We start from the raw sequence: 55835 nt of genomic DNA on the forward strand, positions 1-55835 counted from the left end.
GGCCTGCCGCCAGCGTTCAATCTGAGCCATGATCAAACTCTTCAATTTAAGATTTTGTTCGGCTCAATGAATACTGACTTCAAAACTGATATTTATGAAAACATAAACATGTAATTTTAAAGCTATTATCGTTCCAACAGAACGATAATGAATTGACTGTGCCAAGTCCTCTAATGTTTCCAAAAGAAGTCTCGTTTGGTCACTTCGTTTCATTGAAACCTAATTTGAAACCCCTCTTTATTTAGAGAAATTTCTAATTGGATTATCATCAACGAGTGCCCACACAGATTGATAGGTCTATATTTTTAAAGAGCTTCTCTTCTGCGTGATTTGTATCACTCGGAAGAGGCGGCCATTCTAGCGATTTAAGTTTTAGTGTCAACCACTTTTTTCAAACTTTTTTTCAAGCAACTTGCTTGGCTAGTTAACCGTATCGACTTCGCTTGAACCCTTGTGAGCTCTTGCCCTGTCGACGAGGAGGCATTATAGAGATCGCGCTCACATTGGCAAGCGTTATTTTGAAAAAATTGCAAAAACAACGTCTAAATGTCGTTTTTTCGCTCAAAGCTTTATTTATCCAACTTTACCCCAAATAAGCAAACATCATACTCACAGAGTTATCCACAATTGCTATTTTTTAGACAAAAGAAAAGGCCGCATTGCGACCTTTCTTCTTATATATAAGAGAGCAGATTAGATACCGGAACCATCTTGCTCATTACCATCATCTTCATGAAGTCCACATTCACGCTTTAAACCAAAGAAACGAGTTTCTTCTTCACTCATTCCTGGTTCCCATTTTTTCGTGGTATGGGTATCACCAACGGACAGATAACCTTCATCTCTTAGCGGGTGATACGGCAGACCATGTTCTTCTAGGTAGTAATGAACATCTTTATTAGTCCAGTCGATTACGGGTAGGAACTTAAACACACCATTTTGGATAGACAAGATCGGCAAGTTGGTACGTGACTTAGATTGCTCTCGGCGTAGGCCAGAGAACCAAGTTCCAACTTCTAGTTCATCCAACGCGCGACGCATTGGTTCGACTTTGTTTATCTTGTTGTATTTCTCTATTCCCTCTATACCTTGCTCCCACAGATTTCCGTAACGTGCTTCTTGCCAGTTTGGACTCTCTACTGCTCGATAAACTTTGAGATTTAAAGTCAACTGTTCACTTAACTGATCGATAAAGCGATACGTTTCGGGAAATAGATAGCCTGTATCGGTTAAGATGACTGGGATATCTGGGGACTGTTGAGTCACAAGGTGTAGCATCACAGCCGCTTGAACACCAAAACTTGAAGAGACCGCAAACTGACCTTCGAGGTTTTCTAATGCCCAAGCAACTCTTTGCTCAGCGGTTAGCTTCTCTAGCTCACCATTAATTTGTGCAAGACGGAGTATTTGCTCCGTCTTAGTTAATGAGAGCAGTTCTGCTAACTTCGGTTTGGAAGCGACAGAATCAAGCATATAAGTCCCTCTTAGACACTTTAACTTCTTGGATGATGCCTGCGCGTATAGCAAAGTCACCAAACCCTTCACCCTCTTCGCGTTCTTTCGCCCAACGACCAACTAGCAGATCAATTTCTTCTAGTATCTGTTTATCTGTGATGTTCTCTTTATACATCTTCGGAATACGCGTACCCGCTCGGTTACCACCAAGGTGCAGGTTGTAACGACCTGGCGCTTTACCAACCAATCCGATTTCAGCCAACATTGCGCGTCCACAGCCATTCGGACAACCAGTGACTCGCAATATAATATTGTCATCTTCTGGTAAGCCGTGTTTTTCTAGGATGCCTTCTACGTCTGTAACAAACTGCGGAAGGAAACGCTCTGCTTCAGCCATCGCTAATGGACATGTTGGGAATGCCACACACGCCATTGAGTTTTTGCGCTGCTCACTCACGCTGTCATCGATCAAACCATGTTCACGGGCGATCTTTTCAATTTTTGCTTTCTGGCTTTTCGCTACACCAGCAACAATCAAGTTTTGGTTTGCTGTCATGCGGAAATCGCCTTTGTGAATTTTGGCAATTTCAGCAACACCTGTTTTAAGCGGTTTGCCTGGGTAATCAAGCAGACGACCATTTTCGATAAATAGAGCTAAGTGGTGTTTACCGTCTATACCTTCAACCCATCCAATGCGGTCACCACGATCAGTAAACTCGTATGGACGGCTATCTGAGAACGTCACGCCAGCTCGCTTTTCGACTTCCGCTTTAAAGACATCAATACCGACACGATCGAGTGTGTACTTAGTTTTTGCATTTTTACGATTTGAGCGGTTCCCCCAATCACGCTGAGTGGTGACTACTGCCGCAGCGACATCTAGCGTCTTTTCTAGAGGGATAAACCCAAAGTCATCTGCGCGGCGAGCATAGGTAGATGTATCGCCGTGCGTCATAGCAAGGCCACCGCCAACTAATACGTTGAAGCCAATTAATTTTCCATTTTCACCAATCGCGACGAAGTTAAGGTCATTCGCATGTACGTCGACATCATTTTGTGGCGGAATGACAACCGTTGTTTTGAACTTACGAGGAAGATACGTCTTACCTAAAATTGGTTCGTCATCTTCTGTTGTTTCCACTTTCTCGCCATCCAACCAGATCTCAGCGTACGCTTTGGTTTTTGGTAGCAAGTGCTCGCTGATCTTCTTCGCCCATTCATAAGCTTCTTGATGTAACTCAGACTCAATTGGGTTGGTGGTACATAGGACGTTACGGTTTACGTCACCAGCCGTCGCTATTGAGTCAATCCCAATGCTGTTTAAGGTTTGGTGCATGAGCTTGATATTTGGCTTTAGTACACCGTGAAACTGAAACGTTTGACGTGTCGTTAGACGAATACTGCCATAAAGCGAATGTTCGGTAGCAAACTTATCAATCGCAAGCCACTGTTTTGGTGTAATGATGCCACCTGGCATGCGCGCGCGTAGCATTACATTATGCAGTGGTTCGAGTTTTTGCTTAGCACGTTCATTTCGAATGTCGCGGTCATCTTGCTGGTACATTCCGTGGAAACGAATCAGCTGAAAGTTATCTGCTGTAAATCCACCAGTAATACGGTCCTGTAAATCTTGCTCGATTGTGCCACGTAAGAAATTACTTTGAGTTTTGAGGCGTTCGTTATCCGAAAGAGGTCCTAGAACTTCACCCAATACTTCCTGCTTATTACTCATTAGTACACATCCCTTTGGTAACGTTTTGCTTTACGTAAGTCGTTAATAAATTCTTCTGCATCATCACGAGACATCTTGCCTTGTTGCTCAGCAACAATTACCAATGCTTCGTGCACATCTTTTGCCATTCGAGTTGCGTCACCACAAACATAGATATAGGCACCATCTTGAATCCACTGCCAAACCTGCTCAGCATTTTCTAGGATGCGGTGTTGGACGTAGACCTTCTCTACTTGGTCACGGCTAAAAGCAACATCTAGACGATTAAGTAATCCAGATTTGAGGTACTTCTGCCACTCCACTTGATAGAGGAAGTCTTGAGTAAAGGTGCGGTCACCGAAGAATAACCAGTTCTTGCCTTCAGCATCGCGGTTATCTCGCTCTTGAATAAAGCTACGGAAAGGCGCAATACCAGTACCAGGACCAATCATAATGACGGGAGTGTTGTCATCTTGAGGCAATTTGAAGTTATTGTTGTTTTCAACAAACACTTTAACCTCCCCGCCCTCTTCCAGTCGCTGTGACAAGAAGCTTGAGGCACCGCCGTAGCGCTTATCGTCACCTTTATCATATTCAACAAGGCCAACGGTTAGATGAACTTCTTGGTCTACTTCTGCCTGACTCGAAGCGATTGAGTATAGGCGAGGGGTCAAACGACGCAGCAAACCAATCAGTTGATCTGCGGTTAACTTGGTTTTCTTTTCATCAAGCACATCAACGACCTGGGTATTGGTTGCGTATTCACGCAATTGGTCTTTATCTTGAGCCAGTTTTTGTAGTTTTTTACTACCGGACAGTTCGGCGTACTTCGCGACCAGTTGTGGGTTAGATGCAGTGATCTCATATTTAGCCACCAGCGCACTATGAATTGACAGGCTTTCACCATCCACTTCAACGCTTTCCACCCCAGATAAACCCACTTTTGCTAAGATTGCGTTAGCGAGCTCAGAGCTGTTTTCAAACCATACCCCAAGCGCATCACCCGGTTGATATGTTAAGCCCGAGCCGTCCAAGTCGATTTCGATATGACGAACATCTTTCCCTGAATCACGGCCTGTAATTTTTTGGCTAGTCAGCAAAGTGGCGGTATAAGGTTTTTGCTTACTGTACTGAGAGTGTCCAGCAGCCTGAGCCACTGGAAGCTGGACTATATCCGCTTCTTGCCCAGAAGAGAGATCTTCTTTCACTGTCTCCAGCGCTTTAGCACGCCATTCAGACGCGGACGCTTCATAGTCAACATCACAATCAATTCGATCAATGAAAGCCGTCGCGCCTTGCTTCGCAAGGTAAGCGTCAAAATCTTTACCAGTTTGGCAGAAGAACTCATAGCTAGAGTCACCCAGACCAATCACACCATATTTCAGGTTCGCTAATTTAGGTGCTTTCTTAGACTGCAAAAACTCATGCAATTCAATCGCATTGTCCGGCGCTTCACCTTCACCATTCGTTGAAGCCACAATAATTACATGTGTTTCTTTGGCTAGGTTCTTACCTTTATAGTCACTGGCATCGAATAGCTCTGCTTCAATACCCAAGGCTTTTGCTTCTTGCTCTAGTGCTTCTGCAACACCTTTAGCATTGCCGGTTTGTGAAGCAAAAATAATTGATAGTTTGCCAGCAGGCTTTGCCGCTACAGCAGCAACGGCTTGGTTGATTGGTGCGGCAGCAGACACGGTCTGTGTTTGGGCCAATCCCCAGAAATATCCACTCACCCATGCCAACTGCTGAGAAGACAAGTCTGCAACGGTCTGTTGTAGCGAGTTCAGCTGTTGATCATTCAGAGGAGCTGCGATCGATGGTAGTTCTTGTGGCGTGTTTCCTTGAGAGGACACGTTCTTGTTTAAAGACATGGTCTCGACATCCCTATTCATTGCGTGATGATAGATTAACCACTCTCTTTAATAACAAGAAAGAATAGAAGTGAATGTTTTATAACTTTTTGAATTAAAGAATAGGGAGACAACAATCATCAAATGCTATTTTGCCTCTACGCGAACCTGCTTGAAACCTACCGCCATTGCTGACTTTGACGCTAGATCGAGGTCCATATAATGACACTCTTCACCGTGAGAGTCGGTCAAAAGAACAAAGCCACCACGAGCATGGCGAAATTCCACAATCCAGCTTCCTTCTTGTGCTGAAGGCTCGATAATGGCTTCTACTAGCTGATTCTCACGATATAGATTTCGAAGTTCAGTGATAGTCATGAGGTTCCTTTCTCTGGCGAAAATTCCTTATTAAGCATGGCCAATGACAGAAAAAGTGCTAAACGAAATGAACGGATATAATCAATAGATATAAAAAAACGCCGCTTTAGATAGCGACGTTTTAAAAAATAGACTCAGATGTTTAGAAAGAAAACTCTGCGCCAGCAAAGAAGCCATTAGCAAAAATAAACGGGTCGCCCTTAGTATTCGGGAACTCTTCCGACTCCAAATCAATCACGCGGTAACCGCCACGGAAAGCCAATGTATTCTCACCAACAGGTAAGCGGTACTGTACACCTGCCATCAAGTCGGTACTCTTAATACCGCTACTATCACCAAAGTTCATTTCACCGATGACATCGAAATTGGTGTTAGGCACCGTGATTTCTGCATAACCGTACCAAGCCCAAATGGTTTTATCAAACGTTGTGCTAGCGCTATTTTCAGGGTTGATATATTTAGTATTACCTAGGTCACTGAACGTCATACCCGCATCGAAATGCATTAAATCATGCTCCATAACACGGTAGTACAAAGTTAAATCCAGTTTATCAAAAGCCATGTAATCAGCATCAACGCTCGTGTAGCGCAGACGTGCATCAGGCACATATTTGATACCGTGTTCAACCGCTACATAAACACTTGGTGTTGTATCACCATCTCGAGTGACCTCGTTCACTTTAGTGTCTGTTAGCCACGCTTCAGCGCCAAACTTAGTTGTTAGAGAGGACTCAGCGAAAGCTGACGCAGAAACGACTGCCGCGATGGCGAATGCACTGGCGGTTTTAAAACCCATGGGATTAGTTCTCCAAGTATTCACTTCAGACAGCCCCGAATCGAGCTGCACATGGCTAGATAAGTATGATTTTCGTCAAATTCTAACATAGACATACCTCTAGCCAGTAAATATTTCTCAGTAGAGTCCTGTTATCGAGGCTGAACCACATAGTTCTTGAAGAACCAAACGCCAATAGCAATCACAATCAACCATGGAATGAGCTTGATCACTGCGCCAACCATTCCTAGAAGCACCATGACTACCAGAGAAAAAGCAACTCCGACAAACACGGTAACCATAGTCACTCCAGTGACCAGTAATGTTGCTACAAATACCAAAATAAAGATTAGCTCAAACATATCAATCTCCTTTGTTGTTACTAACCTCTATTTCAGGATGCGTGCCAACCTTAACCAACACGCTAAGACATTGAAAATATAGAAAATAAAAAAGAGCGCTATTAAATAGCACTCTTTTCTTCGATAGATAATGGTAATTTTCACCAACCCCGTTGGTAATTTTTACACATTCAACTCTTTTGGAATTTTCGCTAGTGCCGCTTCGACCACTTCTATGCCCGATCCTGGCTTATGAGCGTTTTCACTAATATGGCGGCGCCATTGACGAGCTCCCGGCATGTTCTGGAACAAACCCAACATATGACGAGTAATATGACCTAAGTACGCCCCATTCGAAAGCTGCTGTTCAATGTATGGATACATTTCTTCCACAACCTGAGTACGCTTTTTAATTGGCTTATCTAATCCAAAGATCTGTTGATCGACCTCAGCTAAGATATAGGGATTCTGATATGCTTCGCGCCCTACCATCACACCATCAAGATGCTGCAAGTGCTCTTTAGTCTCTTGCAGAGTTTTAACGCCACCATTCACAGCGATCACTAAATGAGAGAAGTCTTTCTTTAGTTGATATGCGCGTGGGTAGTCCAGTGGTGGGATCTCTCGGTTCTCTTTTGGACTAAGACCAGAAAGCCAAGCTTTACGGGCATGGATAGTAAATTGCTCACAACCGCCTTTCTCTGAGACGATAGAAACAAAGTCTGTCAGGAATTCATACGAATCTTGATCATCAATACCAATACGGGTCTTTACTGTTACAGGTACATCAACTACATCACGCATAGCTGCAACACAGTCTGCCACCAACTGAGGCTCGCCCATTAGACAAGCACCAAAGCGGCCATTCTGTACACGGTCAGATGGGCAGCCAACGTTTAAGTTAATCTCATCGTAGCCACGCTCTGCCGCCAGTTTAGCGCAAGTAGCCAAGTCCTTAGGATTTGAACCGCCTAATTGCAGGGCAACTGGATGCTCTTCCTGGTTATATGCTAGGAAGTCACCTTTACCATGAATAATTGCCCCCGTGGTGACCATCTCTGTATAAAGCAGAGTCTCGTTAGTCAACAAGCGGTGGAAGTAACGGCAGTGTCGATCCGTCCAATCGAGCATAGGTGCAATGGAAAAGCGGTTAGCCGCGTATTTACTAGTGTTATCAGGTTTCATAAGGTGAGTCTCGCTATACAGTGAGCATCGTGGTCAAAACAGAATCCGCGATTATACACACAGAAGAGAAAACATTCAGGAAAAATGAGGGAATACTAAGGAATGACAATAAGCGGTTAAGTTCTCTATTGATAGATCATGTGCTTGTCTATCTACACCAGTTAAAGTGCATAAGAGCATGCCACCATGACGTAGTGATTGGATCAACACTGTGTCGAAATAAAAAAGGCCAACCCTTCGGTTAGCCAACATTTTTATAGTGTAAGACTGGGATACTCCAAGATCAATTCGTTGTCAGTGAACGTACAAACCGAGAAATAGTTAAAATACTGCACAAGCTCTCTACGGTCTGATTCAGTCATCGCTTCTTTCAATGCCACACTGGTTCGGTGTAACCCGTGTAGCCTATCGTTACTGATTTCAGCATGAATGCTATCGACCAACGTCCTTAAGTTTGATCTATCCATAAGTCTCAACCTAGCCTCTGTTGATGAATCAAAGCTGATATAAATATGTGAAACCATCACCATATTGTCAATGCACTCAATAAAAAAATAATACTAAAGAGGTGGCGTGTTAATTTCTATCATCAATGGACTGCAATCTGGGCAGCAAATTGGTTTGTCGCGAAACCAGCTCTCTGAGCTGACTAAGGCACTGGAAGAATTTGATTTTGAGCGCGGTTTACAGATCTTGGACACAAGCCGGCAATGAGAAGTGAGTAAAATGCTGTAATTTGTATCGTTTTTATTGTAGATAATGTAACTTATGCCATTAAAGTCAGGCTACTACTATTCATCCTTCGAATAAGTAACCTGCTGACATAGCGAATTGATATTACCTACAGAGCGACGATAAACCGCAAGAAATGGTATATTATTAAAAATGTCCATTGGTAACGGTGATAAGTTTGGACCAGCAGTTAGTAAAGCAAATAGAAGATATATGTGCAGCCAGAGGCGTAAGGCTTACCGCCCAACGCAAAAGAGTGTTTGAGCTGATTTGCTCAAGTCCAAAGGCTGCAAGTGCTTATGAGCTTTTAGACGAGTTAAAAGTAAGTGAACCCCAGGCCAAACCACCTACTGTGTATCGAGCCTTGGACTTTTTGCTCGAACAGGGATTCATCCACCGTGTTGAATCAACCAACAGCTATATTCAATGCTGCTCCTGCAATGCCCATAAGCATCACTCGCATCTTTTGATTTGCGACAGATGCAGCAACGTTATTGAACTGCAAGATGATAGTTTGGTAGCCTTGCTAAAGAAGAATGCGGAAGTACATGGTTTTTCCATCAACAATCACGTTATTGAATCACATGGTATTTGTCAGTCATGTGCCTCTGACAAAGCGAAATAAGATATAGAAGAAGATTATGCGCGCTGAATTTGTAAACCCGTTTTTAGCTTCATTGATGAATGTTTTGAAAACGATGGCTTCACTGGAATTGAAGCCACAGAAACCTCGTGTCAAAAAAGATGAAATTGCACGTGGAGATGTTTCAGGTTTAATCGGGATGGTAGGTCCGCAAAGCCGCGGTTCTATGTCGATTACTTTCGATGAAAACCTCGCTCTTGAAATTATGCAGAATATGCTTGGTGAACGCCCTAATGGGCTGAACGATGAAGTGACAGACATGGTGGGTGAAATCACTAACATGGTAACGGGTGGTGCAAAACGTATCCTAGCCGAAAGTGGTTTTGATTTTGATATGGCGACGCCTGTCGTTGTCTCTGGTAAAGGCCACACCATCCGTCACAAGTGCGAAGGTTCTATCATTATCATGCCGTTCACTTCTCAATGGGGTAACGCATTTATTGAGATCTGTTTTGAATAACCCTTAACAGATAAACAAATAAAAAACGCTTCTCTAGAGAAGCGTTTTTTATTTATGCAATCACCTTACGGGCTTTCAATACTTGTAAGCAGTCATCAACCAGCTCATCAATTGACTTCTCACCTGCCCGAAGATCAATTTCTGGATTGAGTGGTGCTTCATACTCAGAATCGATACCAGTAAAATTAGTAATCTCCCCTGCACGCGCTTTTTTATACAGACCTTTAGGATCCCTTTGTTCACACACTTCCAATGAAGTATTGACGAACACTTCTAAAAACTCGTCCTCTGGCAGCATTTCACGTACCAACTGCCTCTCTGCACGATGAGGAGAGATAAAAGCGGACAAGACGATCAAACCAGCATCCGCCATCAGCTTAGCCAATTCACCGATGCGACGGATGTTTTCACGGCGATCTTGCTCAGAGAACCCGAGATCACTACACAAACCATGACGAACATTGTCTCCATCTAACAAGTAAGTGTGATGCCCCAATTCAGCCAAACGCGTTTCTAGAGCACCGGCGACGGTCGATTTACCTGCGCCAGACAAGCCAGTAAACCAAAGCACAACGGGTTGCTGTCTTTTGAGTTTGGCGCGAAATTCTTTGTCAATCGAGTGATGATGCCAAACAACATTTTCGTCTTTAGTCGGTGTTTCCGTAGTCATAATTGAGTCCTTTTAAAACGGAAAGAAGAGTGGAATCAGCGTTAACACCAACACGGAGTAAACAATCGATAAAGGAATTCCCACTCGAACATAATCAGTAATTTTGTAATTTCCTACGCTATAAACCAAAAGGTTAGTTTGATAACCGTAGGGTGAAATGAAGCTCGCACTTGCACCAAACAACACCGCCATAATAAATGGCATAGGATCGACCCCGTAGCCCAAAGCCATACTGTAACCAATTGGAAATGCTAATGCGGCCGCAGCATTGTTAGTAACAAGTTCAGTTAAAATAAGAGTAAGCAAGTAAGTCGCAACCAAAGCACCAAAGACTCCCCACCCATTGAATCCTTCAATAAACATCTGACCCAAACTGACCGATAAACCGGATGACAACATCAGTTGTGCGATTGACAGCGCCGAACCAACGATCACAACAATATCGATGGGAAAGCGTCTACGCAATTCGGCAAGTTGGATGACGCCAGAAAAGAGCGCCGCTAAAAGAAAGACGGACAAACCTTTTATCAATGGAAACAAGTCAAGCAAAGCTAAGGATATGACACCAGCAAAACCCAATAACACACAAGTCGATTTATTCGTGTCTAGACGAGCACTTGAACCAAGTGCATTGATCAACACAAACTCTTTGCGATGGGCTTGTCTCTCTTGTTCAAAACGCTTACCAGGAACAAGTACTAAGGTATCCCCTGCATTTAGAGTGATATTCCCCAAGCCACCTTGCAAACGCTCGTGGCCACGACGAATAGCTACCACTACTGCATCAAATCGATCTCTAAAATGACTCGATTTCAGCGTCTTATTACAGAAACTGGCCGAAGAGCTGACAACGACTTCAACAAACCCTTGTCCATTAAGATGGTGTTGACCAAATAGGGTTAAACCTTGAATCTCCTGTAAAGTGGCGACACTTTCGATATCACCACAAAACAACAATCGATCACGAGCTTGAAGGACAAAATCAGGTTCGACCGAAGGCATAGTCTGACCATCACGAACCACTTCAGCCAAGAACAACTTACGTAACGCACGTAGGTTGTTTTCACTGATGCTCCGTCCTACTAACGGCGAACCAGGCTCGACACGCGCTTCTAAGAAATAAGGCAGCTCATCCTGTGTATGATCTTCATAATCAGGCAGAAAGTAACTCATGGGGATCAAGATCATCAAGCCACCAAGCAGCACAGACAAACCGATCAACGTGGGGGCAAAAAAACCTAAACTCGGCAAACCGGCATCTTCAACAAAGCTATTGATGATCAAGTTTGTGGATGTACCGATCAAAGTGAGCGTACCACCCAAAATCGCCGCATAAGAGAGAGGGATCAACAGTTTAGATGGGGCATGCTGCTGATTGCGCTTAATGGCACCAATCAGAGATACTACCACCGCGGTGTTATTGGTAAATGAAGAGAGTAACGCGGTTGAAATTCCAAGTTTTGCAACCACAGTGGCTAGACGACCATTAGACAATGAACGACTGACCCAACTCACCAAACGCGTTTTCTCCAATGCTGCTGAAGCCAAAATCAGCAGCACCAAAGTAAGTAGAGAAGAGTTAGTAAAATTCGTGGCAACATCACCGAGCTCAATCATTCCGCCAAGAAAAGCAATGAATGCTGCACCTGCGAAGATATAACTCGGTTTAATCCGCGTAGCCAACAGGCAGGTTACTATGCCTAATAATATTGCTAACACAAATCCTTGTTGCCACATATTACTTCCCTACCAGTAAGACGGTTACTTAAGTAACTGACTGATATCTTTTGATTCCCAGTGTGGGAAATGCTTGCGGATTAACGCGTTAAGTTCGATCTCAAATGCAGAGAAATCACCGACTTTCGTTTCCACCTGAGTCAAGCTTTCACGTACCAAGCCAGCACCAACTGTCACATTGGTTAAGCGGTCAATAATGATAAACCCACCAGTATCTTGGCATGAGGTGTAGCTATCGAGTGCCACTGACTCAGTCAGCGTCCATTCACACAAACCGATACCGTTGAGTGGTAATTCAACCGCACTATGGGTTGAAAGGTTATTGATGTCATACTGATGACGAATGGACTCAACACGACCCACTGTTTTCTTGCCAGCAATCTTGATGTCATACTCACGCCCCGGCTGAAGCGGTTGCTCTGTCATCCAAACCACATCAGCTAGGAGATGGTTACTCGATTCAATCTGTGCCTTTTCTAGAACAATCAGATCACCACGGCTAACATCAATTTCGTCTTCCAAAGTGAGCGTCACTGCCAGTCCAGCTTGTGCCTGCTCTAGGTCGCCATCAAAAGTTACAATACGAGCAACTTTCGATGTTTTGCCTGAAGGTAACGCCTTAACCTCATCACCAACGTTGATAGAACCTGACGCAATCGTGCCAGAGAAACCACGGAAATCTAGGTTTGGTCGATTCACGTACTGGACTGGGAAACGGAACTCACCAACGGCCTTGTCACGATCAACGTTTACCGTTTCAAGGATCTCAAGCAAAGATGGACCTTCGAACCAACTCAAGTTCTCACTTGCATCTACAACATTGTCACCCTCTAAAGCCGACAGCGGTAAAATCTGAATATCGATTTCACCCTGTAGATTTTTAGAAAACTCCAAATATTCGTCGCGGATCTGTTCAAATCGTTGCTGTGAGTAGTCGACAAGATCCATTTTGTTCACGGCAACAACAAAGTGTTTTAAACCCAATAGATTTGAGATAAACGAATGACGACGAGTTTGATCCAACACACCTTTACGAGCGTCAATTAAGATCACCGCCAGATCACACGTTGATGCCCCTGTTGCCATATTGCGTGTGTACTGTTCATGCCCCGGGGTGTCGGCAATGATGAACTTACGTTTTTGAGTAGAGAAGTAACGGTACGCGACATCAATCGTGATCCCCTGCTCTCGCTCTGCCTGTAATCCATCGACCAACAACGCTAGGTCAGGACGCTCGCCAGTTGTGCCCACACGTTGACTGTCGTTATGTACGGCCGCTAACTGATCTTCATAGATCTGCTTTGAGTCATGCAGTAATCGGCCGATTAAAGTACTTTTGCCATCATCTACTGATCCACAGGTAAGGAATCTAAGCAGTGATTTGTATTGATGCTGTGTAAGGTAACCTTCGATACCTAGCTCTTCTAATTGAGCTTCTACTACGCTGTTCATGTTTCTTTCCTTAGATCCTAAATTAGAAGTAGCCTTGACGTTTTTTCAATTCCATCGATCCAGACTGATCGTGGTCGATCGCGCGGCCTTGACGTTCACTCGATGTTGCCACCAACATCTCTTCGATAATGCCAGTTAACGTATTCGCATCTGACTCAATCGCCCCCGTAAGCGGGTAGCAGCCAAGAGTACGGAAACGTACGCTCTTCTCTTCAATCACTTCTCCCGGCTCTAACTTCATACGATCATCATCCACCATGATCAGCATGCCATCACGCTCAACAACCGGACGCTTTTCTGCTAGATACAGCGGAACAATGTCGATGTTCTCCAAGTAGATGTATTGCCAGATATCCAGTTCAGTCCAGTTCGATAGCGGGAAGACACGAATGCTTTCACCTTTGTTGATCTGACCGTTGTAAGTACGCCATAACTCTGGACGTTGATTCTTTGGATCCCAAGTGTGGTTCTTATCGCGGAACGAATAGACACGCTCTTTAGCACGTGATTTCTCTTCATCTCGACGAGCCCCACCAAAAGCCGCATCAAAACCATATTTATTCAGAGCCTGTTTCAGGCCTTGTGTTTTCATAATATCGGTATGCTTAGATGAGCCGTGCGTAAACGGACTACATCCCATCGCTAAACCTTCAGGGTTCTTATGCACCAAAAGCTCAAAACCATACTTTTCAGCCGTACGATCACGAAACTCAATCATCTCTTTAAATTTCCAGTCGGTATCCACGTGCAGCAGCGGGAACGGGATCTTTCCTGGGTAGAAAGCTTTGCGAGCGAGATGCAACATTACCGACGAATCTTTACCGATCGAGTACATCATCACTGGGTTATCAAACTCAGCCGCCACTTCACGGATAATATGAATACTCTCCGCTTCGAGTTGCTTGAGGTGGGTTAAACGTTCTTGGTCCATGTTAGTGCTTCCTTTACGGCTCAATACGAGCTTCTGACTAATCAAATAATGAGTTATGCGAATTGGCGCTGTTGTACGCTAGGCTGTGGAGTGAACCACGCCAGCTTGTCTGACAGTGACACCACTTCACCAATGACGATGAGAGACGGCGATTGCGCGTCTTTTGCAAGTTCAGCCAGTTGAGATAGCTGACCTTTGAATATTCTTTGGGTTGACTGAGTCCCACGCTCAATAATGGCGATTGGAGTCTCAGGGCTACGGCCGTGCTCAATCAACTGATGTTCGATATATTCAGACTTCATTAAGCCCATATAGATCACCAGCGTTTGGTTGCCGCGAGCCAACGTAGACCAGTCCATCTGGTCACTTTCTGCTTTCAAATGCCCGGTTATAAACATAGCTGATTGAGCGTAATCTCTATGGGTTAACGGTATGCCCGCATAAGCTGTCGCACCCGCTGCGGCGGTAATACCAGGAACAACATGAAAAGAAACTCCAGCGTCCGCCAATACTTCAAGCTCTTCACCACCGCGGCCAAAAATAAACGGATCACCGCCCTTGATGCGAGCGACACGGTGACCTTGTTTAGCAAAGTCCACCAATAGCTGATTGGTTTTTTCTTGAGGGACACTATGGTGGCCAGCGCGCTTACCAACACACACCGTAATCGTGTCACTAGGAAGGAGAGACATAATGTCTTCAGAAACAAGATAGTCGTATAGCACGACATCCGCTTGCTGTAAGAAACGCATTGCCTTCAGCGTTAGCAACTCTACGTCACCAGGGCCTGCACCGATAAGTGCCACTTCACCTTTACCGAGCACGCTGCGACCAAAAGTATTTAAATCCATCTGATTGCTACGCTGTGCACGTTGAGCGTTCAAAGGGAATTGAGAAACGGTTTCCTTGCGAGCCATAATGTCATCCTTCAATGTCTATGGAAGCATTATGTATCTGTATCTTTATTACCTGAAATTCTAAAATTTCATTTTTTATATCAATTTCTGATAAGAACGATAAACCGTACTATAGTCCCTTTATCGAATTTTGAGAGATTCTTTGCATAACACCAATACATAACTGCTCTAGATCACAATTAATTACCTAGTGAAACAATTGTTTCACTTCATTTTGTTAAATTAGACGGGTCTTATTTAACGCTATCGGAGCTTAAAAAATGAAAGCAGCAGTGAACCCCCTGTCTCTTGCAGTACTTGGTGGTATGTTGGCCATGGCTGGTCCAGTAATGGCAGATACGATCAAACTTCGTATTGTCGAAACGACTGATATTCACACTAACGTCATGGACTATGACTACTACAAAGACAAGCCATCGCAACAGATTGGTCTTACTCGCACTGCTACTCTGGTTAAACAAGCTCGTGCCGAAGTAGAAAACAGTGTACTTGTTGATAATGGTGACCTAATTCAAGGCAGCCCTATGGGAGACTATATGGCAGCGAAAGGCATTGAAAAAGGCGAGGTACACCCAGTATACAAAGCGATGAACCAGTTGAATTACGATGTGGGTAACATTGGTAATCATGAGTTTAACTACGGTTTAGAGTTCCTTGCAGAAACTATCAACGACGCTGATTTCCCTTATGTCAGCGCAAACGTATTCGACAAGAAAACTGGCGAGCATTACTTCAAACCATACATCATTAAATCTCATACATTTAAAGACGTTGATGGCGTAGAACACCAAATCAAAGTGGGTTACATCGGCTTTGTTCCACCGCAAATCATGGTGTGGGATAAGAAAAACCTAGAAGGCAAAGTCTTCGCTAAAGACATCAAAGAAACGGCTGATAAGCTAGTGCCTCAAATGAAAGCTGAAGGTGCCGACGTCATCGTTGCGATTCCGCACTCTGGCGTATCTTCAGACCCACATAAAGTAGGTGCAGAAAACTCTACGTACTACCTTTCTCAAGTAGATGGTATCGACGCGATTGCTTTTGGTCACTCTCATGCTGTATTCCCAGGAAAAGGCTTCGATAACATTCCAGGTATTGATAACACAAACGGTACCATCAATGGTGTAGCAGCAGTTATGCCAGGTCGCTGGGGTAGCCACGTTGGTGTCATTGATCTTGAACTGAAAGAAAAAGACGGTAAATGGACGGTTGTAAAAGGCCAAACTGAAGCTCGTCCGATCTACGACAAGAAAACAAAAACTTCACTTGCAGAAGCAGATGCTGAGATGGTTAAAGCGCTTGAAGCTGACCACAAAGGGACTCGCGATTTCGTTAACCAGCCAATCGGTAAAGCTAACGACGTGATGTACAGCTTCTTAGCATTAGTACAAGACGATCCAACAGTACAAATTGTTAACCTTGCACAAAAAGATTACGTTGAGCGCTTTATCCAAGGCGATCCTGACCTAGCAGACATTCCTGTTCTTTCTGCTGCTGCACCATTTAAAGCTGGCGGTCGTAAAAATGATCCGGGTAACTTCACTGAAGTAGAATCTGGTCAGTTGACTTTCCGTAACGCAGCAGACCTTTACCTATACCCGAACACTCTCGTGGCGATGAAAGTAACCGGCACTGAAGTGAAAGAGTGGTTAGAGTGTACTGCGGGTCAGTTTAAGCAAATTGATGTCAACAGCACTGAGCCACAAAGTCTGATTGACTGGGATGGCTTCCGTACCTACAACTTCGATGTTATTGATGGCCTGAACTATCAAATTGATGTCACTAAGCCGGCGAAATATGACGGCGACTGCAAGGTGATCAACGAAGGTGCTGAACGTATTGTTAATCTTACTTATCAAGGTAAGCCAATCGATATGAAGCAAGACTTCATCATCGCGACAAACAACTACCGTGCATACAGCAATAAGTTCCCTGGCACAGGCTCTGATTTTGTCGCGTTTGACTCACCAGATGAAAACCGTTCAGTAATCGCGGCTTACATTACTCGCGTAAGCAACGAAAAAGGTGAATTCACGCCAAGCGCAGACAACAACTGGTCATTTGCACCAATTAAGTCAGATAAGAAACTGGACATCCGTTTTGAGACTTCACCAAGTGATAAGGCGGCGAAGTTCATCGAAGAAAAAGGCCAGTATCCAATGAAACGCATCGGCACTGATGATGTAGGTTTCGCGGTTTATCAAATCGACCTTCAGAAATAACCCTCTTTTCCATTGAAACAAAGCCGCACTGTTCGTTGCGGCTTTTTTTTCATCACAGGTCAATGGTAGCGAGTTGGGGAAGTGCGCTAGAATCTCTACCTATCCCATTCAAAGATAAACACGCCATGTTTGAAAACTTTCGACAGCAATTGACCCACAATGGATTTACCAACCAAGAAGTTGATCAACTGACTCTGTCAGCACGACAACTTGAGCTGCCGACCCGTCATATCCTGCTACATCAAGGGCAGGTGGCAGAAGAGATCTATTTTCTCGTATCAGGTATCTGTCATTCATGTTACTTGACGGAAAAAGGCAAAGAGTTCAGCAAAGAGTTCTATTGGGAAAATGACTGGCTTATCGGCTTTGAAAGCCTAATCAAACAGCAGGCCTCACCTTATCTGCTCGAATCTCTTACGCCCTGCACCATGATTTCTCTCCCTATTGCCGCCCTCCGTCAGTGGCGAGATGAAAAACACAGCATTTACCTAAAGCTGCTCGAAACTCAGTTAATGTATAAAGAAAACAAAGAACGATTTATGCTGCTCTACAGCCCGGAGGAACGCTACCAACTTTTCTGCCAGCATTACCCCGAATTGCTTGAACGGCTCAATGACTATCAAGTCGCTGCTTACCTAGGCATCACACCAATCAGCTTGAGTCGTATCAAAAATCGCCACCAAAATTAACAATTGTTAATGTCGCCAAGCGATTGAGTTGCTACATTCGCCTTAACAGATATCAACAAGGCAAAACACCTATGGTCACTTGGCTACTAACTCCCTTTTCACAGCTGACAACCACTCAGCTTTATCAACTACTTAAACTCAGAGTGGATGTATTTGTCGTTGAGCAAACATGCCCATACCCCGAGCTGGATGACAAAGATCATCAAGAGGGTGTACATCATCTACTTGGTTATAAAGATGGGCTGTTGGTTGCGTGCGCTCGGTTGATACCGAAGGGGTTAAGCTATCCAAGTGTCAGCATTGGACGCGTTGCTACCTTAGCAAGCCATAGAGGTGGCGGGCTTGGCCATCAGTTACTCAAGCAAGCATTGGCTGGGTGTGAATCTTTGTGGCCAGGAGAGAAAATAGAGATTGGTGCACAAGAGCATCTGGCTGACTTTTATCAGCAACATGGCTTTGTCCAAACCTCAGATATGTATCTTGAAGACGATATCCCACATATTGATATGAAGTTGGACAAATAGACGTGGCAGCTTCAGCGACCTATGTCGCGATCCTCCTGCTTATCGTAGGCAACTTAGCGGCATCTTTGTCTGATGTCGCAGTAAAATTACTGGATGGTGATGTGTCTACCTTCCAGTATGTTTTCGTTCGCCAACTGCTTTCAACTTTAGTGATCTTTCCCTTTTGGTGGCAACAAAAGCCAACTCAGAAAAAGCTCTATAGCCCAGGTTTCAACTTATTCCGTGCACAACTGATATTGATTGGCAGTGGATGCATGGTCATTGCCATCACTCACCTGACCCTAGCGACGGCAAACGCAGTCTTTTATGCCGCCCCTTTATTGATGCTACCGCTAGCTGTATTGCTTCTAGGAGAGAAAATCGCTTGGACGCGTGCGGCCGCATCACTGTTCGGTTTTGTCGGCGTATTAGTGGTTCTCAGGCCTTCAGAATTTCATTGGGCAGCGACGTTTGCCTTAGGAACAACGTTAACTCTGGCACTCTTCAACGTCACTGCGCGTAAATTACCGGCGGAACAGACCATCATCAGCACGTTATTTTGGACATCGTTGCTATCTCTGCCTCTCTCATCGGTATTAGCCTTGATTTACTGGGCGCCGATAACCTATCAGCAAATCATGCTGATTTTGGCAAGTGCTGGATTAATTTTGAGTTACAACGGGTTGGCGGTCATGGCTTATCGACGAGCGCCAGCAAGCCAGATTTCTGTAGCAGAAAATTCAGGGTTAGTGTTCGTCGTTATTATTGGCGTGGTTTATTTTGACGAAGTGCCAGACTGGCTGACAGTAATAGGGATAACCATGATTATGCTACCCCTTGTCCCGTGGCAAACACTGATAAAAAGCGGAAGGATGAGTTACTTACTGCGACCAAAACCACCGTCAGAAAGACGGAAGAACATAACAGACTGATTGTTCTTTTCGAGTTGAAGGATATCCAATTGCCCATTCTCCGCTAACTTAAAGCGGACAAGCTGCCCTTGCTTAATTTGGCTTAGAGGTTTGTCCGCACCTTCAACTTTTACTAAAGCGTTGAGATCCGCCATTGCTAAACCATTGCTGCGAAACACTTGCGCCAATGTATCACCACTCTTAACCTGATACTCCTTCCAAGTGTCAGAAGCCAGTGATTGCTGCTGTCTGCTTTGTTGCTCGCTCAAACTACGTGTATCAATGTCAATCTCGACTCGTTGGACTGGCGAGGTTTGTGATTCAGTACCACCCGTCGAATCGGGTAACGGAATCACCAATAAAACCAGCAAGACAGGCACTAAGATTATTAAACCACGTTGGTGAAGTTTAGGAAGCAGGTTCCAGCGTTGTAGGACTGCACCCTTTAGTTTGAGCCAATCAATAGCACTAAACTTTTTCTTCACTAGATCAACGTAATCAACTTGCTGCTGTTTTTTCTTTTTTCTGCGATTCATCGCACCTTGTCTCCAAACGGGTTTCGCTCTAAGTATAAAAAACCAAGCCCCCATGAGTATAGGAATTTTCGCTCAACAAAGTAATCGCTGGGTCAAAACTTGCTATCAAGTCATAGAAAGTCGATCTTAATCTCACATTCCCCTACTCGACAGACTATATGGGAACGACCGTTTCATCATAGCGCCATTGCTGGTATCCTTTACTGCTTTATACACCATACAAAGAGAGACATCATGTCTGAAGTTAAATTTGACACTGTAGAGCAAAAAGCTAGCTACGGTATCGGTCTGCAGATGGGTCAGCAACTTGCTGGTTCTGGTCTAGAAGGTCTAAACGTTGACGCCATCGCTGCCGGTATCGCTACAGCACTAGTTGGTGAGCAACCAGCTATCGAAATCGACGAGATCAACAACGCTCTTCAAGAGCTACACACTCGTGTTGAAGCTGCACGCCAAGAAGCAGCAAAAGCAGCTGCTGCGGACGGCGAAGCGTTCCTAAAAGATAACGCTCTACGTCCAGAAGTAACGGTTCTTGAATCTGGTCTTCAATACGAAGTGATCACTGAAGGTACTGGTGAAATCCCAACTTCAGACAAGCAAGTTCGCGTTCACTACCACGGTGAACTAACTGACGGTACCGTTTTCGACAGCTCAGTATCTCGCGGTCAACCAGCTGAGTTCCCAGTGACTGGCGTTATCAAGGGTTGGGTTGAAGCACTACAACTGATGCCTGTTGGTTCTAAGTGGAAACTATACATCCCACAAGATCTTGCATACGGTGAACGTGGCGCTGGCGCTGCAATTCCACCATTTGCAGCTCTAGTATTTGAAGTAGAACTACTAGATATCCTTTAATTTCTCAGCAAATTAAAGCGAACAAAACGGCGGCCATTGTGTCGCCGTTTTTTATGTATGATACTTATTCGACAGATCTATCAATGATCTCGTTTTATTAAGGAAAGAAGATGAATAAGAAAATTGTACTGGCAGCGATCGTGAGCATGGCGTTAATGGGATGCCAAACTACATCAGGTAGCAACACCAACGCAGGCAGTGATAATGCCTACAGCAGCTTAGCAAATGCCGCTTTAATAGGCGCGGTTCAGACATGGTCTTCGCAAAATACAGGCAGCACCGATTTAGTTTCTACACTGCAAAATAGTGCCAACATTTCGTCTGAACAAGCCATTGGCGGTCTAGGCTCAATGTTAGCGCTGGCGCAAAACTCGCTTAATAGCAGTCAAAGCAATGAAATGGCGGGGTTGATATCTGGTTTTGACTCTCTACAATCAAGCGGCTTAACAGCAATGATTGCCAACAATGAAACAGTTAAAAGTGCATTCTCAGCATTAGGCATGGACCCATCGCTAATCTCTACCTTCGCTCCAATTATTATCAGCGCACTGCAGAGCCAAGGAGCAAGTAATGGACTGCTGGATAGCTTAGGGGCGATTTGGCAATAAGAGAGAAAATGTTTGAAGGTTGCCGCCAAAGCATCAACTTTTAAAACTCCCTATCAGAGACTGATTCAACCTCGCTATAGTATTTCGCTATCTTTCAGGCACAAAAAAACCGAGCTAACGCTCGGTTTTTTTGTTCGTACGAACCTGATTACTCAGCAGCTTCTTCAGCAGCTGGGCGATCTACAAGCTCAATGTAAGCCATTGGAGCTTTGTCACCAGCACGGAAGCCAGCTTTTAGGATACGAGTGTAACCGCCCTGACGAGCAGCGAAACGTGGACCTAGTTCGTTAAATAGTTTTGCAACTACTTCGTTGTCACGAGTACGTGCAAATGCTAGACGACGGTTAGCAACGCTGTCAGTCTTAGCTAGTGTAATCAAAGGCTCAACTACGCGACGTAGCTCTTTTGCTTTTGGCAGTGTAGTCTTGATAACTTCATGACGTACTAGAGAGCTAGCCATGTTGCTAAACATCGCTTTACGATGTGAGCTGTTGCGGTTGAGTTGACGACCACTCTTACGATGGCGCATGACCTAATCCTTCTAACTATTATCGATTAATCTTCAGCGATAGACGCTGGTGGCCAGTTCTCTAGGCGCATGCCAAGAGAAAGACCACGTGATGCAAGTACGTCTTTAATCTCAGTAAGAGATTTTTTACCAAGGTTAGGCGTTTTAAGTAGCTCAACCTCAGTACGCTGTACAAGATCACCGATGTAGTGAATCGCTTCTGCTTTCAGACAGTTAGCAGAGCGAACTGTTAGTTCAAGATCGTCTACAGGACGCAGTAGGATCGGATCGAATTCTGGCTTCTCTTCCTTCTCCTCAGGTACACGTACATCACGAAGATCTACGAACGCATCCAATTGTTCAGCTAGGATAGTAGCTGCACGACGGATTGCTTCCTCAGGGTCTAGAGTACCGTTCGTTTCCATGTCGATAACAAGCTTGTCTAGGTCTGTACGCTGCTCTACACGAGCTGCTTCAACAGAGTAAGCAATCTTGTCTACTGGGCTGTACGTAGCGTCAACCAGTAGGCGACCAATAGGACGCTCATCTTCTTCAGTATGGATACGAGCCGAAGCTGGAACATAACCACGACCACGTTCAACTTTGATACGCATTGCGATCTCAGCGTTGTCATCTGTTAGGTGACAAATTACGTGTTCAGGGTTAGCGATCTCTACATCACCATCATGGGTGATGTCACCTGCAACCACAGGGCCCGAGCCTGATTTGTTCAAAGTAATGAACACTTCATCTTTGCCTTCGGCAACGCGTACAGCAAGACCTTTAAGGTTAAGTAGGATTTCAAGAATATCTTCTTGAACGCCTTCTTTAGTGCTGTACTCATGAAGTACGCCTTCGATTTCTACTTCTGTTACAGCACAACCTGGCATAGAAGATAGAAGAATACGGCGAAGTGCATTACCAAGAGTATGGCCAAAACCACGCTCTAATGGCTCAAGAGTTACTTTTGCGTGAGTCGTGCTAACCTGTTCGATGTCAACAAGACGTGGCTTAAGAAATTCTGTTACAGAACCCTGCATTGTGTCCTCTCTTTAGTTTAAACCTTACTTAGAGTAAAGCTCGACGATCAATTGTTCGTTGATGTCAGCAGATAGATCTGAACGCTCAGGCAGACGCTTGAACGTACCTTCCATCTTACCACCATCTACTTCAATCCAAGTTGGTTTTTCACGTTGTTCAGCAACTTCTAGAGCAGCCTTGATACGAGATTGCTGTTTAGCTTTCTCGCGGATAGAAACAACGTCATTAGCCGCAACATTGAAAGAAGGAACGTTTACAACTTTACCGTTAACTAGGATAGCTTTGTGGCTAACTAGCTGACGTGCTTCTGCGCGAGTTGCACCAAAGCCCATGCGGTAAACTACGTTATCAAGACGACCTTCAAGAAGCTGAAGTAGGTTTTCACCAGTGTTGCCTTTTAGACGAGCAGCTTCTTTGTAGTAGTTACGGAATTGTTTTTCTAGAACGCCGTACATACGACGAACTTTTTGCTTCTCACGAAGCTGAACGCCATACTCAGATAGACGACCGCGACGAGCGCCGTGTACACCTGGTGCGTTATCAATTTTACACTTGGTATCGATCGCGCGTACACCAGACTTAAGGAATAAGTCAGTACCTTCGCGACGGCTAAGCTTCAGCTTAGGACCCAAATATCTTGCCATGATCTTTCTCCAGTAATCTAAAAAACGTTATACACGACGTTTCTTAGGTGGACGACAACCGTTATGAGGGATTGGTGTAGCATCAACGATGTTTGTGATGCGGAAACCAGCAGCGTTCAGTGCGCGAACAGTAGATTCACGACCTGGACCTGGACCCTTAACCATAACTTCCAAGTTCTTTAGACCGTACTCTTTAGCCATTTCAGCACAACGCTCAGCAGCAACCTGTGCAGCGAACGGAGTAGACTTACGAGAACCACGGAAACCTGAACCACCTGCAGTAGCCCATGCTAGAGCGTTACCTTGACGGTCAGTAATAGTTACGATTGTGTTATTGAAAGAAGCATGGATGTGCGCAACGCCATCTGCAACTTGCTTGCGTAAGCGCTTACGAGCGCGAGTTGGTTGTTTAGCCATTGTACTCTACCTTCCCGATTATTTCTTGATCGGCTTACGCGGACCCTTACGGGTGCGAGCATTGGTTTTAGTACGCTGTCCACGTAGTGGTAGACTGCGACGATGACGAAGACCACGGTAACAGCCAAGGTCCATAAGACGCTTGATGTTCATTGATACTTCACGACGTAGATCACCTTCTACAGTGTACTTAGCTACACCATCACGCAGTTGATCGATCTGCTCTTCAGTTAGTTCACTGATCTTAACATCTTCAGCAATGCCCACTTCAGCTAGGATAGCTTGAGAGCGAGTCTTACCGATGCCGTAGATCGCAGTTAGTGCGATTACAGCATGTTTTTGATCAGGAATGTTAATGCCTGCAATACGGGCCATTATTCACTCCTAGTGTTTCATAAAAGAATTAGCCGCAGCAAAGCCCGTTTCGGATACGCTGCGGAATACTACTTCTTTTGCACGCAAAAGGTAGGCCGAGGAATATACTCGACACTACCTTATATTTCAAGTAAAAATTTCTGCTAATTAGCCTTGGCGCTGCTTGTGCTTTGGCTCACTGCAAATCACGCGAACGACACCGTTACGCTTGATAACTTTACAGTTACGGCAGATTTTTTTAACGGAAGCACGAACTTTCATTGCTAAACTCCGTAAATGAAACCTAAATTAACGGCCGTAGCCTTTTAGGTTTGCCTTTTTCAACACAGAATCATACTGTTGAGACATCAGATGAGTCTGTACCTGTGCCATAAAGTCCATAATTACAACAACTACGATAAGTAGCGATGTACCGCCGAAGTAGAAACGTACGTTCCACGCGACCATCATGAACTCCGGAATCAGACAGATAAAGGTAATGTAAAGCGCACCAGCAAGGGTTAAACGCGTCATTACTTTATCAATATACTTAGCTGTCTGCTCACCTGGGCGGATGCCGGGTACGAATGCACCTGACTTCTTCAAGTTATCTGCTGTTTCACGCGGGTTGAATACCAACGCCGTGTAGAAGAAACAGAAGAAAATTATCGCTGCTGCATAAAGCATTACATACAGAGGCTGACCTGGGCTAAGAGCCAAAGACACGTCAGTTAACCAACCGAACGCGCTGCTCTCACCATTCTGACCAAACCACTGAGCCAGTGTTCCTGGGAACAGGATAATGCTTGACGCAAAGATTGCTGGAATAACACCTGCCATATTAATTTTAAGTGGCAAGTGAGTGCTTTGTGCAGCAAATACCTTACGACCTTGTTGACGCTTCGCGTAGTTTACAACGATTCGACGTTGACCACGCTCCATGAAAACAACGAAGTAGATAACTGCAAAAGCAAGTACAGCAATCAACAACAGAAGAAGTACATGCAATTCACCTTGACGCGCTTGCTCGATTGTTTGACCGATTGCAGAAGGCAATCCAGCAACAATACCTGCAAAGATAAGTAACGAAATACCGTTACCAATTCCACGCTCAGTAATTTGTTCACCTAACCACATTAGGAACATGGTGCCGGTTACTAAACTTACGGTAGCAATAAGCGTAAACATGGTTTGGTTGATAACAACCAGATTATCGACCATGTTCGGTAGGCCTGTTGCGATACCTATAGCCTGGAATGTTGCAAGTACAAGCGTGCCGTAGCGTGTGTATTGGCTGATCTTACGACGGCCTGCTTCACCCTCTTTTTTGAGTTCAGCTAACGCTGGATGAACTACAGTTAGCAGTTGGACAACAATAGATGCCGAAATATACGGCATGATGCCCAACGCTAATATAGATGCACGCTCAAGAGCACCACCGGAGAACATGTTAAACATTTCTACGATGGTACCTTTTTGCTGTTCGAACAAATCGGCAAGTACAGCAGCGTCAATACCAGGAATCGGCACGAAAGAGCCGGCTCGGAATACTAAAAGTGCACCAATTACGAATAATAAGCGCGACTTTAGTTCACTTAAGCCGCTCTGAGCACTACGAAAATCTTGTCCTGGTTTCTTAGCCATCTGTACCTCGTTCCTCGAGATTATTCCTCGATTTTACCGCCTGCAGCTTCGATTGCAGCTTTAGCGCCTTTAGTCACACGTAGACCTTTAACAGTCACTGCTTTGTTAATTTCACCAGATAGAACAACTTTTACGAATTCGATGTTCTTAGTGATAACGTTAGCAGCTTTAAGGCTGTTTAGATCTACTACGTCACCAGTTACTTTCGCTAGCTCAGCTAGACGAACTTCAGCAGACACTAGGCTCTTACGAGAAGTGAAACCGAATTTTGGTAGACGTTGTTTTAGAGGCATCTGACCGCCTTCAAAACCTGGACGAACAGTGCCGCCAGAGCGTGACTTTTGACCTTTGTGGCCGCGGCCACCAGTTTTACCTAGGCCAGAACCGATACCACGACCTACACGTTTAGCAGTAGTCTTAGCACCAGCAGCTGGTGATAGAGTATTCAAACGCATTCTGATTACTCCTCAACTTTAACCATGTAGTAAACCTTGTTGATCATACCGCGTACGCACGGAGTATCTTCAAGTTCTACTGTGTGGTTGATTTTACGAAGACCTAGACCACGAAGCGTAGCTTTGTGCTTAGGTAGACGACCAATTGAGCTTTTAGTTTGAGTTACTTTAATAGTTGCCATGGTGTTCTTACTCCGAAATAGATTCAACAGTTAGACCACGTTTAGCAGCAACCATCTCTGGTGACTTCATGCTACCTAGTGCATCGATCGTAGCACGAACGATGTTGATAGGGTTCGTAGAACCGTATGCTTTAGATAGAACGTTGTGTACACCAGCAACTTCTAGTACTGCACGCATCGCACCACCTGCGATAACACCAGTACCTTCAGCAGCAGGCTGCATGTAAACTTTAGAGCCCGAATGGCGACCTTTCACTGGGTGGTGAAGGGTACCTTCGTTAAGCGCGACCGTAGTCATGTTACGACGAGCTTTTTCCATTGCTTTTTGGATCGCTGCAGGTACTTCACGAGCTTTGCCGTAACCGAAACCTACACGACCGTTACCGTCACCAACTACTGTTAGCGCAGTAAAGCTCATGATTCGACCACCTTTAACCGTTTTAGAAACGCGGTTAACTGCGATTAGCTTTTCTTGCAAATCATTCGCTTGAACTTGTTGTTCTTTAGCCATCTTCCAACCCTACCTTAGAATTTCAGACCAGCTTCGCGAGCAGATTCTGCTAGCGCCGCCACTCGACCGTGGTATTGGAAACCAGAACGATCAAATGCAACTGCTTCTACGCCTTTTTCAAGAGCGCGCTCAGCAACAGCTTTACCTACTGCTTTAGCTGCATCGATGTTACCAGTGTTCTTAACTTGCTCACGGATCGCTTTTTCTACAGTAGAAGCTGCTGCGATAACCTCAGAGCCGTTAGCTGCAATAACCTGAGCGTACACGTGACGAGGAGTACGGTGTACTACTAGGCGAGTTGCACCCAGTTCTGCAATCTTACGACGTGCGCGTGTAGCACGACGGATGCGAGATGCTTTCTTATCCATAGTGTTACCTTACTTCTTCTTAGCTTCTTTAGTACGCACATTTTCATCTGCGTAACGAACACCTTTACCTTTGTAAGGTTCAGGCTCACGGTAAGAACGAATGTCAGCCGCAACCTGACCAACAAGTTGTTTGTCACAACCAGTGATCACGATTTCAGTTTGGCTTGGACACTCAGCTTTAATACCCTCTGGCAATTCATGCTCAACAGGGTGAGAGAAGCCTAGAGTTAGACCTACAGCGTTGCCTTTGATAGCAGCACGGTAACCAACACCCTTAAGGGTAAGCTTCTTAGTAAAGCCTTCAGTAACGCCAACAACCATGTTGTTAACTAGAGCGCGAGCAGTACCTGCTTGAGCCCATGCGTTAACTACACCTTCGCGTGGACCGAAAGTAAGATTGTTTTCTTCCTGAGCTACAACTACTGCGTCGTTAAGAACGCGAGATAGTTCGCCTTTAGCACCTTTTACAGTGATTTCTTGGCCGTTTAGTTTCACCTCTACGCCAGCTGGAATAGCGACAGGTGCCTTTGCAACACGAGACATATTCTACTCCTATTACGCTACGTAGCAGATGATTTCACCACCAAGACCTGCTTTACGTGCAGCACGGTCTGACATAAGACCCTTGGAAGTTGAAACGATAGCAACACCAAGACCACCCATTACAGAAGGAAGTTCATCTTTCTTCTTGTAAACACGTAGACCTGGACGAGAAACACGTTTAAGTTGCTCGATTACTGGTTTAGCTTGGAAGTACTTAAGAGTAACTTCAAGCTCAGGTTTAACTTCGCCTTCAACAGCGAAATCAGTGATGTAACCTTCAGCTTTTAGTAGTGCAGCAATTGCAACTTTAAGCTTTGAAGAAGGCATTTTAACAGCAACTTTGTTTGCTGCCTGACCGTTACGAACGCGGGTCAGCATATCCGAAATCGGATCTTGCATGCTCATATGATTTACTCCAAATGATTAAGTGGCAATTACCAGCTAGCCTTACGAAGACCCGGAATCTCGCCTTTCATGCAAGCTTCACGAACCTTAATACGGCTTAGACCGAACTTACGTAGGTAACCGTGTGGACGACCAGTTTGGTTGCAACGGTTGCGCTGACGTGATGCACTTGAATCACGTGGAAGAGATTGCAGTTTAAGAACCGCATTCCAACGATCTTCTTCTGATGCGTTTACATCGCTAATGATAGCTTTAAGCGCTGCACGCTTTTCAGCGAACTTAGCTACAAGCTTCGCACGTTTTGCTTCACGTGCTTTCATTGAATTTTTAGCCATAACAGTAACCCTTCACCTTACTTACGGAATGGGAAGTTAAAGGCAGCCAGCAGAGCACGGCCTTCCTCATCAGTACCAGCAGACGTCGTAATAGTGATGTCTAGACCGCGTACTCGATCAACTTTATCAAAGTCGATTTCCGGGAAGATGATTTGCTCGCGAACGCCCATGCTGTAGTTACCGCGTCCGTCAAAAGACTTAGCGCTAACGCCACGGAAGTCACGTACACGTGGAAGAGCGATTGAAATTAAACGCTCAAGAAAATCCCACATACGTTCGCCACGCAAGGTTACTTTACAACCGATAGGGTAGCCTTCACGGATTTTGAAACCTGCAACAGATTTACGCGCTTTAGTGATAAGTGGCTTTTGACCAGAGATCGTTGCCATATCAGCAGCTGCGTTTTCTAGCAGTTTCTTATCGTTGATTGCTTCACCAACACCCATGTTTAGGGTGATTTTCTCGATTCTAGGGACTTGCATGACGCTTGTGTAGCTAAACTGTTTGGTCAGTTCAGCGACTACAGACGACTTGTAGTAATCATGCAGTTTCGCCATAGTAGAACTCCAAATTACTTCTATTAGTTAGAAACGATTTCGTTGTTAGATTTAAAGAAACGAACTTTCTTACCATCTTCAAAACGGAAACCGATACGGTCAGCTTTACCAGTAGCTGCGTTAAAGATTGCAACGTTAGAAGCATCAATAGCTGCTTCTTGTTCAACGATGCCACCTTGTTGACCTAGAGCCGGAACCGGCTTTTGGTGCTTCTTAACAAGGTTGATACCTTCAACGATAACTTTACCAGTTGCTAGAACCTTAGTTACTTTACCTTTCTTGCCTTTGTCTTTACCAGCAAGAACGATTACTTCGTCATTACGACGGATTTTAGCTGCCATTTCTACGTGCTCCTTACAGAACTTCTGGAGCCAGTGAAACGATCTTCATGAACTTATCGCCACGAAGCTCACGTGTCACAGGGCCAAAGATACGTGTACCGATAGGTTGCTCAGTATTGTCATTAAGCAATACACAAGCATTACGGTCGAAGCGAATGACAGAACCGTCTGGACGACGAACGCCTTTGCGAGTGCGCACGACAACCGCCTTCAGAACATCACCTTTCTTAACTTTACCGCGAGGAATAGCTTCCTTCACAGTAACTTTGATGACGTCACCGATATGTGCATAACGGCGGTGTGAGCCACCCAGGACCTTAATACACATTACCTTGCGCGCGCCAGAGTTATCAGCTGCGTCAAGTGTACTTTGCATTTGGATCATTGTTAGTGCTCCGCTAAATATTAATAACTAGACCCATCACGGGTCGGGCTGCCTCTTTAAAAGGGACGCGAATTGTACCACCCTTTTTTGTGATTGGGTAGTCAAAAAATAAACGGCCCCAAAATAATTTTGGAGCCGTTTAATTTCATAGAATTAGCTAAGGATTAACCTTTCACTTTTTCTAGAACTTTTACCAAAGTCCAAGACTTAGTCTTAGACAGTGGACGACACTCTGCGATTTCAACTTTGTCGCCTAGGCCACATTCGTTGTTTTCGTCATGTGCGTGTACTTTAGTCGTACGCTTTACGAATTTACCGTAAATTGGGTGTTTAACCATGCGTTCGATAGCAACAACGATAGACTTGTCCATCTTGTCGCTAACTACACGACCTTGTTGAGTACGTTTTACTTCGCTCATTATGCGCCTGCCTTCTCAGTCAAAACAGTTTTCACACGTGCGATATCACGGCGTACAGCTTTCAGAGTATGAGTTTGCTGTAGCTGACCAGTTGCAGCTTGCATGCGCAAGTTGAACTGTTCGCGTAGCAAATTCAATAGCTCAGCGTTAAGCTCTTCAACGCTTTTCTCGCGTAGATCTTGTGCTTTCATCACATCACCTGCTTAGTTACAAATGTAGTTTTGAATGGCAGTTTGCGAGCCGCTAGACGGAACGCTTCACGAGCCAATTCTTCAGGTACACCACCCATTTCGTACATAACCTTACCAGGTTGGATTTGGGCTACCCAGTACTCAACGTTACCTTTACCCTTACCTTGACGAACTTCAAGTGGTTTTTCTGTGATAGGTTTGTCTGGGAACACACGGATCCAGATTTTACCTTGACGCTTAACGTGACGTGTCATTGCACGACGTGCCGCTTCGATTTGACGAGCAGTTAGACGACCACGGCCTACAGCTTTAAGACCGAATTCGCCGAAGCTTACATCAGTACCTTTAGCTAGACCACGGTTACGACCAGTCTGAACCTTACGGAACTTAGTACGTTTAGGTTGTAGCATCTGTCGACTCCTTACTTACGGCCTTTGCGCTGCTTCTTAGGCTTATCGCCTTTAGGCTCTACAGCGTTAGCTGCTGGCATACCGCCTAGAATCTCACCTTTGAAGATCCAAACTTTAATGCCGATCACACCGTATTGGGTGTGAGCCGAAGAAGTTGCGTAATCAATGTCAGCACGTAGAGTGTGTAGAGGTACACGACCTTCACGGTACCACTCAGAACGTGCGATTTCAGCGCCGCCTAGACGACCGCTTACTTCTACTTTGATGCCTTTAGCGCCTAGACGCATAGCGTTTTGTACCGCGCGCTTCATAGCACGACGGAACATAACACGACGCTCTAGCTGAGACGCGATGCTATCACCAACAAGCTGTGCATCTAACTCAGGTTTACGTACTTCAGCGATGTTAATTTGCGCTGGTACACCTGCGATTTTAGCTACAGCTGCACGTAGTTTTTCTACGTCTTCACCTTTCTTACCGATTACTACGCCTGGACGAGCAGTGTGAATAGTCACACGGATGCTCTTAGCAGGACGCTCGATAACGATGCGTGAAAGTGATGCTTTTTTCAGTTCACTTGTAAGGAACTGACGTACCTTGAAGTCGCCGTCTAGGTTGTCAGCGAATTCTTTGGTGTTAGCAAACCATGTAGCATTCCAAGGCTTAACGATGCCTAAACGAATACCATTAGGATGTACTTTTTGACCCATTGCTTACTCTCCTAGTCTCTTAGCGATCTGCTACAACAACAGTGATGTGGCTTGAACGCTTCAAGATACGATCCGCACGACCTTTAGCACGAGGCATAATACGCTTCATGATTGGGCCTTCATCTACGAAGATTTTTGCGACATTTAGATCGTCAATATCTGCGCCTTCATTGTGCTCCGCGTTAGCGATAGCTGACTCAAGAACTTTCTTGATCAGTTCAGCAGCTTTTTTGTTGCTGAAAGTCAGGATTTCTAGAGCCTGGTCTACAGATTTTCCACGAATTTGGTCCGCAACTAAGCGAGCTTTCTGAGGCGAAATGCGAGCAAAGTTATGTTTAGCTAGTGCTTCCATCATCTACTCCTTAACGCTTCTTAGCTTTCTTATCCACGACATGGCCGCGGTAAGTACGTGTTGGTGCGAATTCACCCAGTTTGTGACCGATCATTTCTTCGGTTACGAATACTGGTACGTGCTGACGACCATTATGGACAGCGATGGTCAAACCGATCATCGTAGGGATGATCATTGAACGACGGGACCAAGTCTTAATAGGCTTTTTGTCTCCGCTTTCCACCGCTTTCTCTACCTTCTTCAGCAAGTGTAGGTCAATAAATGGACCTTTCTTGAGAGAACGTGGCATGGCGATTCCTCTTTAAATAGATTACTTGTTACGACGACGTACGATGTACTTGTCAGTGCGTTTGTTCTTACGAGTCTTGAAGCCTTTAGTTGGCTGACCCCATGGTGAAACTGGGTGACGACCACCAGAAGTACGGCCTTCACCACCACCGTGTGGGTGGTCTACTGGGTTCATCACAACACCACGAACGGTTGGACGAACACCGCGCCAGCGGTTAGCACCAGCTTTACCAAGTTCACGTAGCATGTGCTCAGAGTTACCAACTTCACCGATTGTTGCACGGCCTTCAGATAGTACTTTGCGCATTTCGCCAGAACGTAGACGGATAGTTACGTATGCACCGTCGCGAGCAACGATTTGAGCATATGCACCAGCCGAACGAGCTAGCTGACCACCTTTACCAGGTTTTAGTTCAACGTTGTGTACAGTTGAACCTACTGGGATGTTACGCATTGGTAGAGTGTTACCAGCTTTGATTGGTGCATCAACACCAGACTGGATAGCATCACCAGCTTGAACACCTTTAGGTGCTAGGATGTAACGACGCTCACCGTCTGCGTACAGAACTAGAGCGATGTTAGCGCTACGGTTTGGATCGTATTCTAGACGCTCAACTTTCGCTGGGATACCGTCTTTAGTACGTTTGAAGTCAATTACACGGTAGTGGTGCTTGTGACCACCGCCGATGTGACGTACTGTAATACGACCGTTGTTGTTACGACCACCATTCTTAGAGTTTTTCTCTAGAAGAGGTGCGTATGGCTTGCCCTTGTGTAGGTCAGCGTTAACAACTTTAACAACGTGACGACGACCAGGGGAAGTCGGCTTACATTTAACAATAGCCATTTCTCAACTACTCCTGTTATTCCGCGCCGCCAACGAAGTCAAGATCTTGACCTTCTTTCAAAGTAACGTACGCTTTCTTAACGTCGCTGCGGCGACCTTGGCGTAGACCTTGACGTTTGGTCTTACCCTTATTGATAAGAGTATTTACAGACTTAACTTCAACTTCAAATAGCTTTTCTACAGCTGCTTTGATCTCTTTTTTAGTTGCATCTTTAGCTACTTTGAAAACGATAGTGTTCGCTTTCTCAGCTGCCATAGTTGCTTTTTCAGAGATGTGCGGTGCACGTAGAACTTTTAGGATACGCTCTTCAGTGATCATGCTAGCATCTCCTCAACTTGCTTAACTGCGTCTGCAGTCATTACAACTTTGTCGAACGCGATTAGAGACACTGGGTCGATACCAGCTACGTCACGTGCGTCAACTTTGTATAGGTTACGAGCAGCTAGGAATAGATTTTCATCTACTTCGCTAGTCACGATTAGAGCGTCTGTTAGCTCAAGCTCTTTCAGCTTAGCTACAAGCTCTTTAGTTTTTGGTGCTTCTACTGAGAAGTTATCAACAACGATTAGACGCTCTTGACGAACTAGCTCAGAAAGAATGCTCTTCATAGCACCACGGTACATTTTTTTGTTTACTTTTTGGCTGTGATCTTGTGGTTTCGCAGCAAAAGTAACACCACCTGTACGCCAGATTGGGCTACGAATTGTACCAGCACGAGCACGGCCAGTACCTTTTTGACGCCATGGCTTAGCGCCACCGCCAGATACTTCAGAACGTGTTTTCTGAGCACGTGTACCTTGACGAGCACCTGCTGCGTATGCAACAACTACTTGGTGTACAAGAGCTTCGTTAAACTCACGTCCGAAAGTAGTTTCGGAAACAGTTAGTGCATCAGCACCTTTAACCATTAGTTCCATTACTTACTCCTGAGACGTTATGCTTTAACAGCTGGTTTAACGATCACGTTGCCGCCAGTTGCGCCTGGGACTGCACCTTTAATAAGAAGCAGGTTGCGCTCAGCGTCAACACGTACGATCTCTAGGTTTTGAGTCGTTACACGCTCAGCACCCATGTGACCTGCCATTTTCTTGCCTTTAAATACGCGACCTGGAGTCTGACATTGACCGATAGAACCAGGAGCACGGTGAGACAATGAGTTACCGTGAGTAGCATCTTGAGTGCGGAAGTTCCAACGCTTAACAGCGCCTTGGAAACCTTTACCTTTAGATGTACCAGTAACGTCTACTTTCTTAGTATCGTTGAATAGTTCAACTGTTAGCTCAGCGCCAACTGCAAACTCTTCACCGTTTTCCAAACGGAATTCCCAAAGACCACGACCAGCTTCAACACCTGCTTTAGCAAAGTGACCTGCTTCTGGCTTAGTTACGCGGTTAGCTTTCTTAGCACCAGTAGTAACCTGGATTGCTGCGTAGCCATCTGTCTCAAGAGTTTTAACTTGAGAAACACGGTTAGCTTCAACCTCAACAACTGTTACTGGGATAGAAACGCCTTCTTCAGTAAATACGCGGGTCATGCCCACTTTACGACCGATTAGACCAATCATTCTTCTAATCTCCCTTAACCTAGGCTAATTTGAACGTCAACGCCCGCAGCAAGGTCTAGACGCATTAGAGCATCAACAGTTTTGTCTGTTGGCTCAACGATGTCGATTAGACGCTTGTGAGTACGGATTTCGTACTGGTCACGTGCTTTCTTGTTAACGTGTGGAGAGATAAGAACTGTGAAACGCTCTTTACGAGTAGGTAGTGGGATTGGACCACGAACCTGTGCGCCAGTGCGCTTAGCTGTTTCAACGATTTCCGCTGTAGAAGCATCGATTAGTTTGTAATCGAAAGCTTTTAGGCGGATACGGATACGTTGGTTCTGCATGAGACAGAGCTCCAATATTAAAAATTACACAAACAATATCGCCACTCAGACTCGTTAAAACGAGAGAATGCCGATTGATTTATGTGAAACCGTAGCATCCAAGATTAGGACGCATTGTCAGTTAATTTTCGATCAACCATCCCTATATGTCAGAGTCACCTCTGGGAATAGTTATTCCGAAGAATAGATAGCTAATTGTATTAACCGCGAACATAAGCTGAGTTTACATTACCTGACAAATCAATAAGATAAGTCAGCTCCTCGCTGCTCATTGGTTCACAACTGGCTTAACCAGTGCGCTGCATTATACAGATCACAGTTTTACTTGCAAGTGCTGGGTGAAAAATAAACGTAAAAGATGACCAAGCTGGTCGCTAACAGCTTCTGTTGTTCAGTAAGCCACTCCTGTCAACGCCTCTTAGTCTGAAATTCATACGCCCCAAAAACAAAAATGCAGCCTGAATAGACAGTCTGCATTTTAGTACATAGGGAGCGAGGCTGGCTCTTAGCTAGTTACGCAAGTCTCTGGCGTACCGCTTCAAACAAACAAATGCCTGAAGCAACTGATACGTTCAAGCTTGAAACGGTTCCAGCCATAGGGATTTTAATCAGGTCATCACAGGTTTCGCGCGTTAGTCGGCGCATGCCGTCACCCTCAGCCCCCATAACAATAGCAAGTGGGCCAGTCAGTTTCGCTTGATAAATGTCATGAGTCGCTTCACCCGCAGTGCCTACAAACCAAATGCCCTGCTCTTGTAGCGTACGCATTGTACGAGCGAGGTTTGTAACTCGAACTAGCGGTACCATTTCAGCCGCACCACAAGCCACTTTACTTACTGTCGCCGTAATGTTGGCAGAGCGGTCTTTAGGCACAATCACCGCAGCCACGCCAGCCGCGTCAGCATTACGCAAACAAGCACCTAGGTTATGCGGGTCAGTGACACCATCTAACACCAATAAAAGCGGAGCTTCGTGTTGAGCAAGGATGTCATCAAGGTCATGTTCGTTGAGCTGTTTCGCTGGCTTAACACGAGCCATAATACCTTGGTGGTTTGCCCCACTCGCTTTTTCGTCCAATGTTTTGCGCGTCATCTGTTGGATCGAAACACCACACACGTTAAGTTCATTGAGGATCGGCATCAGGCGATCGTCTTGGCGACCTTTAAGCACAAACGCTTCAATAAAGCGCTCTGGTTCACGACTTAGTACTGCTTTAACTGCGTGAATACCGTAAATATATTCGTTACTCATTTAAAAACCTGTTCGTTTAGTTCACTGTGCTGCTTTTTTGCTACGTTTGGTCTTCTTCGGCTTATTGCCAGCTTTCTTCTTGCGAGCTTTTGTCACCTTAGGCTTTTTCGCTGCCTCTTTAGGTTCAGGTCGCTTAGTCGGCTCGACTTCAGCCGCCGCTCGTCCACCCTTGGTCGCAACACGTTTTTTCTCTTTGGCTTTTCTCTTTGCCTCTGCGACACGTTTCTTGGCCGTCTTTCCTTCGCCGCGTAGCTTACGACTTGTTTCTACTAATTCAAAGTCTATTTGTCTGTCATCCAGATTGACCGACAGGACTTTCACTTTGACCGCATCACCCAAGCGATAAATCGCACCAAAGCTTTCACCGATAAGTCTTTGACCGATCGGATCAAATTGGTAGTAATCATTAGCAAGTGCCGAAATATGCACTAAACCATCAATGTGCAAATCCGTTAAACGAACAAAGAATCCAAAACCGGTAACATTGGCAATAACGCCTTCTAGCTCTTCACCGACGTGGTCTTGCATGTATTCACATTTCAGCCAATCAGAGACTTCACGGGTCGCATCGTCAGCTCGTCGCTCTGTCATCGAACACTGCTCACCGTAAAAATCCATATCATCGAATGAGTAGTGGTATCCCCCTGTCGGTGTCCAACGGTCTTGATTACGCCCCTCTTCTTTCGCGATGAGATACTTGATTGCACGATGTAACAATAAGTCTGGGTAGCGACGAATAGGAGAGGTAAAATGCGCGTAACGTTTCAGTGCCAAACCGAAGTGGCCACAGTTATCCGCGTTGTACACCGCTTGCTTCATTGAACGAAGCAACATGGTTTGAATGAGCTCCCTGTCTTGACGCTCAGCAATCTGTTTAACCAGATCAGCATAGTCTGTTGGTGAAGGCTCCAAACCACCATTGAGGTGCAAGCCCAACTCGCCTAAGAAATCGCGGAAACCTTGTAGGCGAAGCTCACCTGGAGATTCATGAATACGATACAGTGCAGCTTCTTTTGCTTTCTCAACCAAAGATGCTGACGCGATGTTGGCCAAAATCATGCATTCCTCGATGAGCTTATGCGCATCGTTACGAATGACGGGCTCAATACTCTCAATCTTGCGCTCCGCATTGAAAATGAACTTGGTTTCTACCGTTTCGAATTCAATCGCACCACGGTTATCGCGAGCGCGTTTCAGAACTTTATACATTTTGTGCAGTTCTTCTAGGTGAGGAACTAATGGCTCATAACGAGTTCGTAGTTCTTCATTTCCCTCAAGAATGTCATGCACCTTGCTGTAAGTCAGACGAGCATGAGAGTTCATCACCGCTTCGTAGTGTTTGTAGCCCGACAGCTTACCGGACTCTGATATTGTCATTTCACACACCATACACAAGCGGTCAACCTGTGGGTTAAGTGAACAGAGACCATTTGACAGAACTTCTGGCAACATAGGTACAACTTGCGATGGGAAGTAAACTGAGTTACCACGATTTATTGCTTCTTTATCTAAAGCGGTATCTGGTCTTACGTAGTAGCTCACATCTGCGATGGCGACCCATAAACGCCAACCGCCACCTTTTTTCGCTTCACAGTAAACGGCATCATCGAAGTCACGCGCATCTTCGCCATCGATTGTCACGAGTGGCAGCTCACGGAGGTCAACACGCCCTACTTTGGCTTCTTCAGGCACTTCTTCGCCTAAGTTGGCAATCTGCTTATCAACAGCCTCAGGCCATTCGTGAGGGATCTGATGTGTACGAATCGCAATTTGTGTCTCCATACCCGGCGCCATGTTTTCGCCAAGTACTTCAATAACCTTACCCATCATACCTCGTGAGCGCGTTCCGCGATCGGTGATCTCGATAACAACGACATTACCCATACGTGCACCTGCACGTAAATCGTTCGGGATCAGAATGTCCTGTGAGATTCGAGAGTCATCAGGCACAACATATGAGTAGCCATATTCCATAAAGAAACGTCCTACTATTTGTGTCTGACGCTCTTCTAAAACGCGAACTAACCGACCTTCCTTACGTCCGCGCTTAGAGTTTTCTGTTGGCTGAACCAGTACATAATCACCGTGGATGATATTTTTCATTTGGTGATGAGGCAGAACAATATCATTATCCTTGCCCACACTGCCTTCTGGACGAACCCAACCATGACCATCTTTGTGGCCAATTACATAGCCCTTCACCATCTCCAGTTTTTCTGGCAAGGCGTAGCACTGACGACGCGTAAAGACCAGTTGTCCATCACGCTCCATCGCACGCAGTCTACGACGCAGACCTTCATAGTGCTCTTCTCCATTCAACTGCAATGCGTCAAATAGATCATTGCGGTTCATGGGAACACCCGCTTGATGCAAAAACTCAAGAATAAACTCTCGGCTTGGGATTGGGTTTTCGTAGTTCTCCGACTCACGATCTGCAAATGGGTCGTTAGGAATAATGTCTGACATAGGCGCGCCTAAAATGTAAGGAAGGTTATAGCAACTAGTATATCTGAGTCCCGGTATAAGCTACAGGTCAGCAAGGTTAAAAACGTGTTTTTTCAACGTATTTTTCATAACTTAGCATCGTTTTTCACAAACCTTTACATCATAGGATAAAGATCACATTTCGCTGCAAGCCCTATGGCAAACGATTGCAGCAAGTAAAGAAAGGGGTATGATTCAGGAAAATTTTACTTACCTTTTACCACGAGTATATCTATGAGTATCAAACGCTCCCTTCTTTCAACAGCCATTGCCAGCTTTATTTTTATTTCTATCTCTGCCTTTGCCAGTGAACAAGTAGACCTAATGATCACTGACGCTATGGTTCTGACCATGAACCAAGACAAAACGATTTACCAAAATGGTACTGTGGTGGTAAATGGCAACAAGATTATCGCGGTGGGTGATAGTGAACTAGCCAAAAAATATCAAGCACTTACCACTCTTGACGTTGATGGCGACATTGTCATGCCAGGTCTAATTAATACTCATACTCATGTTTCAATGACCGTATTTCGTTCACTCGGCGATGACGTCCCTGATCGCCTCCATCGCTACATCTTTCCACTGGAATCAAAGTTAGTCTCTCGCGACATGGTAAGAATTGGCGCAAACCTAGGTAACGTAGAAATGCTCAAAGGGGGAGTAACCACTTACGCTGACATGTACTATTTTGAAGATGAAGTGGCTAAGACTGTTGATCAAATTGGCATGCGTGCAATTCTTGGTGAAACCGTGATTAAGTTTCCTGTCGCTGACGCAGCAAATGCTGATGAAGGCATCAAATACGCACTGAATTTTATTCAACAGTACAAAGATCACCCACGCATTACCCCAGCTTTTGCTCCTCACGCGCCTTACACCAACAGCACTGAGACCTTGCAAAAAGTCGCTAAATTGTCACTTGAGCATGATGTACCAGTCATGATTCACCTTGCTGAATCACATCGTGAAGAAGAGAAGATCGCCGAGCGCGCTAACGGGATGTCCCCCGTTCAATATATGCACAGTATTGGCGCTTTAAATGAGAACCTAGTCGGTGCACATATGATTTTGGTCGATGATGAAGATATCAAACTGGTCAAAGAATCGAATATGGGCGTTGCCCACAATATGAGCGCTAACATCAAATCCGCGAAAGGCGTATCTCCAGCACTCAAGATGTATGATGAAGGCGTACGTATTGGACTAGGTACTGATGGTCCAATGTCGGGTAATACTCTGAGCACAATCGATGAATTTAACCAAGTCGCCAAGGTTCACAAACTGGTCAACAAGGATCGTGCCGCTATGCCACCACTCAAAGTGATCGATATGGCAACGATGGGCGCAGCCAAAGCGTTACACATGGAAGATAAAATTGGCTCACTAGAAGTCGGGAAGTTAGCGGATATTATCGTAGTGGATACCAAAGCGCCGAATATGGTTCCAGTTTACAACCCTTACTCTGCACTGGTTTACTCAGCCAACTCGGCCAATGTACGCCACTCAATTGTTGGTGGTAAGCTTCTGATGAAAGACCGTAATATTCTAACGGTCGATGAAGCGGCTATTCGTCAAGAAGCGATTGAATTTACCAAAATCGTGCGCAAGACCGTGATCGATTCCGGTGAGGTTGTTCAATAAACTATCTTTCAAATAACAATGCCCAGCAAACGCTGGGCATTATTATTTCTCAAACCACTCTGAGTGCAGGAAGAGTCGTTGTGATTTTAAACTACCAGAAAGTGTCGCGCTTCTTAGCTCGGGCAACAATGTTCTGCGGCATTCGTCGCTCTAATCCCTGCCTAAGTACACTAATACGCTTATGGGTTCGCTGGTCTGCCGTCACCGAATTATAGAGCCAGCGATAAGCATCTTCGTAATCAAGTGGACTCCCATAATCACGCAGCAATAGCTCAGCCAAATGAATACGAGCATTGAGGTTCCCCATCGATGCCGCTTCACGCAAATATGGAATCGCACGTTCTTTATCTTGCTGAACTAATGTTCCACGAGAATAGTAACGACCAATTTGTTCAAGTGCGGCGGGCAAACCTTGATGAGCAGCATTTTCCATGTAATAGAGACCTAGCTCTACATCCTGCTCAACACAGACCCCCCACGCTAGCATATCTCCGTATAAAAACTCATACGCAGGTAAGCTAATGCGAGTCGCACGTGCAACAATATCCTCAACAAGCTGGCAGTTATCGGCTTTAACGCGTTCTAAATGCTGGTTGTTGTTGATAAGGTTAATTAGTTCGGCTTCGGTATAAATTGGTATCGGCTCACCGATCTCAGACAACTCATTTGCCTGTACCACTGAGGCACTAAACGCCAACACCATCGAAGCAGCTAATTTTCTTAGCTTCATTTTCTGCACTCTTAACTTCGACTATGGACACTAACCCAAGGTCAGCATCAGATTTGCCACTTACGCGGCAAGCTTGATACTAGTATCGGCAATTGGTGCTAACTCTTTAATCAAAATTGCCGCTCTATGGCAAATTGTTGCCATAAGTATCGAGAATCGCAAGAAAAATAGACATAAAAAAACCGGTGCTTAGCACCGGTTTCTAATAACTGATAACAATCAATAATTAAGATTCGAATGGGTGAACCTTGATGATTGTTTCGTTACGGTCAGGACCAGTAGAGATGATATCTACCGTTACGCCTGTTAGCTCTTCAATACGCTTGATGTAATCTAGAGCCGCTTTTGGTAGCGCATCAATAGATGTCGCGCCAAATGTGTTCTCTGACCAACCTGGCATAGTTTCGTAGATTGGTGTCGCTTCTTCAAATGCTTCTGCAGCCATTGGAGAAACTTCTAGGATAGAACCATCTTTCATCTTGTAGCCAGTACAGATTTTTAGCTCTTCCAAACCATCTAGAACGTCTAGTTTAGTTAGACAGAAACCAGAAATAGAGTTGATTTGTACCGCACGACGCATTGCAACAGCATCGAACCAACCAGTACGACGCAGACGACCCGTTGTCGCGCCGAACTCTTGACCAACACTACCAAGGTGCTTACCTACTGGGTCTTGCTTATCTAGACCATCGTAAAGTTCTGTTGGGAATGGACCAGAACCTACGCGAGTACAGTACGCTTTAGTAATACCAAGAATGTAACCGATGTGACGAGGACCGAAACCAGAACCCGCAGCAACGCCACCAGCAGTTGTGTTAGAAGAAGTTACGTATGGGTATGTACCGTGGTCGATATCTAGCAGAGTGCCTTGAGCACCTTCAAACATGATCTTGTCGCCGCGCTTACGTGCTGCATCAAGTTCATTAGTTACGTCGATAACCATAGAAGTAAGTAGGTCAGCGTAACCCATGCATTGCTCTAGAACTTCGTCATAGCTTACTGTTTCAGCTTTGTAGAAGTGCTCTAGCTGGAAGTTATGGAATTCCATTACTTCTTTTAGCTTCTCTGCGAATACTTCTTTATCGAATAGGTCGCCAACACGTAGACCGCGACGAGCAACTTTATCTTCGTAAGCTGGACCGATACCACGACCCGTTGTACCAATTGCTTTGTTACCACGAGCGATTTCACGCGCTTGGTCAATAGCGATATGGTAAGGAAGAATTAGAGGACAAGCTTCAGAAACGAAAAGACGCTCACGCACCGGAATACCGCGCTCTTCTAGAGGCTTCATTTCTTTAATTAAAGCTTCAGGTGATAGTACAACACCATTGCCGATAACACATTTGATGTTATCGCGAAGGATACCTGATGGAATCAAGTGAAGAACGGTTTTTTGACCGTCAATGACTAGAGTGTGGCCTGCATTGTGACCGCCTTGGTAACGAACCACATATTTTGCATCTTCAGTTAAAAGGTCAACAATTTTACCTTTACCTTCGTCACCCCATTGGGTGCCTAGAACGACTACGTTATTTCCCATCTTTCCAGTTCTGATTGCTAGTTAAAAATGGATTCTAGCACCGAATCACATTTCTTGCAGTCATTTTTTAATCATGCAAGTGTAATATGGTGCTAATCCATTAGAGATTAATATAAGGCCGAAATAAATCAGTCCGTTAGGTAAACTTTTAGAGCTATCGTCTTTTTTTGGGCTATTCATCAGCATAGATTTTAACGGTCAAATCACCATTAACATCGATACCTGCGCGATACATTCCCGAGCTATTCATCGAGTAATGTAGCTCTCCTTGAGCATCAACTGCGATTAAGCCGCCTTCCCCACCCATTTGTTTTAATTCACCCTGAATAACGGTTTCACACGCGGTATGAACATCTTGTTTCAAATAACGCATTCTAGCTGCTACATCACCAGCGACCGTTTTACGAATAAAGTATTCACCCATACCGGTTGTTGAGACCGCAACATTACCATTCTCTGCGTAAGTTCCCGCACCAATGATCGATGAATCACCAACACGACCATACTTTTTGTTGGTGATGCCACCAGTGCTTGTCGCTGCGGCTAGATTTCCATACTGATCTAAGGCCACGGCGCCAACGGTGCCGTATTTTTTATCATCTGGGTATTTAGATTCTGAGAGAGCAAAGAGCCCTTTCTCTTTCATTGACAGTAGCTGCTCATAGCGACGCTCGGTGAAAAAGTAGTCTTGCTCGGTATACTCATAGCCGAGTTCAAAAGCGAACTCCTCTGCCCCGTCGCCAATCAGCAACACATGATTGCTGTTTTTCATAACATCACGCGCAAGCTCAATGGGATTGCGAACATGGCGAACTCCAGCAACAGCGCCTGCATCTAGCTCTTTACCGTGCATGACTGAAGCATCCATTTCAACCATCTCTTTGTGGGTCAATACAGATCCTCTACCAGCGTTGAAGTTTACCGAATCCTCTAAAACCTTGACCGCAGCGACGACCGCATCTAGTGCATCGCCTGATTCGAGTAGTATTTTATGACCAGCACGAACAGACGTTTCTAGATCGGCCAAAATCGAAGCTTTCAGCTCTTCACTCATCTGCTCACGTAAAATAGTCCCTGCACCGCCATGAATAGCGATAGAGAAAGGTTGAGTCATCGTCGATATCTCCAGTACATCTCGCGGGTTTAATCATAAAAAAGGCGCTTCCCAACATAATGGGAAACGCCTTCTCTAACGCTTAGCTAGACACTAACAATTAGTGTGAGCCACAGCTACCGCCACCGCAGCAGCCATCTTTTTTCTCAGCACCGTGGTCATGACCTTCGCCACCACAACAGCCACCCTCGTGGTCATGGTCATGACCACAGCCACCCGCTTGATGAACGTGACCGTGTTCGATTTCTTCTTGAGTCGCTTCACGTACCGCTACAACTTCCACGTCAAATGTTAGCGTTTGACCTGCAAGCATGTGGTTGCCATCAACAACCACTTCATCGCCATCAACTTCTGTTACTTCAACAGGGATTGGACCTTGGTCTGTATCCGCTAGGAAACGCATACCTACTTCAATCTGGTCAACACCTTGGAATACTTCCGCTGGAACGCGTTGTACTAGTGCGTCGTTGTGCTCACCGTAAGCTTCTTCTGGAGAAACTGTCACAGAGAACTTAGCACCTGCTTCTTTACCTTCTAGCGCTGTTTCAAGACCAGTGATTAGGTTGTCATTGCCGTGAAGGTAATCTAGTGGCGCTTCAGCTGTAGATTGATCAACGACTACACCGTCTTCCAGTTTTACTTGGTAAGCAAGACTTACAACTACGTTCTTTTCAATTTTCATATTGACTCCAAGGAGGATAAAGGACCCTAACATTCGTTAGTGTCGGCATACTTTCTACGGGGCATATTATGGGGATGATTTAGAGAAACACAATCAATCCGGCTTAAAAATACCGATCATATTTTGCCCACCATGGTCGCTACTATCAACCGATTGTGGTGTGCGTTGATCCTGATGACCGCACTCAACACACTCTACTAATTCAATATTATTCTCTATCCACCAGCGTAAAGTGTCTTGTTGTGAACACTTTGGACAACTAGCGCCTGCGATAAATCTTTTCTTCATTTCTCTCGTTTCACTGTTAATCCCAGAAGTTTTTTGATTGCTGATCGTTTTCTAACTCACGACCAAAAATCTCTTCCAGTTCTTTTCGGGCTTCTTTGGCTCTTTGGGCCAATTGTTTATCATCATTATGCTGAGGAAGCAGCTCTTTCAGCATAGCATTATCAAGTTTTCTAAAGTGAGCTTCCGCTCTCTTTGCCTGATATGGGTGCATACCTAAACTAACGAGAGCCTGTCGACCAAGATCAAGCGCCCCTAAGAAGGTCTCACGGGAATAACTGTCAACACCTTGGCTCAGTAATTGGTATGCCTCAACACGACTTCGTGCTCGGGCTAATAGTTTCAAGCGCGGAAAATGCGTCTGACACAATCCAATAATCTTCATGATTTCATCAGGTGAATCGGTACAGATTATCATTGCCTCAGCTTTATCCGCACCGGCAGCTCGTAATAAGTCAAGTTGGGTCGCGTCACCATAAAATACTTTGTAGCCATATTTACGCAGTAACTTAATCTGGCTCGCATCACTTTCGAGTACCGTCACTTTAATTTTGTTGGCATACATCAGACGGCCGACAATCTGCCCAAAACGCCCAAAGCCCGCAATAATCACTCTTGGCTGCTTGTTGACGACATCACTTTGCAACCTACCCTCAAGTTCGGTGTTAAGTCCTCGTGCATACCAGCGGCTTTGTGCCATCAATAATAATGGCGTCGTGACCATGGATAAACTGACCACCACCAAAAGAAACGCGGTTTGCTGTTGGTCGAGTAATCCTTCACTACTTGCTGCGGTAAAAATAACAAATGCGAACTCGCCACCCTGACTAAGAATTGCCGCCATTTTGCTGCGAGATTTCGCTCGACTACCAGACAAACGCGCAAGTAGGTAAAGAATCAGACCTTTTACAACCACTAAACCAATGACCGCAGACAGCACGGCAATGGGTTGCAAAGCCAACAGACCAAGATTCACCGCCATACCAACAGCGATAAAGAACAACCCAAGCAACAGCCCTTTGAACGGTTCGATGGCAATTTCTAGCTCGTGTCGATACTCACTTTCCGCCAAGAGAACCCCGGCAAGAAACGTCCCCAACGCCATAGACAGACCAAGTTGCTTCATTGATAAGGCAATGCCAATCACAAGCAGTAATGCAGCTACGGTAAAGAGTTCACGTACACCACTGAGTACAACATATCGAAACAGAGGTCTCAGTAGGAAGTGGCCGCCAATTAATAACCCCCCTACGCCTGCAAGCATCCATATCGCATCAAGCCAATCTCCGGCGGTATTCCCAGCTAAGACAGGAAGCAGTGCAAGCATGGGGATCACAGCAATGTCTTGAAATAGTAAGACCGCAAAACCTGATTGACCTGTTTCACTGCCTCCCAAACCTTGCTCTTCAATGACTTTTAAGGCGATAGCGGTGGATGACAACGCGAGTCCCATGCCAATAGTTAAACTGGTTTGCCAAGATGCTCCCACAACATAGGCAACGCTGGCGATGACTGAGGTTGTCACCACGACTTGTGCACCACCTAATCCAAGGATAGGGCCTTTCATTTGAAGCAGTTTTTTCGGATTTAATTCGAGTCCAATCAGAAACAGCAGCAACACCACGCCAAACTCAGCAAAATGAAGAATAGCGTCGACATCTTTGATTAAACCAAGCCCCCATGGGCCGATGGCAACACCCGCCAATAGATAGCCAAGAACGGAACCGAGACCAAGGCGTTGAGCAAGAGGAACAGCAACAACAGCTGCGGTCAGGAAAATAACGCTACTCTGTAGAAAATCATTCTCAAGCGCCATTTTCACCTCCCACCATCTCCGCCACTTCACTCCGAAGTGGATCACTCAGCCATAGGCGGTAACGCTCAGCATGCTGACAACGTTCCATTTCAGACACATTTCGTGCCCAGTACAAGACCAGTGGTTCTATCCAATGCATCTGGCACAAGGCCGCCGTCAATTCAAATGGTTGCAAAATTTCCGATAGCGGGTAGCGGTTATAACCTGTCTTACCGAAAGCTCCTTCTTGGCCCCCCGTCGTGATCACGCTTCGCCAATATTTACCCTTTAAAGCTTCACCTTTACCAAAGGCAAAGCCTTTTCCAATAACACGGTCTAGCCACTCTTTAAGCAACGCCGGACAGGAATACATAAAGAGCGGATGGTGGAAGACAATCACATCATGCTCAGCCAGTAATTTTTGTTCAGCACTGACATCAATAAAGAAGTCTGGATAATGTGCATAAAGATCGTGCACAGTGACGTGATCAAGCGATTCTATTTTCTTGATCATCATTTGGTTAGCCACAGACGTTTGTGACTCAGGGTGAGCATACAACACCAATACCTTGGGCTTATCGGAGGATAGAGTTTGCATTCGTTCGACAGCAATCCTTTTACTGTTTATAGCCTACTAAGCATTATTTATCGTTATCAGTTTGTTATACGTTGTTAGTCGTGATAACGCAATGATCGACATAGCTTGTTAAGTGCCCTACTATTCGACGCAATACGAGTAACGACAAAGCAAAAGATTATGATTACCTTCTCTGGCATCCAGCTTCTTCGCGGTGGTAAACCACTTCTTGAACAAGCTTCAGCAACCATCCAGCCTGGCGATAAAGTCGGTTTGGTCGGAAAAAATGGTTGTGGTAAATCGACACTATTCGCCCTGATCAAGGATGAACTTTCTATTGATGCGGGTAACTTTAGCAAACCCGCACATTGGGAGATGGCTTGGGTAGCACAGGAAACCCCAGCGTTAGAGCGCAGCGCCATTGAATACGTCATTGATGGTGACCGAGAGTATCGCCGTCTAGAATCGGAGTTACTCGATGCTGAGCAAAAAGATCACGGCACATTGGTCGCTGAAATACATGGTCAAATAGAAACCATTGGCGGCTACAGCATTCGTGCTCGAGCAGCGGAGCTCCTTGATGGTCTTGGTTTTAGCCAGCAGCAAATGAGTTGGAACTTAACTCAGTTCTCCGGCGGCTGGCGTATGCGTCTTAACTTAGCACAAGCTCTTCTATGTCGCTCAGATCTACTGCTACTCGATGAGCCAACCAACCACTTAGACCTTGATGCGGTTATGTGGCTAGAACGCTGGCTACAAAATTACCCAGGTACGCTGGTTCTTATCTCTCACGACCGAGATTTCTTAGATCCTATCGTAGGTCGAATCATTCACGTCGAGAACCAAAGACTAAATGAGTACACGGGTAACTACTCATCATTTGAAGAGCAGCGTGCTCAAAAACTGATTCTGCAACAAGCTCAGTTTGAGAAACAGCAGAAGCAGATGTCCCACATGCAAAGCTACATTGACCGTTTCCGCTACAAAGCCTCGAAAGCGCGTCAAGCTCAAAGCCGAATCAAAGCGCTGGAGCGTATGGAGAAAGTTCTGCCCGCACAGTTGGATAACCCATTCAGTTTCCAGTTCCGCGATCCTGATGCACTTCCTAACCCAATCATCATGATGGACGAAGTCTCGGCGGGATATAGTGACAATCTGATTTTAGAAAAGATTCGCCTTAACTTGGTGCCTGGTAGTCGAATTGGCTTACTTGGACGTAATGGTGCGGGTAAATCGACCCTGATTAAGCTCCTTTCTCGAGAACTCAAACCTCAAGGTGGTGACTTAACCTACTCTCAAGGGGTTAAGATTGGCTACTTTGCGCAGCATCAGCTAGAAACTTTGCACCCAGAGGAAACCCCTCTGCAACACATGATGCAAATTGCGCCTGACAAAAACGAACTCGAGCTACGTAACTACCTCGGCAGTTTTGGCTTTCAGGGTGATAAAGCACTAGAAAAAGTAGCCCCCTTCTCTGGCGGTGAAAAAGCGCGTCTTGTTCTCGCTCTGATTGTTTGGCAAAAACCAAACCTTTTACTTCTCGATGAACCAACCAACCACCTCGATCTCGATATGCGTCAAGCCTTAACTATGGCGCTACAAACGTTTGAAGGCGCAATGGTCATTGTTTCCCACGACCGCTACTTACTTCGTGCGACAACAGACGATCTTTACTTGGTTCACGATCGCCAAGTGGCTCCATTTGATGGTGACCTAAACGATTACTACAAGTGGCTGACTGAACAACAAAAATCGGAACGCCGTGAAGCGCAAGCACAACAACCAGAGAAAAAGTCTGAAAACAGTGCGGCGGCGAAAAAAGACCAAAAACGCCGTGAAGCAGAATTTCGCAAACAGACTGCACCTATTCGCAAAAACCTGACAAAACTTGAAGAGAAAATGGATAAGTTGGGAGAAGCCTTAGCACAAGCAGAGGCCCAATTATCAGATAACTCACTTTATGACGCCGAAAATAAAGCTAAACTTAACCAAGTACTAGCGCTTCAAGCAGAAAGTAAAAGCTTGCTTGAAGAGGTCGAAATAGAGTGGATGGCTCTACAGGAAGAGCTAGAACAGATGGAACAGGAGTTCAATAGTCAATGAGTTCAAAGCCCGCCTCAATTTCTCTAACACTCGAACGCTTATGGCAATTTAGCCTACAGTACTATAGCGTGCGAGAAGTAAAAGAGGCGTGCTTACATCTGCAAAACCAATTTAAAGGCAACGTTAACCTGCTGTTGTTACTCAAGTGGCTTGATGAACAGCAGGTCTGCTTTGGCGAAGAGGACTGGCATCGCGTAGAAGAGTGTTTAGGCCGTTCCGAAGCCTTACTTCTGAGCTATAGGGAGTTACGACGTAAGTTGAAGTTCCACCTACCTGATACTCTGTATCGCGAGTCACTCCAATTTGAGTTGCAACTTGAAAAGCAGCAACAATCCGATCTGGTTGACTGTATTAACACCATCGAATTGAGTACGAATCACGCAGAACCCCTGACCTTGCGCTACTGCCGTCAATTAGGTGGCGAACAACTCTATTCAGCCTTTGCCGACCCCATAGACAACATTGCCAACCTGTAGAGAGCCTTTATGACTCAATTTGTTGCTGCTAAAGGATTAACAAATCCTCACCTACAAACACTCGCACCGCGATTTATTCGGAAGAAAGCCTTATTTGAACCCGTCTGGCAAACTTTAGATACGCCTGATGGTGACTTTCTTGATATTGCTTGGAGTGAAAACGTCGATCAGCAATCAAACACTGATAAGCCTATTTTTGTTCTTTTTCACGGCTTGGAAGGCTGTTTTTACAGTCCGTATGCGAATGGTCTAATGGATGCCTTCGCCAAACAAGGTTGGCTCTCTGTGATGATGCATTTTCGTGGCTGTAGTGGTAAGCCCAACAGACTCGCCCGCGCCTATCACTCCGGCGAGGTGGAAGACGCACGCTTTTTCTTAGAGCACCTCAACCAACGTTTCCCAACACAGACCAAGGTCGCGGTTGGCATTTCTTTGGGTGGAAATATGCTGGCCAACTATCTCGCTACCTACAACAGCCAGCCTTTACTCGATGCCGCAACCATTGTTTCTGCGCCACTCGACCTATCGGCCTGCTCAGAACGTATCGAGCAAGGCTTTTCCAAGTTGTACAAAAGCTATTTGCTGTCATCGCTAAAGAAAAGCGCTCTACAAAAACACCATCTGTTAAAAGGCGAGTTGGGATTGAGCTATCAGAATATCAAGCGTGTCACCAAATTGTACGAGTTCGATGACCTTATCACCGCACCTTTGCATGGTTTCAAAGATGCAGCCGATTATTATCACCAGTGCTCAGGGATACATCGACTCAAAGAAATCACGCTGCCAACACAGATCATCCACGCCAAGGATGACCCGTTCATGACCGAAGATGTCATCCCCAAATACGTGCTGCCCGATAACATCGACTATCGGCTGTTTGAACAAGGTGGCCATGTGGGATTTGTTACAGGTAGCGCACTCAAGCCAAGATTTTGGTTAGAAGAAGCTCTGCCTGCCTACTATGAAAGTCTTGCCGCTTCGGCATAATAGCGCGCACAATTCACCGAACATAAAATGAAGAGGTCTTTATGATCGTCCCATGGCAACAAATTGCACCGGAGACACTGGAGAATCTGATACGCGAGTTTATTCTTCGCGAAGGAACAGACTATGGTGATGTCGAGGTTTCACTACAAGACAAAGTTGACCAAATCCACTCTCAACTAGAGTCAGGGGAAGCGGTTGTGGTTTATTCAGAACTGCATGAAAGTGTCGATATCCAACTAAAGAACCGTTTTTGATTTAGAGAACTGCATACAGTCAATGTCTGCTAAAGCATGTTATAGTGGGCATTGATTCATGGAATGTAACTTACAGACAAGGTTTGTCATGTCCGCTAAACACCCTATTATTGCCGTGACTGGTTCATCTGGCGCTGGCACAACGACTACCTCGGAAGCCTTCCGCAAAATGTTCAATATGATGAACGTTAAAGCCGCGTGGGTCGAAGGGGATAGCTTCCACCGCTTTACTCGCCCTGAAATGGATGTCGAAATCCGTAAGGCTCGCGAGCAAGGCCGTCACATCAGTTACTTTGGCCCACAAGCGAACGACTTTGGTGGCCTAGCCGAGTTTTTCCGTAAATACGGACACGAAGGTAATGGTCAGGTACGTCGCTACCTCCATACGTTTGACGAGGCAGTACCTTATAACCAGATGCCCGGTACTTTTACGCCTTGGCAAGACCTACCAGAAAACTCCAATGTACTCTTTTATGAAGGGCTACACGGGGGGGTGGTAGATGGTGACGTTAACGTCGCACAACATGTCGACTTTCTGATAGGCATGGTGCCGATCGTCAACTTAGAATGGATTCAAAAGTTTGTTCGTGATACTCGCGATCGCGGTCATTCTCGTGAAGCCGTCATGGACTCAATAGTACGTTCAATGGACGACTATCTAAACTATATTACTCCACAGTTTTCCCGAACTCATATCAACTTTCAGCGCGTTCCGACCGTTGATACATCAAACCCTTTAAATGCGAAAGGGATACCGAGTTTGGACGAAAGTTTCGTCGTCATTCGACTTCGTGGTATCAAGAATGTCGATTTCCCATACCTACTGGCTATGATTGATGGTTCGTTTATGTCACGCCACAACACCATTGTTGTACCAGGCGGAAAAATGAGTTTTGCGATGGAATTAATTGTTCGCCCTATCCTGCAACAATTGATAGAAACGGGCAAAATCGGTTAAGGCTCACAACTAGAACACGATTACTTTTCATACCGTGATCATGTGCACAGTTTTGCGTACCAAAAAGCCTGTTGTACCCGATTAAAATCAAGAAATCATGCCAGAAAAAGGATACTATTTGTAACCGACACATAAGTTGGCTTGCAGCATTTATAAAGTGCTCTTATCCTAGTAGGTCTTAATTAAGGCTTAGCTTAAACATGGAAAGCGGCAAGCGTACCCTGCAGAGGAAGTGAGATATTATGGTTCTAGGTAAACCTCAAACCGACCCAACATTAGAGTGGTTCCTTTCACATTGTCATATTCATAAGTACCCTTCAAAAAGCACGCTAATTCACGCGGGCGAGAAAGCGGAAACTTTGTACTACATTGTTAAAGGTTCTGTTGCGGTTCTTATCAAAGACGAAGAAGGTAAGGAGATGATCCTTTCTTACCTAAACCAAGGTGACTTCATCGGTGAACTTGGTCTATTCGAAGAAGACCAAGAGCGTACCGCATGGGTTCGAGCAAAATCTCCTTGTGAAGTTGCGGAAATCTCATTCAAGAAGTTCCGTCAGCTTATCCAAGTGAACCCAGATATCTTAATGCGCCTTTCAGCGCAGATGGCAAGTCGCCTACAAGTGACGAGCCAAAAAGTGGGCGACCTAGCATTCCTAGACGTAACGGGTCGTATTGCTCAAACGCTACTAAACCTAGCGAAGCAACCTGATGCAATGACTCACCCAGATGGCATGCAAATCAAGATCACTCGCCAAGAGATTGGTCAAATCGTTGGCTGTTCTCGCGAAACAGTTGGCCGTATCTTGAAGATGCTTGAAGAGCAGAACCTAATTTCTGCACACGGTAAAACAATCGTTGTTTACGGTACTCGTTAATTTCGATTAAGCACTAAATTATAAAAGCCACCAATGGAAACATTGGTGGCTTTTTGTTTTCGAGAAAATTATGGCTTATTGAGGACTAGTTTCGTCAACACCTTTAACCACAAAGCTGTTATCAACTTCTACCCGCCACTATCTTTTGAAGCCCCATCTCGGAACACAGTGTTCTCGAAGGGCGCAGCCCGTTCTAAATGCTCGCAGGACGAAGTCCGGTCTCGACTCTCGCTTCTGCTCTTTACCCGTTAGTGCTTTCGAAGATCTTGTCAGCAGACGCTGCCACAAATCCTGGGTAAAGCTCGCCATTAGGCATTGGATAACGTTTAGCAAACTCGTAGAAGCCTCCAGGGATGATTTCACTACCTTCAGTAAACTGAACCGGCACTTTATCAGCCATCGTTGAAGATTGCTCAAGCAACACTTCAGGCGTGCCTTTCACTTCGCCACCAAACTCGTTGATAGTAAAGCCAGCTGAGCGAAGGTGATCATTAACACCTTTCACCTCATCAAACGCATTAAGTTGGTTAACACTGACAGTAAAGTGGTTCGCACCGTAACCATGGGCAGCTAACCAAGCCGCGTACTCGCTTTCTTTAGCCAGCGTTTGGTAATCCGCATGACTAATATCCCATAGTCGGCCACCGTACAAGAACTCATGACCTGTTAGCTTATCCGCGTCTACTTGCTCGACTAGCTTGGTAACAATCGCTTGAAGTTCACTAGAACACTCATCAACTTTTAGTTCACTGATAAATACTTTTGGCTGTTTTGGATCGGGATGTTCAAAATGTTTCGCCGCGAGCTTTTTGCTTTCAAAAACGTAATCGCCACACGGCTTGTAGCCAGCATCTAGAAAAGGTTGTGCTAGAGTCGCGATACCTAACGGCTCAACGTTGAAAGTACGTAGTGCAATATGGTCATTGATCAATGCTTCGTCTTCTTGCAGAAGTTGGTGTACTTTTTCAGCAGAGGGACACAAGCGTTGAATATAGTCATTCCATAACTGCTGGAATAAAACATCTGGCGTCATAACGCCTCCTTGTATAGGGGTTGTTTACGTTCAAAAATGCCTCCTGGCTCAGGGAGGCAAAAAGGGAAATATCTAAGCGAACTTCACGCTCTACAGTTCAACACCTGGGCTTAATGTTTCAGGAAGAAGTGTCTCGCCACCTTCCATCGAAGCCATTGGGTACGCACAGTAATCCGCTGCATAGTAAGCACTTGGCCTTAGGTTGCCAGAAGCGCCTGGGCCACCGAACGGTGCATCACCACTTGCTCCAGTGAGCTGACGGTTACGGTTAACAATGCCTGCACGAATATGGTCAACAAAGTAGTTCCACTCGCTATCGTCTGTCGATACTAAGCCAGCAGATAACCCAAAGCGTGTGTCGTTGGCAAGTTCAACCGCTTTTTCCAGACCTTGGTAGCGTACGACCTGTAGCAGAGGGCCAAAGTACTCTTCATCAGGTAGCTGTGCAATCGCAGTAACGTCAATAATACCCGGAGTAACAAAGGCGGCTTCACCCGCTTTCGCTTCAACCAAACTGACACCACCCAGTGTTTGCAAGTTTGCCTGTGCAGCAAGGATAAAGTCTGCCGCTGCTTTAGAAATCTGCGGCCCCATGAATGGTGCAGGTTCTGCGAATGGCTGATCGACGCGAATCTTATTGGTCGCTTGTACAAGCTTATTGACCAATAGATCACCCTTCTCACCAACAGGAACATATAGGCGACGAGCACATGTACAACGCTGGCCAGCACTAATGAATGCAGATTGAATAATGGTATAAACCGTTGCGTCCAGATCACCGTAATTTTCAGAGATAACCATAGGGTTGTTACCCCCCATCTCTAGAGCCAGCATTTTGCCCGGCTGACCTGCGAACTGACGGTGAAGGATGTGACCAGTATTGGCACTGCCCGTAAAGAGAACGCCATCTAGCCCTTTAGAATTGGCTAGAGCGATACCTGTCTCTTTCGCACCTTGGACAAGGTTGATGACACCTTTTGGCAAGCCAACCTGATCCCACAGCTTCATGGCAAATTCACCCGTAAATGGCGTCTGCTCAGAAGGTTTGAATACAACGGTATTACCTGCAAGCAATGCAGGTACGATGTGACCATTTGGTAGATGGCCTGGGAAGTTGTATGGCCCAAACACAGCCATCACGCCTAGTGGACGGTGACGCAAAACAATTTGGTTACCCGCAGCTTCACGCTGTGCTTCGCCAGTACGCTCATGATAAGCACGGATCGAGATTGCGATCTTGCCAGCCATTGCTGCTGCTTCAGTGCGAGTTTCCCAAATTGGCTTACCTGTTTCTTTCGCGATAATCTGCGCGATTTCTTCGCTGTTCTCTTTTACCTTTTCGGCAAAAGCAAGTACGAAGGCTTCACGCTCAGCAAAGCTTAGGTTTTTCCAGCCAACAAATGCATTGCGTGCGGCAGAAACCGCCTGTTCAACTTGCTCTGGCGTTGCACTCTCGCCCTGCCAGATTACTTCATTGTTGTAAGGGCTGGTTGAGTTCATTGACTCACCCTGACCTGCTACCCACTCTCCGGCAATCCAATGTGTCATAATGTGTTCCTTCAGATTCTGCGTAATATCTGGCTCTATTACTGAGCCAACATGCGAACGAATTCGCCTTCACCAACTCTCAGCGCGTGCGCCACTTCTGGAGAAAGAATAACTGTCTCTGAAGCTTGGTCATAAGC

69 protein-coding genes (1 of these 69 running past the window's edge) are annotated in these 55835 nt (G+C 45.4%); 15 read left to right on the forward strand and 54 right to left on the reverse strand.

Features of this window, described 5'->3' with window-relative positions:
* Positions 1–693 precede the first annotated feature (693 nt).
* The 8 genes from ACQEXT_RS16450 to ACQEXT_RS16485 all read right to left on the reverse strand — a co-directional run bounded on the left by ACQEXT_RS16450 (position 694) and on the right by ACQEXT_RS16485 (position 8162).
* Complete coding sequence (locus tag ACQEXT_RS16450; protein WP_138972810.1) at positions 694–1473, reverse strand: phosphoadenylyl-sulfate reductase; 780 nt, start codon at positions 1471–1473, stop codon at positions 694–696.
* Positions 1466–3187, reverse strand: a complete 1722-nt coding sequence (gene cysI / locus ACQEXT_RS16455; RefSeq protein ID WP_331417953.1) for an assimilatory sulfite reductase (NADPH) hemoprotein subunit — start codon at positions 3185–3187, stop codon at positions 1466–1468. Before cysI ends, ACQEXT_RS16450 begins: the two co-directional genes overlap by 8 nt.
* Positions 3187–5037 (reverse strand): assimilatory sulfite reductase (NADPH) flavoprotein subunit, encoded by a 1851-nt coding sequence (locus tag ACQEXT_RS16460; RefSeq protein WP_138972808.1) that lies wholly within the window; start codon positions 5035–5037, stop codon positions 3187–3189. Before ACQEXT_RS16460 ends, cysI begins: the two co-directional genes overlap by 1 nt.
* 126 nt (positions 5038–5163) lie before the next feature.
* Entirely contained in the window at positions 5164–5394 is a 231-nt protein-coding gene (locus tag ACQEXT_RS16465) for a hypothetical protein (RefSeq protein ID WP_269377133.1), read from the reverse strand.
* A gap of 142 nt (positions 5395–5536) precedes the next feature.
* Complete coding sequence (locus tag ACQEXT_RS16470) at positions 5537–6190, reverse strand: TIGR04219 family outer membrane beta-barrel protein (RefSeq protein WP_331417949.1); 654 nt, start codon at positions 6188–6190, stop codon at positions 5537–5539.
* Between the two features lie 131 nt (positions 6191–6321).
* On the reverse strand, positions 6322–6531 hold the full coding sequence (pspG, locus tag ACQEXT_RS16475) for an envelope stress response protein PspG (protein WP_269377131.1): 210 nt from the start codon (positions 6529–6531) through the stop codon (positions 6322–6324).
* A 162-nt stretch (positions 6532–6693) separates the two neighbouring features.
* Positions 6694–7695 carry a tRNA dihydrouridine(20/20a) synthase DusA gene (gene dusA / locus ACQEXT_RS16480; protein WP_138972805.1) on the reverse strand — a complete coding sequence of 334 codons (1002 nt, stop codon included), beginning with the start codon at positions 7693–7695 and terminating at the stop codon, positions 6694–6696.
* 254 nt (positions 7696–7949) lie between these two features.
* Positions 7950–8162, reverse strand: coding sequence for a hypothetical protein (locus ACQEXT_RS16485; RefSeq protein ID WP_331427453.1), 213 nt, complete (start codon positions 8160–8162; stop codon positions 7950–7952).
* A gap of 425 nt (positions 8163–8587) precedes the next feature.
* Here ACQEXT_RS16485 and zur point away from each other — a divergent pair, with 425 nt between their 5' ends.
* Together zur and ACQEXT_RS16495 are read left to right on the forward strand one after the other, a co-directional pair.
* Positions 8588–9052 carry a zinc uptake transcriptional repressor Zur gene (gene zur / locus ACQEXT_RS16490; protein WP_138972797.1) on the forward strand — a complete coding sequence of 155 codons (465 nt, stop codon included), beginning with the start codon at positions 8588–8590 and terminating at the stop codon, positions 9050–9052.
* Positions 9053–9068: 16 nt separating this feature from the next.
* Entirely contained in the window at positions 9069–9530 is a 462-nt protein-coding gene (locus ACQEXT_RS16495; protein WP_006878545.1) for a chemotaxis protein CheX, read from the forward strand.
* A gap of 52 nt (positions 9531–9582) precedes the next feature.
* On the opposite strand, the gene cysC is transcribed toward ACQEXT_RS16495, so the two are convergent.
* From cysC to cobA, 5 genes are read right to left on the reverse strand one after another with little or no spacing between them, the layout of a single operon-like run.
* Complete coding sequence (cysC, locus tag ACQEXT_RS16500) at positions 9583–10200, reverse strand: adenylyl-sulfate kinase (protein ID WP_331417943.1); 618 nt, start codon at positions 10198–10200, stop codon at positions 9583–9585.
* A gap of 12 nt (positions 10201–10212) precedes the next feature.
* Positions 10213–11937 (reverse strand): SLC13 family permease, encoded by a 1725-nt coding sequence (locus ACQEXT_RS16505; RefSeq protein WP_138972795.1) that lies wholly within the window; start codon positions 11935–11937, stop codon positions 10213–10215.
* A gap of 24 nt (positions 11938–11961) precedes the next feature.
* Positions 11962–13389 carry a sulfate adenylyltransferase subunit CysN gene (cysN, locus tag ACQEXT_RS16510; RefSeq protein WP_138972794.1) on the reverse strand — a complete coding sequence of 476 codons (1428 nt, stop codon included), beginning with the start codon at positions 13387–13389 and terminating at the stop codon, positions 11962–11964.
* Between the two features lie 22 nt (positions 13390–13411).
* Complete coding sequence (gene cysD / locus ACQEXT_RS16515) at positions 13412–14344, reverse strand: sulfate adenylyltransferase subunit CysD (protein WP_276608347.1); 933 nt, start codon at positions 14342–14344, stop codon at positions 13412–13414.
* Between the two features lie 29 nt (positions 14345–14373).
* Positions 14374–15237: a uroporphyrinogen-III C-methyltransferase gene (cobA, locus tag ACQEXT_RS16520; protein ID WP_426952962.1), complete on the reverse strand. Its 864-nt coding sequence runs from the start codon at positions 15235–15237 to the stop codon at positions 14374–14376.
* A gap of 260 nt (positions 15238–15497) precedes the next feature.
* Here cobA and cpdB point away from each other — a divergent pair, with 260 nt between their 5' ends.
* The 4 genes from cpdB (at position 15498) to ACQEXT_RS16540 (ending at position 19583) form a co-directional block, all read left to right on the forward strand.
* Complete coding sequence (gene cpdB, locus ACQEXT_RS16525; RefSeq protein WP_138972792.1) at positions 15498–17459, forward strand: 2',3'-cyclic-nucleotide 2'-phosphodiesterase; 1962 nt, start codon at positions 15498–15500, stop codon at positions 17457–17459.
* 125 nt (positions 17460–17584) lie between these two features.
* Complete coding sequence (locus ACQEXT_RS16530) at positions 17585–18148, forward strand: Crp/Fnr family transcriptional regulator (RefSeq protein ID WP_426952976.1); 564 nt, start codon at positions 17585–17587, stop codon at positions 18146–18148.
* A 71-nt stretch (positions 18149–18219) separates the two neighbouring features.
* Positions 18220–18672, forward strand: a complete 453-nt coding sequence (locus tag ACQEXT_RS16535; RefSeq protein WP_426952963.1) for a GNAT family N-acetyltransferase — start codon at positions 18220–18222, stop codon at positions 18670–18672.
* A 2-nt stretch (positions 18673–18674) separates the two neighbouring features.
* Positions 18675–19583, forward strand: coding sequence for a DMT family transporter (locus ACQEXT_RS16540; protein ID WP_426952964.1), 909 nt, complete (start codon positions 18675–18677; stop codon positions 19581–19583).
* Here ACQEXT_RS16540 and ACQEXT_RS16545 read toward each other — a convergent pair.
* A complete protein-coding gene (locus tag ACQEXT_RS16545; protein ID WP_426952965.1) occupies positions 19529–20098 on the reverse strand; it encodes a LysM-like peptidoglycan-binding domain-containing protein in 570 nt (189 codons plus the stop codon). The genes ACQEXT_RS16540 and ACQEXT_RS16545 overlap by 55 nt on opposite strands.
* Before the next feature lie 234 nt (positions 20099–20332).
* Between ACQEXT_RS16545 and ACQEXT_RS16550 the strand changes: the two genes are divergently transcribed.
* Together ACQEXT_RS16550 and ACQEXT_RS16555 are read left to right on the forward strand one after the other, a co-directional pair.
* A complete protein-coding gene (locus ACQEXT_RS16550) occupies positions 20333–20953 on the forward strand; it encodes an FKBP-type peptidyl-prolyl cis-trans isomerase (protein WP_138972788.1) in 621 nt (206 codons plus the stop codon).
* 110 nt (positions 20954–21063) lie between these two features.
* On the forward strand, positions 21064–21561 hold the full coding sequence (locus tag ACQEXT_RS16555; RefSeq protein ID WP_426952966.1) for a DUF2780 domain-containing protein: 498 nt from the start codon (positions 21064–21066) through the stop codon (positions 21559–21561).
* 148 nt (positions 21562–21709) lie between these two features.
* Here ACQEXT_RS16555 and rplQ read toward each other — a convergent pair whose 3' ends face one another.
* The 30 genes from rplQ to rnr all read right to left on the reverse strand — a co-directional run bounded on the left by rplQ (position 21710) and on the right by rnr (position 39076).
* Positions 21710–22090, reverse strand: a complete 381-nt coding sequence (gene rplQ, locus ACQEXT_RS16560) for a 50S ribosomal protein L17 (RefSeq protein ID WP_005383141.1) — start codon at positions 22088–22090, stop codon at positions 21710–21712.
* A gap of 26 nt (positions 22091–22116) precedes the next feature.
* Positions 22117–23109, reverse strand: a complete 993-nt coding sequence (locus ACQEXT_RS16565) for a DNA-directed RNA polymerase subunit alpha (protein WP_004410407.1) — start codon at positions 23107–23109, stop codon at positions 22117–22119.
* Positions 23110–23133: 24 nt separating this feature from the next.
* Entirely contained in the window at positions 23134–23754 is a 621-nt protein-coding gene (rpsD, locus tag ACQEXT_RS16570; protein ID WP_138972785.1) for a 30S ribosomal protein S4, read from the reverse strand.
* Positions 23755–23781: 27 nt separating this feature from the next.
* The gene (gene rpsK / locus ACQEXT_RS16575) at positions 23782–24171 is read right to left on the reverse strand and encodes a 30S ribosomal protein S11 (protein WP_426952967.1); all 390 of its coding nucleotides are present in this window, start codon (positions 24169–24171) and stop codon (positions 23782–23784) included.
* Positions 24172–24189: 18 nt separating this feature from the next.
* Positions 24190–24546: a 30S ribosomal protein S13 gene (gene rpsM / locus ACQEXT_RS16580; protein ID WP_005450559.1), complete on the reverse strand. Its 357-nt coding sequence runs from the start codon at positions 24544–24546 to the stop codon at positions 24190–24192.
* Between the two features lie 147 nt (positions 24547–24693).
* Entirely contained in the window at positions 24694–24807 is a 114-nt protein-coding gene (gene rpmJ, locus ACQEXT_RS16585; protein ID WP_000868186.1) for a 50S ribosomal protein L36, read from the reverse strand.
* A gap of 27 nt (positions 24808–24834) precedes the next feature.
* Complete coding sequence (secY, locus tag ACQEXT_RS16590; protein WP_004410423.1) at positions 24835–26169, reverse strand: preprotein translocase subunit SecY; 1335 nt, start codon at positions 26167–26169, stop codon at positions 24835–24837.
* A gap of 20 nt (positions 26170–26189) precedes the next feature.
* Entirely contained in the window at positions 26190–26624 is a 435-nt protein-coding gene (rplO, locus tag ACQEXT_RS16595) for a 50S ribosomal protein L15 (protein ID WP_138972784.1), read from the reverse strand.
* 5 nt (positions 26625–26629) lie between these two features.
* A complete protein-coding gene (gene rpmD, locus ACQEXT_RS16600) occupies positions 26630–26806 on the reverse strand; it encodes a 50S ribosomal protein L30 (RefSeq protein ID WP_000201159.1) in 177 nt (58 codons plus the stop codon).
* A 7-nt stretch (positions 26807–26813) separates the two neighbouring features.
* On the reverse strand, positions 26814–27317 hold the full coding sequence (rpsE, locus tag ACQEXT_RS16605) for a 30S ribosomal protein S5 (protein ID WP_138972783.1): 504 nt from the start codon (positions 27315–27317) through the stop codon (positions 26814–26816).
* Between the two features lie 14 nt (positions 27318–27331).
* Positions 27332–27685, reverse strand: a complete 354-nt coding sequence (gene rplR / locus ACQEXT_RS16610; RefSeq protein WP_038175185.1) for a 50S ribosomal protein L18 — start codon at positions 27683–27685, stop codon at positions 27332–27334.
* A 9-nt stretch (positions 27686–27694) separates the two neighbouring features.
* Positions 27695–28228 (reverse strand): 50S ribosomal protein L6, encoded by a 534-nt coding sequence (rplF, locus tag ACQEXT_RS16615; protein ID WP_269377108.1) that lies wholly within the window; start codon positions 28226–28228, stop codon positions 27695–27697.
* Positions 28229–28240: 12 nt separating this feature from the next.
* Positions 28241–28633, reverse strand: a complete 393-nt coding sequence (rpsH, locus tag ACQEXT_RS16620; protein ID WP_006878391.1) for a 30S ribosomal protein S8 — start codon at positions 28631–28633, stop codon at positions 28241–28243.
* Between the two features lie 29 nt (positions 28634–28662).
* Entirely contained in the window at positions 28663–28968 is a 306-nt protein-coding gene (gene rpsN, locus ACQEXT_RS16625; protein ID WP_006963211.1) for a 30S ribosomal protein S14, read from the reverse strand.
* 17 nt (positions 28969–28985) lie between these two features.
* The gene (gene rplE, locus ACQEXT_RS16630) at positions 28986–29525 is read right to left on the reverse strand and encodes a 50S ribosomal protein L5 (RefSeq protein WP_005450569.1); all 540 of its coding nucleotides are present in this window, start codon (positions 29523–29525) and stop codon (positions 28986–28988) included.
* A 23-nt stretch (positions 29526–29548) separates the two neighbouring features.
* Complete coding sequence (gene rplX / locus ACQEXT_RS16635) at positions 29549–29866, reverse strand: 50S ribosomal protein L24 (protein ID WP_004745885.1); 318 nt, start codon at positions 29864–29866, stop codon at positions 29549–29551.
* A gap of 13 nt (positions 29867–29879) precedes the next feature.
* On the reverse strand, positions 29880–30251 hold the full coding sequence (gene rplN / locus ACQEXT_RS16640; protein ID WP_004745883.1) for a 50S ribosomal protein L14: 372 nt from the start codon (positions 30249–30251) through the stop codon (positions 29880–29882).
* Positions 30252–30415: 164 nt separating this feature from the next.
* Positions 30416–30670 carry a 30S ribosomal protein S17 gene (gene rpsQ, locus ACQEXT_RS16645; RefSeq protein WP_138972780.1) on the reverse strand — a complete coding sequence of 85 codons (255 nt, stop codon included), beginning with the start codon at positions 30668–30670 and terminating at the stop codon, positions 30416–30418.
* Positions 30670–30861 (reverse strand): 50S ribosomal protein L29, encoded by a 192-nt coding sequence (gene rpmC / locus ACQEXT_RS16650; RefSeq protein ID WP_004410456.1) that lies wholly within the window; start codon positions 30859–30861, stop codon positions 30670–30672. The genes rpsQ and rpmC overlap by 1 nt, the downstream gene beginning before the upstream one ends.
* On the reverse strand, positions 30861–31271 hold the full coding sequence (rplP, locus tag ACQEXT_RS16655; protein ID WP_005379577.1) for a 50S ribosomal protein L16: 411 nt from the start codon (positions 31269–31271) through the stop codon (positions 30861–30863). The genes rpmC and rplP overlap by 1 nt, the downstream gene beginning before the upstream one ends.
* A gap of 11 nt (positions 31272–31282) precedes the next feature.
* The gene (gene rpsC / locus ACQEXT_RS16660) at positions 31283–31981 is read right to left on the reverse strand and encodes a 30S ribosomal protein S3 (protein ID WP_114787361.1); all 699 of its coding nucleotides are present in this window, start codon (positions 31979–31981) and stop codon (positions 31283–31285) included.
* Positions 31982–32000: 19 nt separating this feature from the next.
* Positions 32001–32333: a 50S ribosomal protein L22 gene (gene rplV, locus ACQEXT_RS16665; protein ID WP_004410462.1), complete on the reverse strand. Its 333-nt coding sequence runs from the start codon at positions 32331–32333 to the stop codon at positions 32001–32003.
* A 10-nt stretch (positions 32334–32343) separates the two neighbouring features.
* A complete protein-coding gene (gene rpsS, locus ACQEXT_RS16670; RefSeq protein WP_004745876.1) occupies positions 32344–32622 on the reverse strand; it encodes a 30S ribosomal protein S19 in 279 nt (92 codons plus the stop codon).
* 21 nt (positions 32623–32643) lie between these two features.
* Positions 32644–33468, reverse strand: coding sequence for a 50S ribosomal protein L2 (gene rplB, locus ACQEXT_RS16675; protein WP_138972779.1), 825 nt, complete (start codon positions 33466–33468; stop codon positions 32644–32646).
* Positions 33469–33484: 16 nt separating this feature from the next.
* Complete coding sequence (gene rplW / locus ACQEXT_RS16680; protein WP_093278415.1) at positions 33485–33787, reverse strand: 50S ribosomal protein L23; 303 nt, start codon at positions 33785–33787, stop codon at positions 33485–33487.
* On the reverse strand, positions 33784–34386 hold the full coding sequence (rplD, locus tag ACQEXT_RS16685; RefSeq protein ID WP_138972778.1) for a 50S ribosomal protein L4: 603 nt from the start codon (positions 34384–34386) through the stop codon (positions 33784–33786). Before rplD ends, rplW begins: the two co-directional genes overlap by 4 nt.
* 17 nt (positions 34387–34403) lie before the next feature.
* Positions 34404–35033, reverse strand: coding sequence for a 50S ribosomal protein L3 (rplC, locus tag ACQEXT_RS16690; protein WP_138972777.1), 630 nt, complete (start codon positions 35031–35033; stop codon positions 34404–34406).
* Between the two features lie 14 nt (positions 35034–35047).
* Positions 35048–35359, reverse strand: coding sequence for a 30S ribosomal protein S10 (rpsJ, locus tag ACQEXT_RS16695; RefSeq protein ID WP_004410492.1), 312 nt, complete (start codon positions 35357–35359; stop codon positions 35048–35050).
* Positions 35360–35872: 513 nt separating this feature from the next.
* Positions 35873–36610, reverse strand: a complete 738-nt coding sequence (gene rlmB / locus ACQEXT_RS16700) for a 23S rRNA (guanosine(2251)-2'-O)-methyltransferase RlmB (protein WP_138972776.1) — start codon at positions 36608–36610, stop codon at positions 35873–35875.
* Positions 36611–36631: 21 nt separating this feature from the next.
* A complete protein-coding gene (rnr, locus tag ACQEXT_RS16705) occupies positions 36632–39076 on the reverse strand; it encodes a ribonuclease R (RefSeq protein ID WP_426952968.1) in 2445 nt (814 codons plus the stop codon).
* Positions 39077–39328: 252 nt separating this feature from the next.
* Between rnr and ACQEXT_RS16710 the strand changes: the two genes are divergently transcribed.
* Positions 39329–40738, forward strand: coding sequence for an amidohydrolase (locus ACQEXT_RS16710; protein ID WP_426952969.1), 1410 nt, complete (start codon positions 39329–39331; stop codon positions 40736–40738).
* A gap of 91 nt (positions 40739–40829) precedes the next feature.
* Here the strand turns inward: ACQEXT_RS16710 and motX are convergent, their stop codons facing one another.
* The 7 genes from motX to kefG form a co-directional block, all read right to left on the reverse strand.
* Positions 40830–41468, reverse strand: coding sequence for a flagellar protein MotX (gene motX / locus ACQEXT_RS16715; protein ID WP_426952970.1), 639 nt, complete (start codon positions 41466–41468; stop codon positions 40830–40832).
* A gap of 226 nt (positions 41469–41694) precedes the next feature.
* Complete coding sequence (locus tag ACQEXT_RS16720; RefSeq protein WP_138972773.1) at positions 41695–43011, reverse strand: adenylosuccinate synthase; 1317 nt, start codon at positions 43009–43011, stop codon at positions 41695–41697.
* Between the two features lie 172 nt (positions 43012–43183).
* Entirely contained in the window at positions 43184–44125 is a 942-nt protein-coding gene (locus tag ACQEXT_RS16725; protein ID WP_331427449.1) for an isoaspartyl peptidase/L-asparaginase, read from the reverse strand.
* Between the two features lie 100 nt (positions 44126–44225).
* Entirely contained in the window at positions 44226–44807 is a 582-nt protein-coding gene (gene slyD / locus ACQEXT_RS16730; protein ID WP_138972771.1) for a peptidylprolyl isomerase, read from the reverse strand.
* 93 nt (positions 44808–44900) lie between these two features.
* Positions 44901–45095, reverse strand: a complete 195-nt coding sequence (locus ACQEXT_RS16735) for a YheV family putative zinc ribbon protein (RefSeq protein ID WP_138972770.1) — start codon at positions 45093–45095, stop codon at positions 44901–44903.
* A gap of 16 nt (positions 45096–45111) precedes the next feature.
* Positions 45112–46908 (reverse strand): glutathione-regulated potassium-efflux system protein KefB, encoded by a 1797-nt coding sequence (gene kefB, locus ACQEXT_RS16740; RefSeq protein ID WP_331427447.1) that lies wholly within the window; start codon positions 46906–46908, stop codon positions 45112–45114.
* Complete coding sequence (kefG, locus tag ACQEXT_RS16745) at positions 46898–47485, reverse strand: glutathione-regulated potassium-efflux system ancillary protein KefG (protein WP_138972768.1); 588 nt, start codon at positions 47483–47485, stop codon at positions 46898–46900. The genes kefB and kefG overlap by 11 nt, the downstream gene beginning before the upstream one ends.
* Positions 47486–47644: 159 nt before the next feature.
* Between kefG and ACQEXT_RS16750 the strand changes: the two genes are divergently transcribed.
* The 6 genes from ACQEXT_RS16750 to crp all read left to right on the forward strand — a co-directional run bounded on the left by ACQEXT_RS16750 (position 47645) and on the right by crp (position 53117).
* Positions 47645–49567, forward strand: coding sequence for an ABC transporter ATP-binding protein (locus ACQEXT_RS16750; RefSeq protein WP_138972767.1), 1923 nt, complete (start codon positions 47645–47647; stop codon positions 49565–49567).
* A complete protein-coding gene (locus ACQEXT_RS16755; RefSeq protein WP_138972766.1) occupies positions 49564–50043 on the forward strand; it encodes a TIGR02444 family protein in 480 nt (159 codons plus the stop codon). The genes ACQEXT_RS16750 and ACQEXT_RS16755 overlap by 4 nt, the downstream gene beginning before the upstream one ends.
* A 9-nt stretch (positions 50044–50052) precedes the next feature.
* Positions 50053–51030 carry a hydrolase gene (locus ACQEXT_RS16760; RefSeq protein WP_426952971.1) on the forward strand — a complete coding sequence of 326 codons (978 nt, stop codon included), beginning with the start codon at positions 50053–50055 and terminating at the stop codon, positions 51028–51030.
* 41 nt (positions 51031–51071) lie between these two features.
* Positions 51072–51284 (forward strand): YheU family protein, encoded by a 213-nt coding sequence (locus tag ACQEXT_RS16765; RefSeq protein WP_138972764.1) that lies wholly within the window; start codon positions 51072–51074, stop codon positions 51282–51284.
* Between the two features lie 88 nt (positions 51285–51372).
* On the forward strand, positions 51373–52242 hold the full coding sequence (locus ACQEXT_RS16770; protein WP_138972814.1) for a phosphoribulokinase: 870 nt from the start codon (positions 51373–51375) through the stop codon (positions 52240–52242).
* Positions 52243–52484: 242 nt separating this feature from the next.
* Positions 52485–53117: a cAMP-activated global transcriptional regulator CRP gene (crp, locus tag ACQEXT_RS16775; protein ID WP_004410522.1), complete on the forward strand. Its 633-nt coding sequence runs from the start codon at positions 52485–52487 to the stop codon at positions 53115–53117.
* A gap of 241 nt (positions 53118–53358) precedes the next feature.
* Here crp and ACQEXT_RS16780 read toward each other — a convergent pair whose 3' ends face one another.
* The 3 genes from ACQEXT_RS16780 to astA all read right to left on the reverse strand — a co-directional run.
* On the reverse strand, positions 53359–54150 hold the full coding sequence (locus tag ACQEXT_RS16780) for a DUF1338 domain-containing protein (RefSeq protein ID WP_426952972.1): 792 nt from the start codon (positions 54148–54150) through the stop codon (positions 53359–53361).
* A gap of 90 nt (positions 54151–54240) precedes the next feature.
* On the reverse strand, positions 54241–55698 hold the full coding sequence (gene astD / locus ACQEXT_RS16785) for a succinylglutamate-semialdehyde dehydrogenase (RefSeq protein ID WP_426952973.1): 1458 nt from the start codon (positions 55696–55698) through the stop codon (positions 54241–54243).
* Positions 55699–55736: 38 nt separating this feature from the next.
* Positions 55737–55835: the end of an arginine N-succinyltransferase gene (astA, locus tag ACQEXT_RS16790; protein ID WP_138972761.1), read on the reverse strand. It continues 921 nt past the right edge of the window; only the last 99 of its 1020 coding nucleotides appear in the window; its start codon lies off the right edge, out of view — the gene reads right to left on this strand; its stop codon occupies positions 55737–55739.

This window comes from Vibrio sp. TRT 29B02, from assembly GCF_050113655.1.
Taxonomy (GTDB): domain Bacteria; phylum Pseudomonadota; class Gammaproteobacteria; order Enterobacterales; family Vibrionaceae; genus Vibrio.

Coding starts and splice junctions, on each gene's coding strand:
- rpsN (WP_006963211.1), bottom strand. CDS start 28,968: ATGGCTAAAAATTCAATGAAAGCACGTGAAGCAAAACGTGCGAAGCTT.
- ACQEXT_RS16760 (WP_426952971.1), top strand. CDS start 50,053: ATGACTCAATTTGTTGCTGCTAAAGGATTAACAAATCCTCACCTACAA.
- rpmD (WP_000201159.1), bottom strand. CDS start 26,806: ATGGCAACTATTAAAGTAACTCAAACTAAAAGCTCAATTGGTCGTCTA.
- rplB (WP_138972779.1), bottom strand. CDS start 33,468: ATGGCTATTGTTAAATGTAAGCCGACTTCCCCTGGTCGTCGTCACGTT.
- rplR (WP_038175185.1), bottom strand. CDS start 27,685: ATGGATAAGAAAGCATCTCGCATCCGTCGTGCTACACGCGCACGTCGT.
- ACQEXT_RS16530 (WP_426952976.1), top strand. CDS start 17,585: ATGTTTGAAAACTTTCGACAGCAATTGACCCACAATGGATTTACCAAC.
- dusA (WP_138972805.1), bottom strand. CDS start 7,695: ATGAAACCTGATAACACTAGTAAATACGCGGCTAACCGCTTTTCCATT.
- ACQEXT_RS16460 (WP_138972808.1), bottom strand. CDS start 5,037: ATGTCTTTAAACAAGAACGTGTCCTCTCAAGGAAACACGCCACAAGAA.
- rplQ (WP_005383141.1), bottom strand. CDS start 22,090: ATGCGCCATCGTAAGAGTGGTCGTCAACTCAACCGCAACAGCTCACAT.
- astD (WP_426952973.1), bottom strand. CDS start 55,698: ATGACACATTGGATTGCCGGAGAGTGGGTAGCAGGTCAGGGTGAGTCA.
- ACQEXT_RS16720 (WP_138972773.1), bottom strand. CDS start 43,011: ATGGGAAATAACGTAGTCGTTCTAGGCACCCAATGGGGTGACGAAGGT.
- ACQEXT_RS16750 (WP_138972767.1), top strand. CDS start 47,645: ATGATTACCTTCTCTGGCATCCAGCTTCTTCGCGGTGGTAAACCACTT.
- ACQEXT_RS16725 (WP_331427449.1), bottom strand. CDS start 44,125: ATGACTCAACCTTTCTCTATCGCTATTCATGGCGGTGCAGGGACTATT.
- rpsK (WP_426952967.1), bottom strand. CDS start 24,171: ATGGCTAAACAACCAACTCGCGCTCGTAAGCGCTTACGCAAGCAAGTT.
- motX (WP_426952970.1), bottom strand. CDS start 41,468: ATGAAGCTAAGAAAATTAGCTGCTTCGATGGTGTTGGCGTTTAGTGCC.
- rplX (WP_004745885.1), bottom strand. CDS start 29,866: ATGGCAGCTAAAATCCGTCGTAATGACGAAGTAATCGTTCTTGCTGGT.
- ACQEXT_RS16470 (WP_331417949.1), bottom strand. CDS start 6,190: ATGGGTTTTAAAACCGCCAGTGCATTCGCCATCGCGGCAGTCGTTTCT.
- ACQEXT_RS16555 (WP_426952966.1), top strand. CDS start 21,064: ATGAATAAGAAAATTGTACTGGCAGCGATCGTGAGCATGGCGTTAATG.
- kefG (WP_138972768.1), bottom strand. CDS start 47,485: ATGCAAACTCTATCCTCCGATAAGCCCAAGGTATTGGTGTTGTATGCT.
- secY (WP_004410423.1), bottom strand. CDS start 26,169: ATGGCTAAGAAACCAGGACAAGATTTTCGTAGTGCTCAGAGCGGCTTA.
- kefB (WP_331427447.1), bottom strand. CDS start 46,908: ATGGCGCTTGAGAATGATTTTCTACAGAGTAGCGTTATTTTCCTGACC.
- ACQEXT_RS16780 (WP_426952972.1), bottom strand. CDS start 54,150: ATGACGCCAGATGTTTTATTCCAGCAGTTATGGAATGACTATATTCAA.
- rplO (WP_138972784.1), bottom strand. CDS start 26,624: ATGCGTTTGAATACTCTATCACCAGCTGCTGGTGCTAAGACTACTGCT.
- cysI (WP_331417953.1), bottom strand. CDS start 3,187: ATGAGTAATAAGCAGGAAGTATTGGGTGAAGTTCTAGGACCTCTTTCG.
- rpsM (WP_005450559.1), bottom strand. CDS start 24,546: ATGGCCCGTATTGCAGGCATTAACATTCCTGATCAAAAACATGCTGTA.
- ACQEXT_RS16545 (WP_426952965.1), bottom strand. CDS start 20,098: ATGAATCGCAGAAAAAAGAAAAAACAGCAGCAAGTTGATTACGTTGAT.
- cpdB (WP_138972792.1), top strand. CDS start 15,498: ATGAAAGCAGCAGTGAACCCCCTGTCTCTTGCAGTACTTGGTGGTATG.
- ACQEXT_RS16565 (WP_004410407.1), bottom strand. CDS start 23,109: ATGCAGGGTTCTGTAACAGAATTTCTTAAGCCACGTCTTGTTGACATC.
- cobA (WP_426952962.1), bottom strand. CDS start 15,237: ATGGCTCGCAAGGAAACCGTTTCTCAATTCCCTTTGAACGCTCAACGT.
- ACQEXT_RS16550 (WP_138972788.1), top strand. CDS start 20,333: ATGTCTGAAGTTAAATTTGACACTGTAGAGCAAAAAGCTAGCTACGGT.
- rpmJ (WP_000868186.1), bottom strand. CDS start 24,807: ATGAAAGTTCGTGCTTCCGTTAAAAAAATCTGCCGTAACTGTAAAGTT.
- rnr (WP_426952968.1), bottom strand. CDS start 39,076: ATGTCAGACATTATTCCTAACGACCCATTTGCAGATCGTGAGTCGGAG.
- rplF (WP_269377108.1), bottom strand. CDS start 28,228: ATGTCTCGTGTTGCAAAGGCACCTGTCGCTATTCCAGCTGGCGTAGAG.
- rplD (WP_138972778.1), bottom strand. CDS start 34,386: ATGGAACTAATGGTTAAAGGTGCTGATGCACTAACTGTTTCCGAAACT.
- slyD (WP_138972771.1), bottom strand. CDS start 44,807: ATGAAAATTGAAAAGAACGTAGTTGTAAGTCTTGCTTACCAAGTAAAA.
- rpsE (WP_138972783.1), bottom strand. CDS start 27,317: ATGGCTAAAGAACAACAAGTTCAAGCGAATGATTTGCAAGAAAAGCTA.
- rplC (WP_138972777.1), bottom strand. CDS start 35,033: ATGATTGGTCTAATCGGTCGTAAAGTGGGCATGACCCGCGTATTTACT.
- rpsS (WP_004745876.1), bottom strand. CDS start 32,622: ATGCCACGTTCTCTCAAGAAAGGTCCATTTATTGACCTACACTTGCTG.
- crp (WP_004410522.1), top strand. CDS start 52,485: ATGGTTCTAGGTAAACCTCAAACCGACCCAACATTAGAGTGGTTCCTT.
- rplP (WP_005379577.1), bottom strand. CDS start 31,271: ATGCTACAACCTAAACGTACTAAGTTCCGTAAGGTTCAGACTGGTCGT.
- cysC (WP_331417943.1), bottom strand. CDS start 10,200: ATGACTACGGAAACACCGACTAAAGACGAAAATGTTGTTTGGCATCAT.
- ACQEXT_RS16505 (WP_138972795.1), bottom strand. CDS start 11,937: ATGTGGCAACAAGGATTTGTGTTAGCAATATTATTAGGCATAGTAACC.
- ACQEXT_RS16755 (WP_138972766.1), top strand. CDS start 49,564: ATGAGTTCAAAGCCCGCCTCAATTTCTCTAACACTCGAACGCTTATGG.
- ACQEXT_RS16765 (WP_138972764.1), top strand. CDS start 51,072: ATGATCGTCCCATGGCAACAAATTGCACCGGAGACACTGGAGAATCTG.
- ACQEXT_RS16735 (WP_138972770.1), bottom strand. CDS start 45,095: ATGAAGAAAAGATTTATCGCAGGCGCTAGTTGTCCAAAGTGTTCACAA.
- ACQEXT_RS16450 (WP_138972810.1), bottom strand. CDS start 1,473: ATGCTTGATTCTGTCGCTTCCAAACCGAAGTTAGCAGAACTGCTCTCA.
- ACQEXT_RS16485 (WP_331427453.1), bottom strand. CDS start 8,162: ATGGATAGATCAAACTTAAGGACGTTGGTCGATAGCATTCATGCTGAA.
- ACQEXT_RS16710 (WP_426952969.1), top strand. CDS start 39,329: ATGAGTATCAAACGCTCCCTTCTTTCAACAGCCATTGCCAGCTTTATT.
- rpsQ (WP_138972780.1), bottom strand. CDS start 30,670: ATGAGCGAAGTAAAACGTACTCAACAAGGTCGTGTAGTTAGCGACAAG.
- rplW (WP_093278415.1), bottom strand. CDS start 33,787: ATGATCACTGAAGAGCGTATCCTAAAAGTTCTACGTGCACCGCACATC.
- rpsH (WP_006878391.1), bottom strand. CDS start 28,633: ATGAGCATGCAAGATCCGATTTCGGATATGCTGACCCGCGTTCGTAAC.
- ACQEXT_RS16465 (WP_269377133.1), bottom strand. CDS start 5,394: ATGACTATCACTGAACTTCGAAATCTATATCGTGAGAATCAGCTAGTA.
- rlmB (WP_138972776.1), bottom strand. CDS start 36,610: ATGAGTAACGAATATATTTACGGTATTCACGCAGTTAAAGCAGTACTA.
- rpsJ (WP_004410492.1), bottom strand. CDS start 35,359: ATGCAGAACCAACGTATCCGTATCCGCCTAAAAGCTTTCGATTACAAA.
- pspG (WP_269377131.1), bottom strand. CDS start 6,531: ATGTTTGAGCTAATCTTTATTTTGGTATTTGTAGCAACATTACTGGTC.
- rpsC (WP_114787361.1), bottom strand. CDS start 31,981: ATGGGTCAAAAAGTACATCCTAATGGTATTCGTTTAGGCATCGTTAAG.
- rplV (WP_004410462.1), bottom strand. CDS start 32,333: ATGGAAGCACTAGCTAAACATAACTTTGCTCGCATTTCGCCTCAGAAA.
- rpmC (WP_004410456.1), bottom strand. CDS start 30,861: ATGAAAGCACAAGATCTACGCGAGAAAAGCGTTGAAGAGCTTAACGCT.
- ACQEXT_RS16535 (WP_426952963.1), top strand. CDS start 18,220: ATGGTCACTTGGCTACTAACTCCCTTTTCACAGCTGACAACCACTCAG.
- rplE (WP_005450569.1), bottom strand. CDS start 29,525: ATGGCGAAACTGCATGATTACTACAAGTCGTCTGTAGTCGCTGAACTG.
- cysN (WP_138972794.1), bottom strand. CDS start 13,389: ATGAACAGCGTAGTAGAAGCTCAATTAGAAGAGCTAGGTATCGAAGGT.
- ACQEXT_RS16770 (WP_138972814.1), top strand. CDS start 51,373: ATGTCCGCTAAACACCCTATTATTGCCGTGACTGGTTCATCTGGCGCT.
- ACQEXT_RS16495 (WP_006878545.1), top strand. CDS start 9,069: ATGCGCGCTGAATTTGTAAACCCGTTTTTAGCTTCATTGATGAATGTT.
- rplN (WP_004745883.1), bottom strand. CDS start 30,251: ATGATCCAAATGCAAAGTACACTTGACGCAGCTGATAACTCTGGCGCG.
- rpsD (WP_138972785.1), bottom strand. CDS start 23,754: ATGGCAAGATATTTGGGTCCTAAGCTGAAGCTTAGCCGTCGCGAAGGT.